This is a genomic window from Bacillus changyiensis (genome assembly GCF_027706145.1).
In the GTDB taxonomy this organism is placed as follows: domain Bacteria; phylum Bacillota; class Bacilli; order Bacillales; family Bacillaceae; genus Bacillus; species Bacillus changyiensis.
In genome coordinates this window covers 173,015-230,685 of sequence record NZ_JAQFWW010000004.1, presented here as the reverse complement: position 1 = coordinate 230,685, position 57,671 = coordinate 173,015, and the positions used below count along the sequence as shown (strand labels likewise).

The following is a 57,671-nucleotide window of genomic DNA, read 5'->3' as shown; positions in this document are numbered from 1 at the left end:
TTCCATCAGCTGCTTCAAAAAGGTCGTCTGCGATCTCTGAACAGTCTATATAGTTCACTTCTTCTTTATAAAGTTTCTTATATTTATTGATTGCCTCTATAACATTTTTATTAGCATCTTTTGGAATAGACTTTACCTCTTTATTAGGCTCATGCTTCTTCTGCTTAGAAGACTCATAAGGATGCTTACCAGAAACGGTTCCAGCACCTTTATTAGACTCGTGAGGCTTTTCCACCTTGTGAACAGGCTCGTGTGGTTTTGATTTTGGTTGATGAGGAGTTTTGGCATCTACATCACCATGCTTGCCTTTTTGAACCTTCTTGCCTTCGTGTTTTTCGGTAACTTTTCCAGTGCTTTTCGTTGCTTCTTTTTTCTTCTCAACCTTATGAATCGGATCGTGATTCTTCTCAATTTTGTGTGCCGAATGGTGGGACTTAGAATTCGACATTTTATGAGGGAGTTTACCTTCACCAGCAGCAGTTTTCATAGAAATTCCTGCAAACTGCAACTTCGACTCAAATGGATTTTTTAATTGTAGCCCTTTTAATTTTGCAGCAACTCTTTGCTTAGATTTCTCGAAGTATTTTGCACTTTTTTCAAGAGCTTTCTTCTGAACTTTAAGCGACTTGTGTTCTATTCTTTTAGAGACTTTAGATAATTTAGATGCAGTCTTGCCAAGCTTTCCAGCCTGTGCTAACTTAACTGCTTTGTCAGTTCCTTTTGTTCCGACAGCGGATAACGCGACTGTTCCAGCACCATAGGTAAACCATTTTGCCCTGCTTTCTGCATCACCATTGATGACGTCTCTCACGAAGGAGTCTTTAATGTCTTTTCCAATAGCATTAAACGTTTCTTGAGGATGTTGGATTGTGTAGGCAATGCCCTCTAACGCCTCTTTTGGATTTTCTATGGTATCTCGTATTCCTGACATTGTATCGAGAAATACTTCTTTCGTTCCTTGCTCGATGCCTCTTTGGATGCGCCCCTCGAAAGTCTTCTCTTGCTGCATTTTTTCGAATTTAAGTGAAGCATAGCGTTGTATTTGCTTTTTTGTAAGATTCTCAGTTCCAAGTTCTGCTGCAATCTTCAGATATTCATCATCACTAATTAGGATATCATCAAGTTTTTCCTTTAGCTCTTTTATTCTTTCTTCCTCTTGTTTTTCTGCTTCTTCTATCTGTTTTTTCGCTTTGATATATTCAGTTCCTTGCTTATCAATTTCTCGTGAATTTTTATATAACTTATTATTGTGAAAAGCTTTCTTATCAAAATACATGGGAGATGCGCTTTTTCCATTACTTGTTGATTGAATCAATGCTGTATATTTTTCGAGTACACTAATGTCTTCCCCTTCTAAAAGAGTATATTCAGATTTCAGAGATTTATCAATCTCATCTACAGCATTCATAGCATTTAGCCGCGTGACTTGCGCTGTTGCCATTTTGTCTGAGAAATTATCTGGTGTCCACAAGCGTATGTTAACGTTATCCTTTACATTGGATATAATCTTACTCATTTTATTGTGCAGATCCGCGACAATTTGGAGCGATTTTGTGTTTGCAATGTTGAGCTCTGAATTTAAAAAAGACATTTCTATGTATGAATCCGATAGTTCTTTGTCCTCAATTATACGCTCAATTCCGTTAAAAAAAGCGATCTGTGATTTTACAAGAATTAACCAGCTATCAACAACCTCTGCCTGCCCACTAAAGAAGTCTTTAATATTATTTGCGCCTTTTCCTGTGAAATTATCACCTAAATTAACCACTCCGAGAAAAGCTTTTTTTAGCTTATCCAGCTGATCTTCAAGAACTTCATATTGCTTTTTTCGTTTATTGGCTGCTTTAATTAAAGTACTTCCCTCAAAGACTTTAACGGAACTGTCCAAGTCGATATCTTTATTTTTTTTATCTTTGGCCATCGAATTTCCCTTTCCCTAGTTTATTTTCTGGCAATCGCCTTGTCCTGTTCTTTCAATAAATCGACATTGCCTTTTACATCCTTGACATTCTTTTCAACCGCTTTTTTGTATTCGTCAATCATTTTATCGATGGATTTCTCTCGGCTGTGGTACTTTGTCGTGTAGGATAATTTATTTTTGCCCAAAGAGCCTAGCTCTGCCAGATCTATAGCTTCTAGTTCTCGTATTACAGCATCCAGACTTTTGATAACAATGTCATGTTTCAGTTTGATAGTTGTCATGAAAACCATTCACTCCATGTATTTTTAATTGAGCTTATTTTATTGTTTAGCTCATCCTCTTTTTTTCCTTGTTCCAATAAAAGGTGTGCCGCCAAGGTAGCTATTCTTGCTTTTTCAAGCTCTCCTTTTATAAGTTGCAATCTAGAAATTTCACTCTCAATAGTTTCTATATACTCTAAGTACTCTTCATTTACGATATTATGCATTTCTGTATGGGCTTCATCTCGCTCTTTATCAAAGCTCTTACCGAACTTTCCAGTCCAGTGCTCATCAAGATGTGGATTCAAAATCTGTCTAATTTCAACAATACCATCTTCATGTTCTTTCTTAATTTCTTTTTTTGCTGCTCTTAATTTTCTAATTAGTTCATCCGTAGCATCATCCATTTGGATAATCTTACTGCTAAAGTTATTCAATGCACTTTTAACACTCATTTGTTTCACCTCAATACTAAAAAGGATGCAATGGCAAATATATCCCTACATTTTTCCGCACTCTCAATAATAGAATAAAAACAATGTGACTGAAATAGACCTTAAGCCCCTTTTTGATCAAAAAAAGAACTAATGTTCTTATTTTGGATAGTTAAATAGACTTAGTCAATGGTGGATACTATCTTGAATTCAGAGTTAACCTTAAGATAACAGTTCAAAAGACCTTTTCCGACATCTGACGAGTATGGACTTATCTGTTTGGTGATAGTAGAGGGATTACTTACTGAAAAGTTGTTTTTAGTAGGAAGTACCTCCCTTTCTGTAGGGATATCCAGATTTTTATTCACAAAATCCTTCATGATCATCAGGCTCTTAAATTTGTATAAGAAAACAAATAGAACTCCAATTTTCTTTTAAGTCTTGTTGGTCTGGGGACCTTACACTTAAAAGCTGTAGGAAATAAGAATAGAGTTAGAACTTATACAAGAGCGTGGAAAAGTTAAGTTTTAAAATCGATGTGTTAAAATATATTTTATTATTTTAGGAGGGATTGAAATGTCAAAAGGCTGGAAAATTGCTTTGTGGACTATTTTTGGATTGTTTGTTCTTGGAGCGGTTATAGGTATTGTTCAATTCTATAGTATTTAGATTAAAGTGTGTTTTAGAGGGGGCTGTCCAATAAGTTGATTTTTGACTATTGGACACCTTTTTCACGTTAAAGAAGCGCTGGTATATTAGCAACCTGTAGTCGTGAATTTTAACAATTTTGCTCTTTTATTAAATAGAACTGTCAATGCGCCATCTGATATTCTTGTATTGAATTAGTGACCTTTACTGCTTCATCTTTGTTCCCTTAATTACGACTCTACATTCCATTCTGAATAAATCTGTTTTTGGCGCTACCCCATTGCAAAAAAATTTTCCTTGACTTATCATAAAGATAAGGATAACTTCTAAAGAAAATGCATAAAATAAAGAAGACCCGACTGTTGGTAGCAGTCGAGTCCATTGTACAAAGTGGCCCATCAACGGGCTGGCTCAAATAACGAAACTTTTGAAATAAACTTCTCTCGAAAACTTTCGCAGGTCTCAAGGGAAGTTTATTTCTGTTTTATATAAGACAACAAGGCAAGAATAAACATGCCAAAAGCAATCATTAAATAGATCGCTTGAAATGTTGTCATTAGCATCACCCCCTTTCCATAGGGTAGGGGATGAGCCAGCTTCCCTTGAGTGAGCCAAGACTATGTACATTGAATATTTTACCACATCTAGAAATAGAAAGCTTAAAATCTCTTGACAAAGTGGGTCGAATTTTATTATACGGTCTATATTGTCAAGAGTTTATTTTTTCGGTCAACTTATTAGGGCAAAAGGTGGTAAATAAGATCGCTTAATAGTTTATTAAAATTGTCTACATTAACTTTATGAAAATGATGCCATTCTGATGTCGAAGCTTGTATTGTAGGAGAGCAGACAATATCATTTTGAAAAGTATAAAGAGCTGTAGTCCCCCTTGTTATATGTGAAATCTCGTAAACTCTTTGAGAAATCAATAGTTTTTTCTTTGAGTAGAGTAAGGTGGGAAATTGGGAGCGGATTCACTCCCAACTAGGTATTTTTAGTTCCTATAGGCAGTAAAGAAGGGTAAAGAACCTTGAATTAAAAGGGGTTTGATTAAGGAATGTCCTATAGTGTCTATAAGGTTCATCGGCCTTCTAAGCCGTCGGTCGGGAGTTCAAATCTCTCCTGGGACGTACCCGTAATTGGGCAATAAAGCCCGTCAATATACGCTTTCTACCCGTTAAATGTAACGGTCAATGTATCGGTCAATTAAAAAACCGACGCAAATTTGAACCGTTCAATTAAACGAAGTAGGAGGCGTTTTTTGTTGACGAAAAAGAAACCGATTTTCACAATCGACGAAGGTTTTTCCGATTTGACTCGGGTGCAAAAACCTTCGGTAAATCCGCCTAAAATGTGCGAAAGTGACCGAATTACTATCGAAAACGCACTTGGAACGATAACGCGGCAGAATAAATAATGGATTTTGCGGGCTCATACGGGCGCTTGTGTAATCGGAGGGCTACCGGTGAGTATAATTTTACCTATGAGGAGGGGGAGAATTGAAAGAAACACCGTTTTATAAAACAATTGGTTCACTATACTATTGATAATTGTATTTTTTCCAATAGGCTTAATTCTAATGTGGGTTAATAAAAATGGACGCTGGACACCTATTATTCGCGTTGTTATTAGCTTCGTAGTTATTTCGATTGCAATATTTGGGTAGTGACACAGAGTCCATATCCGAAAAAGCTAATTTTTTCAAGTTGACGTAGATAAAGAAAAAGTAAAATCTATAGACAAGGAAAGTGAAGTGCAAAAACCGAAAAACGATCAATTTGTAAAAAATGATAAAAAAGAAAAAGCTAAAAAAGAAGAAACAGCCGTGAATGATGAAGAAAAGAGTAAAGAAGGAATTGAAAAAATAATTAAAAAAACTGTCGGTAAAAAAGCCGGTGATGTTCCGAAGGTTCAGGAATTAGAAGTATCAGATCTTTTGGAGTCAGATACGAAAACCGTTAGAACTGTCAGCGTGACATTAAACGGAAATGACAATCTCACCACAAACATGATTAAAAAAGGTATGCTAATAGAAGCCGAAGAGCTTTTTCCAAAAATATTTGAGAATAAAAAAGTAGGTCGAGTTATTCTTACATGGAAATTCCCGTTAGTTGATACGAAAGGTAATTCAGAACCGAAAAAAATATTATCTATTCAAATTGAACTCAAAACCAACGATGAAAGAAATTGGGACAATTTTGATCGCGATAACTTTAAAACCGTTGCCGACCATTATTACGAGCATCTCGTATTAAATAAAAATTAACCCTAACTTTAGCCAGCTGGGGCGTTATTTTCTTAGGCTATGTTTTAAAATAACGTTGAAATTATATAGCTTTTAAGAGAAGCTATTTTGACTTTTCTTAATTTTGCTATTAAAGAAGGTTATACATCAACCATTTTCTATTATCATTTAACGTATATATGGTTTTTTAGCCATTGTCTGAAATGCTGCAACTGTTCCTGAGTATGGAAATAGTGTTCTCCATTCTCTATTACTTGCAAATTACATTTAAAACGTTTAGCAAATTCAGATACAATGTCAAACTCACATAGATTATCTTCTGAACCATAGAGAATTGAAGTCGGATGATTCCAAGCAATAATAGGATGTTCTTTCACATAACAGTAGTAATCCCAATAGAGAGTTTGCCCAATAGGTGTGGAAATTTCTTTCTCTATTTTTAGTCTACTCTCACTTACGTTAAACCATGTCATCATATTATTTATTATACGTTCCATATTTACCACAGGAGAGAGAAACAAACACTGATTCAATGGCTCATGACAATATTCTAATAGGCTGAAATATGCTCCCATGCTACAAGCAAAAATGCTTATATTATTTGATAATGATTTTGCATATGTCATAATTTTATTAAGGTCTTGAACACAGTTTTGAACTTTACAAAGATAAGTATCATCTTTACGTTCACCATGTTGAGGCAAATCAAAACTAAGAACTTGATAACCTACTGCTGTTGCTTCTTCTGCAAATACAATAATCGAGTCATCTGCCTTATTTGACATGTTACCATGCACAACTATAAATAACTTATCTGATGTGTCACCCCACAAAATTGCTGGAATATTTTCTATCTTTAAATTATGTCTTATCATTACATCTATCCTCCATATCTATCTAAAACATAGCCTTTTTTTAAAACTTCTACTCTTTTCGAACTTCAAATAATTCATTCATATCAGTGATATTAACTTTATCAATAATCTTCTCAAGTGTTTCCTTCGGATATCTTTTCGTTTTACCTGAGCATAATTCACTTACTGCTCGCGTCGTCTGCGATATCTTTCTGTTCGTATCCATGCTCTGCGAGCAACTCTTTTAGACGAAGACGCATTTGTCCCACCCTTTCGCTTTATATAACCGTAGTATACGATAAAGAAAAAATTACGCAAACCGTAATTGTAAATTTCGTTTAGTGTAATTATAATTGCGTTAAACGTAAATTGCAGAAGGCGGAATCGTTATGCATTATTTAGCGGAACATCAAACGTTCGACTCGACGGCCAAACTTAACGCAGCTGTCTACGAACATATTAAACGAAATACATACGAATTAAACGACACCGATCGCTTAACACTCAAAACGATTGCTCGTTATGCGGTCAAGATCGCTGGGGCAGCACATCTAAAAGCAGACACTCTAGCGAATTTGATCGGAAAGTCCGTCAAGACAGCGCGGCGTGTCGTTAACAAACTCGCATTCCTTTCGATTATCAAAAAGATCGCAACGACCAGGAAAATTAACGGTGGACGGCGCTAATATCATCGTTATTTTACCGATTGAACAGTCGACAATGACCACGCGAGAGGAAGCGTCAGAGGCTACGGGGGCAACGGTTGAAAGGTCGAAAATTAAGAATGAACCATCACATTCTATTAATCTTTCAAAAAATCACGTAATACATATGGTTCCGTCCTCCGGACTTAAAAATGCGTTGCCAAGCGAAATCTACTCCGCAATGGACCGTTATTTTGAAGCAGACGAAATTTATAAAATACTACGGAATCTTATTGCGAGTCGAAGAACATCCGGAACCATTCGTTGAAGCATGGCATGCGATCAAGGAGCCAGTAAAGCTGAAGAGGAATTTAGTGCTATAATTACTACTTGTACTCAATGGCGAAAGAGTAAATTCGAAGAGATTTAATATAAAGTTTAATGACGGGATAATTACGAAAGTGAGGTCGTCCACATAACGAGAATAAATGCCAGAAACTCGTGGTCTTTTCGGAGCTATGTATCTGAACGAGCGGCGTCTATGCCTTTTATAGCGTAATAGAAAAAAGTTTTTAACAATGTGTATCTCATACGGAGCCTCTAGTATGTAAAGACGAAATACGAGATCAACTGATAATTAGGAGCCGTATCTTTGTGTGCTGCATAATTGTACCGATCCAAATGTTTTGCGATATGTCACAAGTTTTAGGGAGGTTCCCCTTATAAGTATTCGTTATTTTACGGATCAATTAGGTTGATAGTTTCGAAATCTTAACTACTGAGTGAATGACGGACTTGAAATCACCTGATTTTGAACGGTAAAGTCAACAGCAGTTAAGATAGGAGTGAAGATTGGAAATATGAGGTTTTAACAAGTTCTAAAGGGCAAGAAACCCCATTACGAACTTAAATGAAGCGGGTTGGTTCATATTTTTTCATAGCTATGACTACTTCGACATCAATTGTTTTTGGACTTTTTTTGTTAATTTTTCAAATACTAAGTTATATGAATGTAAAATAAGATGTTCTAATAATTCATTAGATAAATTTGCGTCAAAATAAATAGAGTTCCAGTGTGTTTTATTCATATAATAGCCAGGAATAATTCCTTCATCATTCTCTCTTAATTCTTTGGCATAATTCGGTTCACATTTTAAAGTTATGATTGGCTTTTTTTTAGAATCTGTACCTATTAAGGCAAACATCTTCCCGCCGACTAGATAACGATCCGCTTGCCAATCTTCTTGATAATCATGTGTCGTTCCAAGTAAGTTCAAGCAATATGAATGTAATTTTTCTTTTACCATTTAAAGTTCTCCTTTTGAAAATTGGTCATAAATTATTTAACAATTCTATTATAAATGTACTGATAGTTTATGTGAATTATTTTCGGGTTCATACCATGATGAGTCTATGGCAACTTTCTGTTTAAAAAATTAAAAAGGCATTATCCAATTTTCAAAAAGTGGTTTTCATATCTTCCTAAATCACTTTGTTATGGTTTATAATGTTAACATAGGGTTTAATTAACAAAACTCAGGTAAAGAAGGAGGTTGGTTTATGACTTTAAAAAATATAAAGAGCTACAGCGTGTTGTCAGAAATGCAGTTGTCTTCAACAGAATTTAAAAACGAAGCCTATGATTTTTACAAAGAGTTACGTACAACTTATCCTGTTTATCCGGTATCTTTGGGAGATATGGGTAACGGTTGGCTCATCACGAAATACGATGATGCAATATATCTATTAAAAGATGCAAGATTAAAGAAGAATATTGAAAATGTGTTAACTGAAAATGAAAACCGCCCTGTTTTTTTAGAAAATGAGGAACCTTTAACAAAACATATGTTAAACTCAGATCCCCCTGATCACAGCCGTTTGCGATCCCTTGTCCAAAAAGCATTTACCCCTCGCGTTATTTTACAACTTGAAGATAGAATTCAACAAATCACTAATACTTTATTAGATAAAGTGGAGTACAATCATTCCATAAACATTGTAGGTGATTTCGCTTTTCCTTTACCGATTATTGTGATCAGTGAAATGCTTGGTATTCCGCTTGAAGATCAACAAAAGTTCAGGGTTTGGTCACAAGCCATTATTGATTTTTCCAACACGCCCGAAAGTTTAGAAATAAACAATGAAAAAATAGGAGAATTTGCAGAATATCTGAAATGTTTAGTTCATAAAAAAAGGAATCAACCTGCAGAAGATTTAATCAGTTCACTTATCCAAGTGGAAAGCGAAGGAACAAAATTAAACATAGACGAGTTATTCTCGACAATTATGCTCCTTATTGTTGCAGGGCATGAAACAACTGTGAACTTAATGACAAATATGATTTTTGCACTACTTTGTCACCCCGATCAATTACAAAAGCTCCATCAACACCCGGATTTAATTGATTCTGCTATAGAAGAAGCATTGCGATTTCATAGTCCTGTTGAATTAACAACTATGCGTTGGGCGGCTGAATCGTTTATATTGCATGGGCAAGAAATAAAAAGAAAAGATTTGATAATCATTTCACTAGCATCTGCTAATCGTGATGAAAAGATATTTCCGAATGCTGATCATTTTGATATTGAAAGAAAAAACAATCGTCATATCGCCTTTGGTCACGGTAGTCACTTTTGTCTTGGCGCACAACTTGCCCGTTTGGAAGCGAAGATTGCTATTTCTACATTATTGCAACGTTTCCCCAATATCAGGTTCAAAGGTGAAAGGGAAGAGATGAAGTGGAAAGGGACTTTTCTGATGAGAGCTTTAGAAGAGTTGCCATTATGTTTCTAAGCTTACCCCATTAATGGATCGGTCTATTAAAAGTCGGTGGAAATCGAATCTATCTTGGGCTGTCGTAGCAGATAAGCCTCAAACCCATTGATCAACAGGTTGTGAGGCTTCTTCTGTTGTTCAGAACATAGCAGGTTAAAAGTGTGTATTGAAAACGATTTTTTTGGAATTTTATTATGATTTTGAAAATAAGTCCAATGAGTTTCTTTAAATTGTTTAGAGTATTTCACTTAGATATGACACCACTCGCTTGATCTTTTGAATTTTCCAGACTTGCAAGCATGTAAGATCATAATGAGATAACAACTTATCTAAATGTTTGGATTCCGCCGCCGCCTCCAAGTTGCGTAGCTGAAACTACAGCAGAACCACCTATGCAGTTCCCGCCAACTTCAAATGGGAATACTATTGTAACTAATTCTTGACCAGCTTGAGTATATCCTACCCTGTGTATAAATACTCGTGTACCAGCAGGAAGCACACGACCATTTGGTAATGTTAAATTAACAGGAAGAGAATGAAATTGACCGACTAAACCCTCAAAAGCACGAGAATAATTGCCATAGTAACCATCGTAATAATCGTAGTTCATAAACAATTCACCTTTTTCTTGTATTTTTTTCGATACATTACCTATATATGTGCGTTTGCCTTTTATGTTTAGGCGTTTGTACCATAGCCTAATCATTTTATTTTTTTAAAAAAAATGGACAATTTATTATTCCCAGCCGCAATAAAAAAACGACCTCCTTATTTGCAGCGTCGCTCCTGAGTTACAATATTTTAATTGTGGGATTGCCGGGTCGTTTTTCTTCCTATGCTGTAAGGTGGGATGGAGATGTCGATCCCACCTTACAAAGTGTAATGAGTGGAAACTCAACTATAAATTATTTAAAAGGAAGGGCACCTGCTGAATACCATTTCCCATTTTTAGCTTTAGCCCAACCGTAAACTGTATCCTTTCCAGAGGTTAAATAATGTTCTACTACTGAAGTGCTTACTCCATTGGATACTACATCATATGAGTTTCCAGTTGCAGTCGCAGCCACATAAGTAATCGTATTATAGCTGTTTGGTTCTTTGTTGTCATTTGTCCAAGCAACTCGTAGATAATAGTTTAGATTAAATGGAGATTGCAAAGCTAAGATTTTAAAGTAGTAATTGTCTCCTCTTTTTTCATATCTAGTATGGGCCATGCCTTGCGGGTGAACTTTGATGGGGCTAATCGATTGAGCTTTTGAGGTGTGAGTTGTTTCAGCCGATACTCCAACAGCTCCTGACAGTAACATACCTGTTGTTAATACCAGAAGTAATCCCATTTTTTTAATCATCGTTAACTTCCTCCTTTAAATTTTGATACATTAAAAGAATTCTATGGAGCAAATAAGTATCCTTTCCATAAAATTGAATTTCATATATTAGACACAAATTTTAGTATTAAACTTTTTCAAAGTAACAAAAAAAGCCTTCATTAAGGCCCTTCAATTAACACACAAATCAATGGTGTATTTCATCGACAATACTATTAATTAAAGCAATAAGTGCTTGCTTAGTAGATTCGTCTGTTACTGTAGCATCGTCATTAAATTTGGTTCGTACTGTTGGAACTAATAGCGATCCAGATTTAACAATAGTAGCATCAAGCATACCTAATGTAAGCAGTAAAGACTCATGTGCTTTGTCTCCTCCCGTTATTGATGGAGAAGCTGTGATAACAGCTACTGGTTTTTTATAAAGTTCGGCTGAAGAAACAAGCCATTCTAGTGAATTTTTCAAGACTGCTGGTACACTTTTTGCGTATTCTGGTGTACAAATAATAAGTGCATGTGACTCATTTAGCAACTTTCGAAAATCTTTAACGACAGCTGGTGGGTTCATTTGATCGACATCTGGATTGAAATGGGGAAGTTCTTTTATTCCATTATAAAGCGTATATTCAATATCTTCAGGAATAAAGGTTGCTAAAGCCTTTAATATGTTAGTGTTAGATGAACCCGTTCGGATGCTCCCGGAAATTGCCACGATCTTTCTCATATTATCACCTCTACAGACAGAATACCTGTTGAAATATAGGGGCGTCAAAAATAATGAACTCCCGAGATAAAAGGATTAGAAAGAGGAAAAAAGTCTTTGACTGGGTTTTAGCTTTCTGAACAAAAATCTTGGAGTACTTTGGATTATGGATTAGTTTTTTCCTCTGTTCATCTTATGGCATCGAAAGCAACTAGTACAGGCTCCTACACCCAAGATGTAATGCCAACCAACCTCTTAAACAATGAAAGAACTTTATGGTCTTTTATAAGAGCATTTAGTAAATCTAACCCAAGGTCAATTTATTTCAACCTTACTTAACAACTGAAATAAACGATGACATGAACATCATTTTTTTTCATACCATGTGTAGGGGGTGGAAAAATGCCAAGAGCAGCCTATCGAAGTTCGGACGTTGACTTAATGGCAAGGATGATGAGAGCGGAAGCCGAAGGTGAAGGAAAGTTAGGGATGTTATATGTTGGCAATGTCATTGTTAATCGTCTTAAAGCAAATTGTTTAGACTTTAAAGACTTAAGAACAATTCCACAAGTCATTTATCAAGTGCAAGGAGGAAATTATTCTTTTGAAGCTGTTCAAAAAGGTAATGTATTTTATCAAAGAGCGAGAAGTGTTGAAAAAAAATTAGCAAAACAAAATTTAGATTATTGGAGACAACACCCAGGGAAATTCGCTCTTTGGTATTTTAATCCATATGGTCCATGTCCTCCAACATGGTATGGTCAACCTTTAACTGGTCAATTTAAAAATCATTGCTATTATGAACCCAAACCTGGAACATGTGAAAGTGTTTATATTGGAAGTTAACTTATCTTGAACGAGTTTAGATGAATGATATATTAGTAAAAGGACAATATATATTAGAATGATTAATTATGTATTGTCCTTAAAATTTTGTTAACAACTTCAACATTGGTGTTTAAATGTTTTTAACCAAACCTCTCTTAGACATTTCTTCTTTCTCATTGATAGTATAATCACTATAGCTGATAAGAGGTAGGATTAGTTAGCGGTGAGATAATGAATGACCGACAAAAACTTTTAAATCAAAAACTAAAAATAAATAAACAAAGAAAATCAAATTGATGAATTTGCTACCAAAAAAATAGACAACTGTTATTAACAAAAGTGAGGTTATTTTGTCACCAGAACGAGAAAAAATTTTAGATAACGTTCACGAAAAATGGAGCTTTGATTTACATAAAGAGGTTTTTGTAGCTAGGGTAATTTTAGAAAAGAATTTAGTTGGGAACACAACCACGATATTTTATCATGTTCATGGAGTACATAAGTCTGTTGGAAGTATAGATTCATTCGTTGACGAAATTGTAAATCAAGAAAGAACGTATAAGACGTATGAATGATAATGGTTAAACTAAATTCCACTGTTCTTTCCAGACTCAAGTCTGTATTCTTATTCCATTAGTCCAGAATTCCTTAAAATTGTTTTTATATAAAAAATTTATAATGCAATACCTTTATCTTTTGATTGAATATAATATACTTCTCCAAATTCATAGTAGGAAAAATTGAATTTATCAAGGTCAATTAAATCTTTGAAGGTTTTGGGTATTTCACAAGCCCAATTTAGTTCTTCGTTTTTATAAGGAAAGCAATTGTTATATGGGTTTGGTGAATGAATGTATACTGCATCTAAACCTGGGTCGTTTTTGTGAATACATATCCAAGATTGATATGGTTTACCAAATGTTTCGAGTTGTTTTAAGATTACATCATATAAAGCGATATGAGCTTTTATATGCTCTCTCCTTATTTTGATTGTGTGTTCTCCAACTGCATAAAAATCAAGATGTGTATGCGAAAAATTAAACCATGATTCATTATCAATTTCTAAATCAAACGATTCGATAATGTCCCATAAATTTCGAAAATATCTTTTCTTTCCTCGGAATTTTTTCATAGTTACCTCATTTTTAATTTTGATATACATCAATTATACGGTAAAACTGTGAAGGCGGAGTAGTGTCTAATACTAGGGTAAAATCTGTGTTAACAAATCTTCCTTATATAGGTTTTACAACAAATAATGATACATTTGTGATGCTCAGATGTTTTTAAGTACAAAAAGATTTCAATCATCTTTCTATTTTTCGAACAATGCTATTATTGGGCCCCCTTCATACTTGATTTTTTCCATCAATTATACATGCAATTATATTCTTATTTTTGATAAATACTGTCGGTGACTTTGATTTGTAAATTTTGAAAACGCGCACGTCATTGCAAAAATACAAGAACGCTAAAATACATGCACTGTAGAATTTGCTGCAATATACAGTGAAAAAGGAAGTGAAACATTTGATTACTTATCACGGCCCGATCGAAAAACCAATCGTAAATCCTAGTGATGAATTTGTAAGTGATTCCGTTCTGTAATTATTTAAATAGAGATTTAGCATACAGACTAATAAAAGAGTTTATGGCAAGTGAGCAAGATGACACTGTTTTTAGACTGGCGGGAATATGGTACTCAGGAAAAAAGCGTACGACATGGAAGGGCGTCATCATAAGCAATGCAGAGATCTATTTGGCATTACATATGGACTTGTGATGATTGTTAATACTAGTAATTAATGTTACGTATCTTAAAATAAATAAAAGGGGCAAAAAACCATATCGAAAAAAGATAACCAAATAACGGTTAAACCGTTAATACATTAACATTTAGAGCGGCAGGGAGAAATGGGGAAACTTTCAGGTAAGATCCTAAAAGCTTGGCTTCTTATCCCTAGGTGGTTCAGACGGTTGACACTTAGTGCTATTAACATATATATTTTATGGTCATTTTTCGTGAATGGAATAAAAAATATATTTAGATTAGACATCTTTTCATCGTCATCAGTTTAATCGCATCAGCCATCATATTATGCATTTTAAAATTTGAAAAAAGATGATTTTGAATTCCTAATCAAAAATCTTTAACAAAGCCGCTCTCATCCTAAAGATATGCTCTTTCCGCTCTTTTTAAACATGGACATGATTACTACCTAATGTGGATTCCTTAAATTGCCTATTATCTTTTTAACATGAATGAAAATGATAAAGGGTGTGAACAATTTTAAGGAGGATTTTTTATGACAAAAAATACGCAACAACAAAATCAACAGAAGCAAAAACAAAAGCATACGCAAATGCTTGGTAAAGTGATAACAGATACAGAGCTTGCTCAAGAATTTGGGAATATCCAACAACAACTTGCTCAGCTTGAAAATATCGTATCACAATTAGGTTCGCAACAGTCAGGTCAAAATAGGCAGTCTCAACAAAATAGTCAAGGGTTTAATCAATTAAAGCAGCAAATCCGACAATTTAGTTCACAATCTCAACAACAAATGCAGCAAACAGATCAACAAGTTCTTCAGTGCATTCAACAAGCTATTCAACAATTAAATCAAGCTGTTCAAGGGATTCAAACAAATATGGCAATGAACCAAATGAGCCACGCTCTTCATCAAGCTCAACAATCATTTGGTCAGCAAGGTCAAATGGGTCAACAACAAAATCAACAAACCCAACAAACCCAACAGAACCAACAAAACCAACAATTTCAGCAGCCTCTACAATAATGATTAGAGAAAAAAAGGGCCGTACACGGCTCTTTTTTTATAAGAACCGATGTACACCAAAAGTTCCGACAAAACTGGGTGTTGCGTAATAAGGGACACTAGCGGGAAGAAATACCCCGATAATGGGAGTTTGAAAAACAGCACCGTATGGAAAATACAACATGCTACCTGGGTGAAGACTGGGATTGTAAACATATGGAACTGAATCATCTGAGTATTGACGAGATTCAGACAAGTGTTGATTGACGAACTGATTCATGATATTCACCTACCACATCATTTTTGTTATTTAACATGATATGGTAACTGCCTCAGAATTGTTTGTTTGTCATAAAAACTGACAAAATTGTATAAATGTCATTTCAATTTCTGTATTCTTAATAAATACGCAGAAAAACTTCTCAATATTTTTTTCTGTAGAATTTCCTTTATTATCAATAATGAAAGCGGATTCAAATAAATTAATAAATCTAAATTATCAAATAATTTTAAAAAATCTGGTTGACACTGCTTGTAAAGGGGCGTAATATGAGTTCAAACAAAAGAACAAATTACTTTATAACTTTCATTTTTCCCGGTGAATGATCGTAGGATAAACGGGTTCCTGCATCATGATTTTAGTGACTATTTAAAACAGAAAGGTGTGCTAAATGGCATGGGGGACCAGAAAGACCGGTGGATTTTTTTAAACGATGTACTGGTTAAAAAAGAAGATGCCAAAATATCAGTCTATGATCATGGGTTTTTGTATGGGGACGGGGTGTTTGAAGGGATTAGAGTCTACAGTGGTAATATTTTTAAAATGAAAGAACATATGGATCGACTTTATGATTCGGCAAGGTCAATTATGCTTGATATTCCCTACCAAAAGGAAGAGCTGACAGAACACGTCCTTAGAACAGTCGAGAAAAATGGGCTAAACAATGCTTATATTCGTTTGGTTGTTTCTCGAGGGATAGGAGATCTTGGACTTGATCCAAGAAATTGTCAAGAACCAAGTGTCATCATAATTGTCGAACCATTAGCAATATTCCCAAAACATTTGTATGAAACAGGAATTGAAATTGTAACAGTTCCAACACGACGGAATCGACCGGATGTTTTAAGTCCAAAAGTCAAATCCTTAAACTACTTAAATAATATTCTTGTCCGGATTGAGGCACAGATAGCAGGGGTCAGTGAAGCGCTGATGTTAAATGACCAAGGCTATGTGGCTGAGGGTTCAGCTGATAATGTATTTATTTATAAAAATGGGAAACTGTTAACACCACCTGGATATATCGGGGCACTTGAAGGCATTACTCGCAATGCCATCATTGAGATAGCGAAAGAGGTTGGCTACGAAGTGAGTGAAGAGCCGTTTACCCGTCATGATGTTTATACAGCTGAAGAAGTGTTTTTAACCGGAACAGCTGCTGAAGTGATCGCAGTTGTTGAAGTAGATGGTAGGAAAATTGGAGATGGTAAGCCGGGCCTGCATACAAATAGGATGCTTGAAAAGTTTCGTGAGCGTGTTGTACGTGATGGAGAAAAAGTAAACTTCAAAGATCAAAGTTTAAATGTCAGTTAAATAAAGACAAACGTAGAAGAGGATAAGTAGCAGCGAAATATTCCATCTGTAGAGAGCCGGGAATGCTGGAAACCGGTGATGGTCTTCGCAGTGAACTCCCCTCTGAGTGTCAGCCTGAACGATTTTCATATTTAGTAAGGTTGGCCGGGTGAGCGTGAACAAGTTTACTCGTTATGACTCGGATAATTTTTATCCAAAAGACGGCTGAAAAGCCGTGAACAAGGGTGGTACCGCGGAAAGAAAAGCCTTTTCGCCCCTTTTGACCTGTGATGATGAAAAGCAGTGTCAATTGTGGGTGAGAAGGTTTTTTTAGCTATCAAAGCATGCTTGGACATCGCTTTGCATCATATACTAATAACTTGCAGTGATGAGGAGGAAGGTAAATGGGAACGAATGTACAGTTGGATGCAGTGAATGCCCAATGTACACAAACAATGGCAGGGGCGTCAATGCTGATTGAAGCTTTAAAAAAGGAGAAGGTTGAAGTCATCTATGGATATCCGGGCGGGGCAGTGTTGACGATTTATGACAAACTGTACGAATCTGAGTTATTCCATGTGCTGACACGTCATGAACAAGGGGCGATTCATGCGGCAGAAGGATATGCGAGAATTTCTGGGAAACCGGGGGTTGTCATTGCAACTTCAGGTCCTGGTGCGACTAATCTTGTGACAGGTCTTGCTGATGCAATGATTGATTCATTGCCATTAGTCGTTTTCACTGGCCAAGTAGCGACTTCTGTTATCGGATCTGATGCTTTTCAAGAAGCAGATGTTCTTGGGATCACAATGCCGATTACCAAACATAGTTACCAGGTTCGACATACTGAAGATCTTCCACGCATTATTAAAGAAGCCTTTCACATTGCGACGACGGGAAGGCCGGGTCCTGTTTTAATCGATATTCCTAAAGATATTGCAGTCTTAGAAGGTGAGTTTAGCTATGAAAAAGATATTCATCTGCCAGGCTATCAACCGACGAAAGAACCGAATTATTTGCAAATCAGAAAGCTAGTTGAGGCGGTGAGCGGAGCAAAAAAACCGGTTATTTTAGCTGGAGCGGGTGTCTTGCATGGGAAAGCGTCAGAAGAATTAAAAAATTATGTTGAACAGCAGCAAATTCCGGTAGCTCATACACTTTTGGGGCTTGGTGGCTTTCCGGCAGACCATCCTCTTTTTCTCGGAATGGCAGGAATGCATGGAACATACGCTGCTAACATGGCTTTGTACGAAAGTGATTTATTGATTAGTATTGGCGCTCGTTTTGATGATCGGGTGACTGGGAATTTGCAGCATTTTGCAAAATATGCGAAAGTCGCCCATATCGATATTGATCCGGCTGAGATCGGCAAAAATGTTCATACCCATATTCCTGTGGTTGGCGATAGCAAACTTGTTTTAACAGAGCTGCTGAAACAAAATGGAAAACCTAGTGCTTCTAATGAATGGAAAGCACGGCTGGCCAATTGGAAAAGCGAATATCCGCTTTGGTATGAAGAAAGTGCAGAGGCTAGTTTTAAACCACAGAGACTAATCGAGTGCATTCATCGTTATACAAAAGGTGAAGCGATTTTAGTAACGGATGTCGGCCAGCATCAGATGTGGACGGCACAATTCTATCCATTTAAAAAAGCAAACAGATGGGTGACATCAGGAGGGCTTGGCACAATGGGATTTGGCCTTCCGGCGGCGATCGGAGCGCAGCTCGCAGATCAGGATGCAACAGTTGTTGCTGTGCTTGGGGACGGAGGCTTTCAAATGACATTTCAGGAGTTATCAGTTATCTATGATTTGAAACTTCCGATCAAAGTTGTCATTTTAAATAACAATTGTCTGGGAATGGTCCGGCAATGGCAAGAAATCTTTTATGATGAACGTTATTCACATTCTAAATTTACGTCTCAGCCGGATTTTATCAAGCTGTCAGAAGCTTACGGCATCAAAGGCGTTCGAATTACATCTGAAAAAGAAGCGGAAGAAAAGTTGAAAACTGCTTTAACAGCAAATGAACCGATGGTCATCGATGTTCATGTCACACAAGCTGAAAAAGTATTTCCAATGGTTGCGCCTGGAAAAGGGTTACATGAAATGGTGGGGGTGAAACCGTGAAGAGAATCATTACACTGACAGTTCTGAATCAAAGCGGTGTATTAAACAGAATAACAGGATTATTTACAAAAAGGCATTACAACATTGAAAGTATTACAGTGGGACACACCGAAACAGTTGGAGTCTCGAGAATTACATTTGTCGTTCATGTGGAAAATGAAAAAGAAACTGAACAACTAACAAAACAATTAAACAAACAGATTGATGTCCTCAAAGTGACAGATATTACAAATCAATCAATTGTGCAAAGAGAGCTGGCTTTGATCAGAGTTGTGTCTCCTCCGTCAAGTCGAACTGAAATAAACGGTGTGATCGAGCCGTTTCGGGCATCTGTTGTCGATGTTGCTAAAGATAGTGTTGTCATTCAAGTGACGGGTGAATCCAGCAAGATTGAAGCACTAATAGAATTATTGAAACCATACGGGATTAAAGAGGTAGCCAGAACAGGTACAACGGCTTTTGCAAGGGGAACACAGCAAAAACCGGCCTCTATTAAAACATTATCTATTGTATAAAACAAAAAAAGGGAGAGATTGAAATGGTAAAAGTCTATTATAACGGTGACATTCAAGAAAACGTATTGGCAGGTCAAAAAGTGGCGGTTATTGGATATGGTTCACAAGGTCATGCTCACGCATTGAATCTAAAGGAAAGCGGAGTCGATGTAATTGTTGGTGTTAGGAAAGGGAAGTCATTCACTAAAGCTGAAGAAGATGGTCATCAAGTGTTTACGGTGAAGGAAGCTTCGGCACAAGCGGACATCGTCATGGTCCTACTGCCCGATGAGCAACAGCAAAAAGTATATGAAACCGAAATTAAAGAGGAACTGAAAGCTGGCAATTCAATTGTGTTTGCCCATGGATTTAATGTTCATTTTCATCAAATTGTTCCGCCGGCAGATGTTGATGTTTTTCTTGTTGCTCCGAAAGGGCCAGGACATCTTGTCAGAAGAACATTTGAACAAGGTGCAGGTGTTCCCGCACTGTTTGCCATTTATCAGGATGTGACAGGTGTTGCAAAAGATAAAGCACTCGCCTATGCAAAAGCGATTGGTGCCGCAAGAGCTGGTGTGCTTGAAACGACATTTAAGGAAGAAACTGAAACAGATTTATTCGGAGAACAGGCTGTTTTGTGTGGGGGACTGACATCTCTTGTCAAAGCAGGTTTTGAAACATTAACAGAAGCAGGTTATCAACCTGAATTAGCATACTTCGAGTGTTTGCACGAATTGAAATTGATTGTTGATTTGATGTATGAAGAAGGTTTGGCAGGTATGAGATACTCCATTTCTGACACGGCCCAATGGGGAGATTTTATTTCTGGACCGCGGGTTGTTGATGAAAACGTCAAAGCGAGGATGAAAGAGGTATTAAAAGATATTCAAAACGGAACATTTGCGAAAGAATGGATCGTTGAAAACCAAGTAAACCGTCCTCGTTTTAATGCGATTCAGGCCAGTGAAAACGAGCATGAACTTGAAGTGGTCGGCAGAAAGCTTCGAGAAATGATGCCTTTTGTTAAACAGGGCAAAAGAAAGGAAACGGTGATTCCGGTTGCGCAAAATTAATTTTTTTGACACGACACTCCGAGACGGTGAGCAGTCACCAGGCGTCAATTTGAACACGCAGGAGAAGATGACAATTGCCAAGCAGCTTGAAAAACTGGGGGTTAATATAATGGAAGCGGGGTTTCCCGCTTCGTCCCCTGAAGATTTCAATGCAGTTAAAAAAATTGCACAAACAATCAAAAGCTGTTCAGTAACGGGGCTTGCCCGTTCTGTCAAAGGGGATATTGATTCAGCTTGGGAAGCACTTAAGACTGGAGTTGAGCCAAGGATTCACATCTTTATTGCTACATCTGATATTCATTTAAAACATAAGCTGAAAAAAACGCGGGAACAAGTTTTAGAGCAGGCAGTGGCCATGGTGAAATACGCAAAACAGAAGTTCCCGATTGTGCAATGGTCAGCTGAAGATGCTTGCCGAACAGATCTCCCCTTTTTAGCTAAAATCGTTAGCAATGTCATTGATGCTGGAGCTGATGTCATCAACTTGCCTGACACTGTTGGCTATTTAACACCTGCCGAGTACGGACATATCTTCCGTTATATGAAAGAACATGTCCCCAACTTAGATAGAATCAAGCTTTCTGCCCATTGTCATAATGATTTAGGCATGGCTGTTGCGAATTCCTTAGCTGCCATTGAGAATGGAGCAGATCAAGTTGAATCAGTGATAAACGGAATTGGTGAAAGAGCAGGAAATGCATCTCTTGAAGAACTTGCCGTAGCCCTTTATATACGTAAAGATTTCTATCAAGTCGAGTCAACGATACAATTGGATCAAATCAAACGGACGAGTGATTTAGTAAGCGAGTTGACAGGAATGGCTGTCCCAAGAAATAAAGCGGTTGTCGGTGTCAATGCATTTGCTCATGAATCCGGTATTCATCAAGATGGCTTTCTTAAAGAAAAAACAACTTATGAAATCATCTCTCCTGAACTAGTCGGCGTTAAGACGGACGCTCTTGTCCTTGGAAAGCACTCAGGACGCCATGCTTTTAAAGATAAACTACAAAACTTAGGATTTCAGTTTGCAGAGGCAGAAACGAATAGACTTTTCGGAATATTCAAAGATCTAACAGGGAAGAAAAAAGAATTTTCAGATGAAGATCTCATTTCTCTTATTCTGGAAGAGAAAGCGCTGGACCACAAAATCGGCTATGATTTTATTTCGCTTCAAGTTCATTATGGTACTGCACAAGTACCGACAGCAACGGTTTCACTGAGAGATCAGAAAACAGAACGAATCATTCAGGAAGCGGCGACAGGAGCCGGAAGTGTCGAAGCGATTTACAATACACTGAAGCGCTGCATAGAAAAAGAAGTTCAGTTGCTTGATTATAGAATTCAATCTAATAGAAAGGGCCAGGACGCTTTTGCTCAAGTCTATGTCAGAGTGATGATGAATGGAAGAGAATCAGGGGGCCGTGGAGTCGCCCAAGATGTCCTCGAAGCATCCGCAAAAGCGTATATAAATGCAGTGAACCGGTTTCTCATATTTGAGTCGAATGCCGAAAGATTATCAAAAAAAACAGCTGTAGGATCATGATGAAGAAGAAAGGAGCTTGTTTCATTTGAAAAAACGAATTGCACTTTTGCCCGGTGATGGAATTGGTCCTGAAGTATTGGAGGCTGCTGTAGATGTGTTGAAAAGTGTTGCTGAACATTATCATCATCAATTTGAGTTTGAATATGGGCTAATTGGTGGAGTAGCACTTGATGAGGCAGGTGTGCCGCTTCCTGAAGAAACAGTTGACACCTGTAAAGCTGCGGACGCCATTTTACTCGGAGCGGTAGGTGGGCCAAAATGGGATCAACATCCTTCTGATTTAAGACCTGAAAAAGGATTGTTAAGCATTCGCAAACAGCTTGACCTTTTTGCGAATTTGAGACCAGTTAAAGTGTTTGAAAGCCTTGCTAGTGCATCACCGTTAAAAAAGGAATATATCGAAGGTGTTGACTTTGTGATTGTTCGAGAACTAACAGGTGGCTTATATTTCGGAAAGCCGAGTAAGCAGTATGTTAATCAAGATGGCAGTCAGGAAGTTGTTGACACACTATTTTATAAAAAAACGGAGATGGAAAGAGTCATCAGGGAAGCCTTTCGTATGGCGAAAGCTCGTAAAGGAAAGGTAACATCGGTTGATAAAGCGAATGTCCTTGAATCTAGCAAACTTTGGCGAAAAACTGCTGAAGAAATTGCAGATGAATTTCCAAATGTCGAACTTCGTCATATGCTTGTTGACAATGCGGCGATGCAGCTTATTCATGCGCCAGCTCAATTTGATATTATCGTCACTGAAAACATGTTCGGCGATATTTTGAGTGATGAAGCATCTATGCTAACAGGTTCGCTCGGAATGCTTCCTTCAGCAAGCTTATCAAGTTCAGGGCTTCATTTATATGAACCAATACACGGATCAGCACCTGATATTGCAGGACAAAATATCGCAAACCCACTTGCTGCGATTTTGTCGGCAGCTATGATGCTCCGCACGTCATTCGGGCTTGAAGCAGAAGCGCAAGCCGTGGAGCATGCGGTTGATCAAGTGTTGAAGTCAGGCAAACGGACGAAGGATCTGGCAAAAGATGCAAATGATTGTAGTACGAAGTCGATGACGGAAGCGGTAAAAGCCGCATTAGCGGATGATCATGCGATTTCTAATATCATGTCTGCATATGTTTAAAGGAGGGAAGCCGATGAAGCCGCGAACGATCATCGAAAAAATTTGGGATCAGCATGTTGTCAAAAAAGGAGAAGGGAAGCCAGATCTTTTATATATTGATCAGCATTTGATCCATGAGGTCACTTCACCTCAAGCGTTTGAAGGATTAAGACAAAAAGGGAGAAAAGTCAGGAGACCTAATTGTACATTTGCGACGATGGATCATAATATTCCAACTGTAAACCGTTTTGAGATCAAAGATGAAGTCGCTAAACGTCAGATTGGTGCACTTGAACGAAATTGTGCAGAGTTTGGTATTCGGCTGGCCGATTTGTCAAGTGTTGATCAAGGAATCGTTCATGTCATTGGACCTGAACTTGGTTTAACACTTCCGGGAAAAACGATCGTCTGTGGTGATAGTCATACATCAACACACGGGGCTTTCGGTGCGCTCGCTTTTGGAATTGGAACAAGTGAGGTCGAACACGTTCTCTCAACCCAGACGCTTTGGCAACAAAAACCGAAAACACTTGAAATCCGTGTTGATGGTAAACTGCAAAAAGGTGTAACAGCGAAAGATGTAATTCTTGCTATTATTGGTAAATATGGGGTTAAATTTGGTGCAGGGTATATCATTGAATATACCGGTGAAGTGTTTCGAAACATGTCAATGGATGAACGGATGACAGTTTGCAATATGTCAATTGAAGCTGGGGCAAGGGCCGGACTAATTGCACCTGATGATATCACCTTTGAGTATGTGAAATCCAAAAAATATGCTCCGAAAGGCAGGGAATTTGATAAAGCTGTCGCAGAATGGAAAGGTTTGCGTACTGATCCAGGAGCTGTTTATGATCGGATAATTGTCTTAGATGGAAATGAGGTTGCTCCAATGGTCACATGGGGTATTAACCCGGGAATGGTATTACCAATAAGTGAAGCGATTCCAGGTCCTGAAGCATTTGACAGTGAAGATGACAAAAAAGAAGCATTGCACGCCTATAAATATATGGGTCTTAAACCATATAAAAAAATTGAAGATATCACAATTCAACATGTTTTTATCGGGTCATGTACAAATTCACGGATGACAGATCTCAGGCAGGCGGCAGAAATAATAAAAGGTCAACAGGTAGCTGACGGTGTCAGGGCAATGATTGTCCCCGGCTCGCAAAGCATCAAACTTCAGGCTGAAAAAGAAGGGCTTCATGAGATTTTCCAAGCGGCCGGTTTTGAATGGAGAGAATCGGGATGTAGCATGTGCTTGAGCATGAATAATGATGTTGTCCCTGAAGGTGAGCGCTGTGCTTCTACTTCCAACCGAAATTTTGAAGGCAGACAAGGAAAAGGCGCTAGAACCCATCTTGTCAGTCCGGCAATGGCCGCACTGGCAGCCATTCATGGACACTTTGTTGATGTTAGAAAATATGGTCGCGAGAAAACAGTCGTATAAGGAAGTGTGTATATGGAGCCTTTAATGAAACATACTGGAAAAGTGGCTGTATTAAATAGAATTAATGTAGACACAGACCAAATCATTCCTAAACAGTTCTTAAAACGGATTGAAAGGACAGGATATGGGCGTTTCGCTTTCTTTGATTGGAGATATTTAGAAGATGGTAAACCCAATCCTAAGTTTGAACTTAATCAGCCTGAATATGAAGGAGCCTCCATTTTAATTGCAGGTGAAAACTTTGGTTGTGGCTCTTCAAGAGAGCATGCACCATGGGCATTGGGCGATTACGGTTTTAAAATGATCATTGCCCCGTCTTTTGCTGATATTTTTCATCAAAATTGTTTTAAAAATGGGATGCTACCAATTCGTTTGCCATATGAAATATGGAAAGGGCTTTTAGAGCAATATGAGCATCAGTCTTGTTTACTGACGGTTGATCTTCAAGAACAAATGCTGACAGATGATTACGGAAAACAAATTCCATTTGAAGTTGACCAGCATTGGCGAGAAATGTTGATCAATGGCTATGATGAAATTTCATTAACATTGCTACTCGAAGATGAAATTGAACAGTTTGAAAATCAGCGAAGCACCTGGCTTCATGTTTAAACAAAAGCTTTCCGATATTTTTCGGAAGCTTTTTTTCTAGGGAGAGGGCAAAGGACTTAAAAGAGCCAACCTCAGTTTCCTTGTTTTTGGCGGCTCAGGTTGTTACACTTGATAAAAATAAAGTGCCTGAAAGGAACTAAGGAATGAAGCATGACAAGAAAAACTCAAAAATCATCCCGTTTCCTAATGTAAAGGAGCGGTTAGTCCATAAAGGAATGTCTGCCCTTAAGGAAAAAAAATATCATGAGGCGCTACAGCTGTTTTCTGAGGCCAGGAACTATGACAATGAGGAATCAGATCTATATTTAGGAATGGCTATCTGCTTTCTGGAAATCGGTGAGTTAGAACAAGCTAGAGGAATTTGTGAAAAAATGTTAAAAGAAGGCCATGGCCACTATTTTACAGTTTTGCAAGTGTATATGACGATTTTAATTCAGTTGAGACAATATGGAAAAGTACAAGAAACGCTTGAAGCCGTTCTTCAGGAGAACAAACTACCTCCTGAAAGTGCAGAACAATTTTATAAACTGCTTGAATTCAGCCGCAAAATGACAGAGGCTCCTGATATAGAAGATATGACAGAAGAACCAGTGGAGGGACAATTTCAGGAGAGTTTGTTAAACAATACGGAGGAACAGGTTAAGCTAGTTCACACGTTAAAAGATCGAAACATAACAAAATTCATCGGTTTATTAAAAACGATTTTACAAAACCCCGATAGTCATCCCGTTGTAAAAACGATGATTTTGCAATTACTTGCGGAATCAGACTATGGAAAACCGGTATCGGTCACAAAATTTGGCGAAATGATTACGGTTCATCCAAATCAAGCGATTCAACCGGACATGATGCCAGTATTAAAGAATGTTCTCAATGTATTGGATGACACGCTAGGGAATGAAAACCCTTCGCTTTATCAAGCTATTGAAGAGTTATGGCGCAGACACCTATATGTGTTATACCCTTTTCACCCAAAGTTTTCAGATGACCAGCTTTGGGCTGCTGCTTTGCACAAAGTCGGTTATGAAATGCACGGCATTGAGATTGATAAAGATGAGCTTCACAACCTTTATTCGTTTCATGATCATCTTCTTGAGGAAGCATGTGCAACGATAAAGAACATAGAAGAATTTTCTTATTTGTAAATGTTGAAAGCAGAAAGCATTATGTTATAATATAGTGGTTGTATTTGCGAAAACGGAGGGTTCCGTTTGCAGCTATAGCTTCATTATAGACTTGTACATAATGATGGCTGTTTAGGAAGAGCGAAAACTGCAGAGCTTTCTATGGACGTAGCCGTTAGCTTGTTTTAAAATGGAAAACCGACACAACCTGAATAGATTTTGGAGGGAAACACATGTCAGTAAAATGGGAAAAGCAAGAAGGAAACGAAGGCGTTTTAACGGTTGAGGTAAATGCTGAAACCTTTAATAAAGCGCTTGATGATGCATTTAAAAAAGTAGTGAAAAAAGTATCTATCCCTGGATTCCGTAAAGGGAAAGTGCCGCGCGGTCTGTTTGAACAGCGTTTTGGTGTTGAATCACTTTATCAGGATGCTTTGGATATCTTACTTCCAGTCGAATATCCGAAAGCGATTGAAGAAGCGGGTATCGAACCTGTCGACCGTCCGGAGATCGATGTTGAAAAAATCGAAAAGGGCGAAAATTTGATTTTCACTGCAAAAGTCACAGTTAAACCAGAAGTGAAACTTGGTGAATACAAAGGACTCGGTATTGAAAAAGACGATACAGCTGTAACCGATGAAGATGTTCAAAATGAACTTAAATCTCTTCAAGAGCGTCAAGCAGAACTTGTTGTCAAAGAAGACGGTAAAACAGAAGAAGGCGATACTGTTGTCCTTGACTTCGAAGGATTTGTAGACAATGAACCGTTTGAAGGCGGTAAAGCAGAAAACTATTCTCTTGAAATCGGTTCAGGTTCTTTCATACCAGGTTTTGAAGAGCAGCTTGTTGGACTTGAAGCTGGTGCTGAAAAAGACGTTGAAGTGACATTCCCAGAGGAATACCATGCGGAAGACTTAGCAGGTAAACCTGCTGTTTTCAAAGTGAAAATTCACGAAATTAAAGCAAAAGAGCTTCCTGATCTTGATGACGAGTTCGCAAAAGATGTTGATGAAGAAGTTGAAACACTTTCTGAACTAACTGAAAAAACGAAAAAACGTCTTGAAGAAACAAAAGAGAATGAAGCGGATGCAAAATTTCGCGAAGAACTGATCATGAAAGCTGCTGAAAATGCTGAAGTCAATATTCCTCAGGCCATGATTCAAACAGAGCTTGACCGCATGATGAAAGAATTCGAACAGCGTCTACAGATGCAAGGTATGAATTTAGAGCTTTACTTCCAATTCTCCGGCCAAGATGAAGATGCACTGAAAGAGCAGATGAAAGAAGACGCTGAAAAACGCGTTAAATCGAATTTGACTCTTGAAGCCATTGCAAAAGCTGAAAATCTTCAAGTAACGGATGAAGAAGTTGAAGAGGAAGTTTCTAAATTAGCTGAGGCTTATCAAATGCCTGTTGAAAATATTAAGCAAGCGATCGGTTCTACAGAGGGAATGAAAGAAGATTTGAAAGTTCGCAAAGCAATTGATTTCCTTGTAGAAAACCGTTAATATCTTTCGTGAAATAACATAATAAAACAAGGGCGCGAATGTTTCGTGCCTTGTTTTATACAATTTTGACTTATCGCCTTTTCTTTGGGAAGGATAGATAATGTCAAGCTGATAAACATACATATTGAATATGAGCGGAAGCGGTCCGCAAACACAAAAAGTATGGTAAAATGCAGATACATAATGGAACGAAGCTTTACAAGAGATGTTTCTCTGACTGAGAAACAGCAATGACAAGGATATAAGGGGTGAAAGAATGTTTAAATTCAACGAGGAAAAAGGACAATTAAAATGCTCGTTTTGTGGAAAAACACAGGAACAGGTACGCAAGCTTGTCGCTGGACCTGGTGTATATATATGTGATGAGTGCATCGAACTTTGCACAGAAATCGTCGAGGAAGAACTTGGTTCAGAAGAGGAAGTAGAATTTAAAGACGTCCCTAAACCAAAGGAAATTCGAGAAATTCTTGATGAATATGTAATCGGTCAAGATCAGGCGAAAAAATCTCTGGCAGTAGCTGTTTACAACCACTATAAGCGGATTAATTCCAACAGTAAGGTCGATGATGTCGAACTGTCAAAAAGTAATATTTCGATGATCGGTCCGACAGGGAGTGGTAAAACACTTCTTGCGCAAACGTTAGCTCGTATTTTAAATGTACCGTTTGCGATTGCTGATGCTACTTCTCTTACAGAGGCAGGCTATGTCGGTGAAGATGTGGAAAATATTTTGCTTAAGCTTATCCAAGCGGCAGACTATGATGTGGAAAAGGCCGAAAAAGGAATTATATACATCGATGAAATTGATAAAGTCGCAAGAAAATCAGAGAACCCATCAATTACTCGTGATGTATCAGGAGAAGGTGTCCAACAGGCACTGCTCAAAATTCTTGAAGGCACAGTTGCTAGCGTTCCTCCCCAAGGTGGAAGAAAGCACCCACATCAAGAATTTATCCAAATCGACACAACCAACATTCTCTTCATTTGTGGTGGAGCTTTTGATGGGATCGAGCAAATCATTAAGCGTCGTCTCGGTCAGAAAGTCATTGGCTTCGGCTCTGATAACAAACATGAGGCACTGGAAAAAGAAGTACTTCTTTCCAAAGTCCTTCCTGAAGATTTACTTCGTTTCGGACTGATTCCAGAATTCATTGGTAGACTTCCAATTATCGCTAGTCTTGAGCCTCTTGATGAAGAAGCATTGGTTGACATTTTGACAAAACCGAAAAATGCCCTTGTGAAACAGTATTCGAAAATGCTTGAATTGGATAATGTGGAACTTGTGTTTGAAGATGATGCGCTTAAAGAAATTGCCAAAAAAGCAATTGAACGCAAAACAGGAGCGCGTGGACTTCGTTCTATCATTGAAGGAATCATGCTCGATGTCATGTTTGATCTACCTTCACGCGATGATATTGAAAAATGTGTCATAACGGGTGAAACGGTTACTGAAGGTGAACCACCTCGTCTTATTTTAAAAGATGGTACTGTCGTAAAAAAAGATAAAAAAACATCTGCTTAATTCTTGGGGCTTTCCGTTAAGTCCAAAAATGAAAGCAAGTGAAGAAACATAAGTCGTGTTTCTTCGCTTGCTTTTTTATTGTTTCGAAAAGAACTAGGCTAATGTCGCAATACATCTGAGCGAACATGTCTTACTTCGACTTTTCGTCGTGCTTGACGCTTTTCTTTTGCTATCCATACAATCGTTACTTTCCTATATTTCAGCGCTGACATACCATTGAAGCAAATAGTGAAACCTGAAGAATCCCCTTGTTATGGCCGAATGAAACATCATCTGACCGAACAAGATGATAATCCGTTCCGTACGATGCCAAAAAAGGAAAAATGCAACTGTAAAATACAACAAAATAATCCGGTCTAAACGTTTATTCCCTTCTTGATCAGGAAATACTATTTGACAGACGATTATGAACGAAACATTTCAGGGAGGGACCATAGTTTGAGTTGGACTAGCATTGCACTTTTTGTACAATTATTTTTTGGCATTATCATCGGTTTATATTTTTGGAATTTGCTTAAAAACCAACGAACACAAAAGGTCTCGATCGATAGAGAGTCCAGAAAAGAGATGGAAGAGCTCAGGAAGATGAGAGCCATTCATTTATCAGAACCTTTATCAGAAAAAGTGAGGCCGACAAATTTTCAAGACATTGTCGGGCAAGAAGATGGAATCAAAGCACTAAAAGCCGCTCTTTGCGGCCCTAATCCCCAGCATGTCATCGTATATGGTCCCCCTGGAGTGGGAAAAACTGCAGCTGCGCGGCTTGTTTTGGAAGAAGCAAAAAAAAATCGGCGTTCTCCGTTTCAAGAAGGCTCTGTATTTGTTGAACTTGATGCGACAACAGCGCGTTTTGATGAAAGGGGTATCGCTGATCCTTTGATTGGGTCAGTTCATGATCCGATTTATCAAGGAGCGGGCGCAATGGGCCAGGCAGGTATTCCTCAGCCGAAACAGGGGGCTGTCACACATGCCCATGGGGGTGTGTTATTTATCGATGAGATCGGCGAACTTCATCCGATTCAAATGAATAAAATGCTAAAGGTTCTTGAAGACCGAAAAGTATTTTTGGAAAGCGCTTATTATAGTGAGGAAAACACTCAAATTCCAAAACACATTCATGATATTTTCCAAAATGGATTACCAGCGGACTTTAGATTGATTGGGGCAACAACAAGAATGCCTGAAGAAATTCCGCCAGCGATTCGTTCCAGATGTCTTGAGGTGTTTTTCAGGGATCTTGAAAAACCGGAATTAAAAACGGTTGCGAAAAAAGCAGCAGAAAAAATTAATAAACTTGTTACAGATGAAGGCCTCAACCTTCTGACAAAATACGCAAGAAATGGACGCGAAGTCGTTAATATGATGCAAATTGCTGCTGGAATGGCACTGACTGAAGAACGGGAACAAGTAACCCTTGAAGATATTGAATGGGTCATCCATTCAAGCCAACTTACCCCGAAATATGAACAAAAAATTGGACGAAAACCACAGATCGGTATTGTCAATGGTCTTGCTGTTCATGGTCCAAACAGTGGTGCACTGCTAGAAATTGAAGTTACTGTTAATCAGGCGCTTGATAAAGGGTCAATCAATATTACCGGGATTGCAGAGGAAGAGAATATTGGCAACCAGACAAAATCGATTCGTCGAAAAAGCATGGCAAAGGGTTCTCTTGAAAATGTGATGACTGTCTTAAGAACAATGGGTGTTAAAGCATCTGATTATGATATTCATATTAACTTCCCAGGTGGGATTCCTGTTGATGGACCATCAGCAGGAATTGCAATGGCTGTCGGTATTTTTTCAGCGATTCATAAAATTCCTATCGACCACACGGTTGCAATGACAGGAGAGATCAGTTTGCACGGACAAGTAAAACCGATCGGTGGTGTGATCCCGAAAATTAAAGCAGCCAAACTGGCAGGTGCCAAAACGGTCATCATTCCAAATGAAAATGTTCAATCGATCTTAAAACAAATGAAAGGAATTCATATCATTCCGGTTAAAACGTTGGAAGAAGTGTTAGACTTATCTCTAGTAAATCCTCCTTCAGAAAAACCAGACAGTGATCGCATTAAAAAAGAATCTGTATAATCCTCATCATTTGCCGGATGGGGATTTTTTGAGCAAATAGCTTGGCTTCTTGAAAAAGAAGTTTCCTGATAGGACATCTTTTCCTTTTTCAGAAGTGAAAGAAAGGGTATACTACAGTAGACTTATTTTATTTTGTGCAGAGATAAAAAAATTGTATTATAATGATTCATACTAAAGTCATGGAGGTGTCAGTTAAATGGCAGATGAAATGAAACGAAACATCCCGCTCCTCCCTTTAAGAGGTTTACTCGTCTATCCGACCATGGTGTTGCATCTTGATGTAGGCCGTGAAAAGTCGGTGCAGGCGCTTGAACAATCGATGATGAACGATCATATGATCTTTTTAGCAACGCAACGTGACATATCGATAGACGAGCCAACTGAAGAAGAAATTTTTGTATTTGGGACCTATACGAAAATTAAGCAGATGTTAAAATTACCCAACGGTACAATTCGCGTTTTAGTTGAAGGGATTCAACGTGCCCGTATTCTCGAATATCACGATCTAGATGATTATACATCTGTTGTGATCGAACGAATAAATGAAGACATTGAAAAAGACGTAGAAGACGAGGCACTTATGCGCACACTGCTTGATCACTTCGATCAATACATAAAGATTTCTAAAAAGATCTCGGCTGAAATGTTTGCCACTGTAACAGATATTGAAGAACCGGGAAGAATGGCGGATATCGTTGCTTCACACCTTCCTCTTAAATTAAAAGACAAGCAGGAAATACTTGAGACAATTGATGTTAAAGCAAGGCTAAACAAAGTAATCGATCTCATTCACAACGAAAAAGAAGTACTTGAGATTGAAAAAAAAATCGGACAGCGCGTCAAGCGGTCAATGGAAAGAACGCAAAAAGAATACTACCTTCGTGAGCAGATGAAAGCAATCCAAAAAGAACTTGGAGATAAAGAAGGTAAAACAGGAGAGGTCCAAAAGCTGACAGATAAAATTGAAGCGGCTGGAATGCCTGATCATGTGAAAGAAACGGCATTTAAAGAACTGAATAGATATGAAAAAATCCCGTCTAGCTCCGCTGAAAGTTCAGTGATTCGCAACTATATTGATTGGATTCTCTCTCTCCCGTGGACCGATGCAACGGAAGACAGTCTTGATTTAAAGCTGGCCGGTAAAATTCTTGATGAAGAACATCACGGTCTTGAAAAAGTAAAGGATCGGGTTTTGGAATATTTAGCTGTCCAAAAGTTAACAAAGTCTTTAAAAGGACCGATTTTATGTTTAGCTGGGCCGCCTGGAGTGGGGAAAACCTCACTCGCCAAATCGATTGCGAAATCGCTCGGACGAAAATTTGTACGTATATCACTTGGTGGTGTAAGAGATGAATCTGAAATTCGCGGTCATCGCCGCACTTATGTAGGTGCAATGCCGGGTCGGATTATTCAAGGCATGAAAAAAGCTGGAAAGATTAATCCTGTTTTTCTTTTAGATGAGATTGATAAAATGGCTTCAGATTTTAGAGGTGATCCTGCTTCAGCGATGCTTGAAGTACTTGATCCTGAGCAAAATCACAACTTTAGTGATCATTATATAGAAGAAACGTTTGACTTATCAAAGGTTCTTTTTATCGCAACAGCCAACAATTTAGGAACGATCCCCGGACCGTTAAGAGATCGAATGGAGATCATCACGATTGCGGGCTATACAGAAGTAGAAAAGGTGGAAATTGTCAAAGATCACCTTTTACCTAAACAAATTAAAGAACATGGATTGACAAAAACAAATTTACAGATAAAGGATCAGGCTGTTCTTGATATTATCCGTTACTATACAAGGGAAGCCGGTGTTCGAAGTCTTGAGCGTCAAATTGCGGCAGTATGTCGAAAAGCAGCTAAATTGATTGTCTCAGGAGAAAGGAAACGAATTACGGTAACCGAAAAAAATCTTGATGAATATCTAGGGAAGCGAATGTTCCGCTATGGACAGGCTGAGCTTGATGATCAGATCGGTGTTGTGACAGGACTTGCTTACACGGCAGTAGGCGGAGATACGCTTTCAATTGAAGTGTCATTATCACCAGGGAAAGGTAAGTTGATTTTAACAGGAAAGCTTGGGGATGTGATGAGAGAATCAGCTCAAGCAGCTTTCAGTTATGTTCGTTCAAAAGCAGAGGAACTAAAGATCAGCCCTGATTTTCATGAAAACTATGATATTCATATTCATGTTCCAGAAGGAGCTGTTCCAAAAGATGGTCCATCTGCTGGAATTACGATGGCAACTGCTCTTGTATCAGCGTTGACAGATCGTCCCGTTTCCCGTAGTGTCGGAATGACGGGTGAAATAACATTAAGAGGCAGAGTACTTCCGATCGGTGGATTGAAAGAAAAAGCTTTAGGTGCACATCGTGCTGGATTAAAAACAATTATTATGCCAAAAGATAATGAAAAAGATCTTGAAGACATTCCAAAAAGTGTACGGGAAGGACTGACATTTATCCCTGTAGCTCATTTGGACGAAGTTCTCAAGCATTCACTAGTGGGAGAAGAGAAATGAAAGTTACAAAATCAGAAATTGTAATCAGTGCGGTTAAACCAGAACAGTACCCTGGAGGGGGACTGCCGGAAATCGCACTGGCCGGAAGATCGAATGTCGGTAAATCATCCTTTATTAATACAATGATTAATCGTAAAAATTTAGCAAGAACATCTTCGAAACCCGGCAAAACACAAACCTTAAATTTTTACTTGATCAATGATATACTTCATTTTGTTGATGTTCCAGGTTATGGGTTTGCAAAAGTATCAAAAACTGAACGTGAAGCATGGGGGCGGATGATTGAGACATATTTGACACTGCGTGAAGAACTAAAAGCGGTCGTTCAAATCGTCGATCTCAGACATGCCCCATCACAAGATGATGTCATGATGTATCACTTTTTAAAACATTATGATATTCCAGTGATCGTGATCGCAACAAAAGCCGATAAAATTCCAAAAGGAAAATGGGACAAACATGCCAAGGTCGTTAGACAAACCTTGAGCATTAAACAGGGAGATGAACTCATTCTGTTTTCATCAGAAACAAAAAAAGGAAAACCAGAGGCTTGGTTTGCGATTGAACAAGCGATCAACCGTTAAGAAAGGGCTGTCCAGTAAGTCGATTTTTGACTATTGGACGCCCTTTTCGCGTTTAACAAATCATGTCGGACAAGTGCTTTATTGGAGTAATTATTTCCTTTTTATCAATAATAAGAACAAACTGACAGCAGCTAACGCAAAAGGCCAATAGATTCCAATATAGGTGGTCTCTGGTTTCATTGTTTGAAGCCAGTCGGTAATTTGCCGATAGAAATAAAGATATAAAGCGATGGCTATAAGTAAAAGGCTTTCCAATTGATATTGCTTTTCGCGAAAAGACTTGAATAAAAGGGTAACCCCAAAAATCAGTACAATCGCAGTAAAATCATCAATATGTATAAATAATTGCTTTTTTAAGATGAAATAAATTCCAATTGCGGTCATGAGTGAACCAGCAAAAAAATGTGTGGAATCAGCTTCTTTTTTCCCCTGATATAAAAAAGCCAGTCCGATTAAGGCGACAAGGACAAACCACTCTTTTTGTCCTGTAAACAGGCTGGCTTGTTCAGATCGTAAAAATGCGTAAATCGATATGGCTAGTAACAAGCACGGAAGTAAAATAGAACTTTTTTTCAAAGGATCACCTTCTTGATGTTGATTAAACACAAAAACTATTTCTACTATATCACATGACTTTTTTTAAATCTCTTTACAAAATGTGAAGAGAAAAAAGTGAATATATGTTATAATCGTTTTGAAAATCAATTCTATCTTATAATTATTTTAATTTGGATGGGTGTTGGGGGTGTAGGCAGACATTATGCATATACTTGTCGTGGGATTGGATTATAAATCAACCCCTGTTGACATACGTGAAAAATTGACTTTTCAGGCATGTGATCTGGGGCAGGCCATGTCACAATTAAAAAAAGAAAAAAGCATACTTGAGAATATTATTGTATCGACATGTAATCGTACTGAGCTGTATGCAGTTGTAGATCAACTTCACACCGGACGCTATTATATGAAAATGTTTTTGGCGAACTGGTTCGGCATGGAAAAAGAAGATGTTTCACCTTATTTAAAGTTTTATGAAAATGATCAAGCTGTCCAGCATCTTTTTCGTGTAGCATGTGGTTTGGATTCAATGGTTATTGGTGAAACCCAAATCTTGGGTCAAGTTCGTACAAGTTTTCAAATTGCTCAAGAAGAGAAGACAATTGGTACCGTTTTCAATTATTTATTTAAACAAGCGATTACTGTGGCAAAGCGATGTCATGCTGAAACAGATATTGCTTCCAATGCAGTTTCTGTTAGTTATGCTGCCGTTGAACTTGCCAAAAAGATCTTTGGTGATCTTTCCAGCAAGCATGTACTGATTCTTGGGGCTGGGAAAATGGGTGAGCTTGCTGTCGAAAATCTTCATGGTCAAGGAATCGGACAGGTTACGGTTATCAATCGGACATTCTCAAAGGCAAAAGAACTTGCCAACCGTTTTTCAGGTGAGGCGAAAAGTTTAAATGAATTACAATGTGCCTTAATGGAGGCTGATATTCTTATTAGCTCGACTGGTGCCAATGGCTATATTGTTACGAGAGATATGATCGAACACGTCAATAAACTTCGTAAAGGCTCCCCTCTATTTATGGTCGATATTGCTGTACCACGTAACCTTGATCCGGCTCTTAGTGAAGTAGAAGGTGTGTTTTTGTATGACATCGATGATCTTGAAGGTATTGTGGAAGAGAACTTAAAAGAGCGTCAGGCTGTTGCTGAAGAGGTAGAACGAATCATTGAAACAGAAATTATCACTTTTAAGGAATGGTTAAACACGCTTGGAGTTGTTCCAGTCATATCAGCATTGCGAGAAAAAGCTTTGTCCATTCAGTCTGAAACAATGCAAAGTATTGAACGGAAACTGCCTCATTTAAGTGTAAGAGAAAAAAAGCTATTAAATAAGCATACAAAGAGCATTATTAACCAGCTTTTGCGCGATCCGATTTTAAAAGTGAAAGAATTGGCTTCAGAAGAGGATGCAGAAGAGAAACTCAGCTTGTTCATGCAAATTTTTAATCTTGAAGAAGCAGACGAAGAAAACCAGCCAGTTCAAATGCTTAAAAAGCAACAACAGCAAAGTTTGACTTCTATTGCGAGCGAGTGACAGCTATGACAGACACATTGCTAGCACGGCTTAATGAAGGTATGATTTTGTTATATGCGGCAAGCGTTCTCTTTTATTTTATAGATTTTCTTCAGAACAACCGGAAGGCTGGCAAAATGGCCTTCTGGTTGCTTTCTATTGTTTGGATTTTACAAACGGCATATTTAGTTTATTTTATGTGGTATACAGGAACATTCCCTGTCTTGAACAATGTGCAAGGCCTCTATTTTTATGCTTGGGTGCTTGTGACATTGTCACTTGTTTTAACAAAGTTATTAAAAGTCGATTTTCTGATTTTCTTTACAAATGTAATCGGATTTTCTATTGTGGCAATCCATACATTTACCCAGACATTTCAACAGTCTGCAGAACTGTCAGGGAAGCTGGTATCAGAGCTTTTAATTATTCACATTACAATGGCAATTCTTTCATATGGAGCCTTTTCTTTTTCATTTGTTTTTTCTGTGCTCTATCTTTTTCAGTACCATTTATTGAAGAAGAAAAAGTGGGGTAAATGGCTTTTGCGAATTGAAGATCTATCAAAGCTAGATTACTTGGCCTATATCCTTAATATTATCGGTGTACCAATGCTGCTCTTGAGCTTGATATTGGGCATTATTTGGTCATATGCTTCACTTGAAACGTTGTACTGGACAGACCCGAAAGTGTTGGGTTCAATTGTACTTCTCTGTTTATATGGATATTATTTATTTATAAGAATTGTCAGAGAACAAAAAGGGAGGATCGCGGCCTTATTGAATACCGCATCTTTTCTGGTCCTCTTAATCAATTTCTTTTTGCTCGGCAGCTTTTCACGATTTCATTGGTTTAGTTAACTGGCTTTTCGAGCGGAAGAAGGGAGGAATTTAATTAATGAGAAAGATCAAAGTAGGCTCACGAAAAAGTAAACTGGCGATGACTCAGACGAAATGGGTCATTAAAAAACTGGAGGAATTAAATCCAGCTCTAACATTTGAAATTAAAGAAATTGTGACCAAAGGTGATCGGATTGTTGATGTCACATTATCAAAAGTTGGCGGGAAAGGGCTTTTCGTCAAAGAGATTGAGCAGGCTATGCTCTCAGAAGAAATTGATATAGCTGTTCACAGTATGAAAGATATGCCTTCAGTTCTTCCAGAAGGTCTGATGATTGGATGTGTCCCAAAACGGGAAGATGTTCGAGATGTGTTGATCTCTAAAAAGCAACAAACTCTTGCAGAACTTCAACAAGGAGCAATTGTTGGCACAAGCAGTCTTCGAAGAAGCGCACAACTTTTACAAATTCGCCCTGATCTTAAGATAAAATGGATTAGAGGCAATATCGACACAAGGCTGAAAAAGCTTGAAACTGAAGACTATGATGCGATCATTTTAGCTGCTGCAGGTTTGAAGAGAATGGGTTGGAATGATGATGTAGTGACAGAATATTTACATCCTGACCATTGTCTGCCTGCCGTTGGACAGGGGGCATTGGCGATAGAATGCCGATCTGAAGACAAAGAACTGCTGTCTTTACTATCAATGTTGAATGATCACTATACTGAAAAAACGGTTATGGCAGAACGTGCTTTTCTTCAAAAGATGGAAGGTGGCTGTCAAGTTCCGATTGCAGGGTTTGCGACGATGAGCCAAGAAGGTATGATTGAATTAACAGGTCTCGTCGCTTCACCTGACGGGAAAACGGTATATCGAGAAAAAGTGAAGGGTTTAGATCCGGCGGCTGTCGGGATTGAATGCGCGGAAAGCATGTCAAAAAAAGGGGCGAAAACTTTAATCGATCGTGTCAAGCAGGAGCTAAACAGCAATGACTGATCATCTGCCTTTACAAGGGAAGAAGGTGCTCGTTACCCGCCATAAAGCGCAAGCTAGGTCTTTTGGAAAAAAGATAGAAGCATTGGGGGGAAGACCGATATTAACCTCTTTAATTTCGTTTCTCCCCGCCATGTCTTCGAAAGAAGCAAGTTTCTTCCAAGCGGATCTTGAACAGACGGATTGGCTTGTTTTTACGAGTGTCAACGGTGCTAAATTCTTTTTTTCTTATTTGGAGGGGTATGGGATTAGCTTTTCAGCTCAACATAGAACAAAGGTTGCTGCTGTCGGTGAAAAAACTGCTCGCTATATACGAGACAGACATTTAGCAGTTGATCTTGTGCCAGACCTCTATGTTGCTGAACAATTGGCGGAGGCATTAAAAGAAAAGGTTGGCCTGAATGATAAAGTAATGGTAATTAAGGGGAATTTGGGACGAAATGTGATTAAAGATACCCTTGCTCCTCTTGGTATTGATATTTCAGAATCAATTTTATATCAGACTGTCCCAGATCATGATGGAATTCTAAAACTGAAAGAGACTGCCAAATCTGAAACATTTGATTTTGTGACGTTTACAAGTTCTTCAACCGTACATACATTCATGGATATCATGAGAGAAGAAAGCAAAAAATGGGTGGAACATCAAACAGCTTTTATCAGCATCGGACCTTTGACTAAACAGGCGCTGGATCAATATGGAATACCTTCATTAATGCCGAGTGTTTATACAATCGATGGAATGCTTGATAAAATGTGCAGCATTTCAAAAAAAGGAGAATGACAAATGGAAACAACTTTTCACAGACATCGTCGGTTGCGATCTTCAGCAAGTATGCGACGAATGGTAAGAGAAACTGAATTGAGTGTATCCGACTTTATTTATCCGGTTTTTGTAACTGAGGGAAAACAAATAAAAAGTGAAGTTCCTTCTATGCCAGGTGTGTACCAGCTTTCTTTAGACCTACTTAAGAAAGAAATCGAGGAAGTTATCCGTCTAGGTATTGAAGCGGTCATTGTTTTCGGCATTCCTGAACATAAGGACCATGTCGGCAGTGAGGCTTACCATGATCACGGAATTGTACAAAAAGCGATTTCAAAAATAAAAGAAGATTTTCCTGACCTGATTGTGATTGCTGACACCTGTCTTTGTGAATATACAGACCACGGTCATTGCGGCATTGTAGAAAACGGTGATATTCTGAATGACGAGTCACTCGAGCTTTTGGCAAGAACGGCTGTCAGTCAAGTTCGTGCAGGTGCAGATATCATTGCTCCATCCAACATGATGGATGGGTTTGTTGCTGCTATAAGACAAGCTCTAGATCAAGAAGGATTTACGAATATCCCGATCATGTCATACGCAGTTAAATATGCGAGTGCATTTTATGGTCCGTTTCGAGATGCTGCTGGAAGCAGCCCGCAGTTCGGAGATCGGAAGACATACCAAATGGATTATGCAAATCGATTGGAAGCCAAAAGAGAAGCAAAATCAGATATTGAAGAAGGTGCGGATTTTCTGATTGTCAAACCGACACTATCCTACCTTGACATCGTTCGCGAAGTGAAAAATGATTGTCTGCTGCCTGTTGTCGGTTACAATGTAAGCGGAGAATATGCCATGGTTAAAGCAGCTGCGCAAAACGGCTGGATCGATGAAAAAGCGCTTGTCATCGAAATGCTGACAAGTATGAAACGAGCAGGATGTGATTTAATCATTACATACTTTGCGAAAGATGCGGCAAAATGGATGGCGGAATAAGGGAAATGATTGGAGGTTTTTGAGAATGCGAAGCTATGAAAAATCTAAAGCGGCTTTTGCGAAAGCAAAACAAGTGATGCCAGGTGGGGTGAACAGCCCGGTTCGCGCTTTTAAATCAGTCAATATGGACCCGATTTTTATGGAACGAGGCAAAGGGTCTAAAATTTATGATATTGATGGAAATGAATACATTGATTATGTCTTATCATGGGGACCGCTCATTTTGGGACATTGCAATGAAAACGTGATCAGCGCTGTTCAGAAATCCGCTCAATACGGAACAAGTTTCGGCACACCAACAGAAATCGAAACCGAGCTGGCTGAGCTCGTCATTGAAAGGGTACCATCTATTGAAATCGTTAGAATGGTCAGTTCTGGTACAGAAGCAACGATGAGTGCATTAAGGCTTGCTAGAGGCTATACGGGTCGTAATAAAATTGTTAAATTTGAAGGCTGTTACCATGGACATGGGGACTCACTGCTGATCAAAGCAGGTTCTGGAGTTGCAACGCTCGGCTTACCTGATAGCCCTGGGGTTCCTGAGAGTGTTGCTAAACATACAATTACCGTTCCATACAATGATCTGGAAAGTATAAAACTTGTCTTTGAAGAATTTGGAGATGATATTGCTGGTATTATTGTTGAACCAGTCGCTGGGAATATGGGAGTTGTCCCGCCTGTTAAAGGCTTCCTTGAAGGGCTTCGAGAGCTTACGGAGACATATGGGTCACTTTTGATTTTTGATGAGGTCATGACCGGTTTTCGGGTAGATTATCGTTGCGCTCAAAGCTATTTTGGTGTGACACCGGATTTGACATGCCTTGGCAAAGTGATCGGCGGCGGACTCCCTGTAGGTGCTTACGGAGGAAAAGCTGAAATCATGGCAAAGGTTGCACCGAGCGGCTCGATTTATCAGGCGGGCACACTATCAGGTAATCCACTTGCGATGACGGCAGGACTTGAAACATTGAAACAGCTAACACCTGATACTTACCGCGAATTTTCTCGAAAAGCAGATCGATTAGAAACAGGTATTTCTGAAGCGGCTCGGAAAAATGGAATTCCTCATACATTCAATCGCGCCGGTTCAATGCTCGGTTTCTTTTTTACAAATGAACCTGTTATCAATTATGATACGGCCAAACAATCAGACCTGAACTTGTTTGCCAACTATTATAAAGGAATGGCTGATGAAGGTGTGTTTCTTCCACCGTCTCAGTATGAAGGGCTGTTTTTATCAACCGCTCATACAGATGAAGATATTGAACATACAATTACAGCTGTTGAACGAGTTTTTTCTAAAATGAGTCGTTCAGAGTAACTCAATAAAGCTATCGGGGTGCCGGTGGCTTTTTGTTATAGAAATTTTTCTGTTCATATTCTCCCACTTTTTTTCATACATCTTTACTGACATCTAATTTTAAAAATTAGGTGAAGGGAGGATATTAATTTGTCGCAAAACAATCGATTGCAATTTTCTGTAGAAGAGTCTATTTGTTTTCAAAAAGGACAGGAAGTATTAGAATTATTATCTATTTCGTTGGATCCTGACATTTCTGTTCAGGAAGTGAATGATTATGTATCCATCCGCGGGTCATTAGAGCTGACAGGCGAATACAACATAGATCAAACCAGAGAGTATGCTGAACTACCTGCTACAAGCCGAATTGTGGAAGAAGTCAGATTAAAAGAGGAGGGGATTGCTGAACTGACACATTGTTTTCCGGTCGATATTACGATTCCAAAAAATAAGGTTAACCACTTGAATGATGTCTTTGTTTTTATCGATGCTTTTGATTACCAACTAACAGATCCACGAATGCTGACTATTCAGGCCGATTTGGCGATTGAAGGACTGTTGAACATGAATGGGGAAACGGAAGAAACGCAACATCCCCAGACTTCCGCAGTTGCTGAAGAAGAACTAGAACCGATTGACAGGTCTGATTCAAATGCGGAAGGGAAGCCGGAAGAATCCATCGATTTTGCCAATCTTCATGATGAAATAACGGATGAGGAAGTTGATAAAGAACAGGAAGAAACAGTTCCTATTTATCAAGCTTTTACAGGAGAAAAACCGTTTGTAACTTCATCATTATCTGCACAAGAAAGACTAAAAAAAGAAGAGCTGCAAGCGGATGAAAGTGAAGAATCTGCATCTTTCTTAGGAGAAAAACCGTATGTTGCTCCATCGCAATCGGCACAAGAAAGACTAAAAAAAGAAGAGCTGAAAGCGGATGAAAGTAAACAACTTGAACCCGTTTACCGTTCTTATTCTGAGCATGAGGAGTCAAAAGAAACTGAGTTTTTTGATGTGCCTCGTCTGTTAAAAGACGAAGAAGATAAGAGTGATGAAGAGTCTTTTGACATTGAAGTCAAACAGGAAATGTGTGAAGAAGAACGAGAAGCGGAGATGACAATTGAAATTCCCGAATATTCGTTTTACAAGCAGGAAAAAACCGAAGAGCCTAGAGATGAAGAGGAATCTGATGCTCCAGCTAAAGAGAATGATAATGCTCTCTATTTGACGAAACTGTTTACAAAACAGGGAGAGGAGGAATTTTCACGTATGAAGATGTGCATCGTTCAGCAAAATGATACAATCGATCTTCTGTGTGAACGTTATGATATCAATGTTCAACAGCTCATACGGTTAAATTCCCTTTCGATTGATGAGGAACTAAAAGAAGGGCAAATCCTTTATATTCCTGATTATAATAACAGCCATGCCTAAGGTAAGTATAAACATATGGTGAGTGAAATGGAGGATATTCAGTCTATATTAAGCTGGTATGGTCTTACGGCCGAGTATATAGAAGATGTCAGTCAAAAGTTGAGGAAGGTTTATACGAATCACGGTATTTTTGCTTTAAAAGCATTAGAAACTTCGAGGAATAGCCGTTTTACTGAACAAATGATTGAACTTGAGAAAAAAGGCTATAGACACTTTGTTCCTATTTACCGGAATCGCGAAGGAGACTTTTTGACTGAAGCGAGTACTGGTTTTTTCTATTTAATGCCATGGCTTTCTCTGGAAAAAGAAGTAGAACGCGATCAAAAACATGAATACTTATTTAAAGAAATTGCTCATCTTCATCAAAAAACAGAGAAGAAGGTGGAAATTAGAAAAGAAGATATCCTTCAACATTATGAACAGACAAGGCGAAAGTGGGAAGCGGAAAAACTCAAGTATGAAGAATTTGTCACCGCGGCAGAAAAAGAATGGTATATGTCTCCATTTCAACTTCAAGCTGTCATGTATTATCAGGAAACAATCGCAGCTTGTGATTTTGCCCTTGATCGTCTTAAAGATTGGCAAGAAGTAATCAAAGATCAAACGTCTTCAAGAATTGTTTTAAACCATGGACGATTGTCTGTTCGACATTTTCTCTACAATGATACTGGAAACGGGTATTTGACAAACTTTGAGAAAGCGGGTTATGCTCCTCCTCATCATGATCTGATCGTGTTTTATTCAAGATTGTTTAATATGAATCCTGTGATGTGTAGAGAATGTGTGAATTGGTTTTATACGTATCATCAAGCATACCCACTAAGGGAAGAGGAAATTAGTTTATTTTTAAGCTATCTGGCTTACCCTGGATTGATGTTTACTAGACTGAGATATTATCATGCAGAACAAAGTGTCAGAGAGAGAGAGGAATGTGTGAGATTATTAAAAGCTTATTGGAAAATGAAAAATGCGGAGCCGCTTGTCACCAATATTTATGAAACAGAACAAAACCGAAAATTACAGGAAGAAACCGAGTCCCCATCAACATGATGCGGACTTCTTTTATTAAAACCAGTCAAGATGAACGGCACATGCTATGAGAATGAGAATTCCTAGAAGGAGAACGTCAAATGTCGTCGGAAAGAAAATGGTTCGAATGCCATGAAAGATTGTGATCGGAAGGACAACTTGAACAGCAACAAGCCGTACTTGTTTCAGCCAAGGTTGAAGCGAGTGTGTTGTGAACCTTTTTCGCATCTTCTGTTTCCCCTCCTCTCCATTTTGTTACAGTATTATATGAAAACATTATACCCATGTGCATGGTCTAAACCCGTATAAAGTTAGAGAAAAACGGAAAAGATGATTGACGAAAACTAAAAAAGTTTAGTAATATAAGTACAAGAAAAAGTACGTGCTAAAAGATCAATAGATATTTATTCGCTGTGAATGGGAAGAGTACGAAAACAAGACGCTTACAGAGAGGGAATCCGTCCGCTGAAAGGTTTCTCAGTCAATCTGTTTCGGAAAGTCGCCCAGGAGCGCAATTTCTTGAACGAAAAGTAGAGAAATTCGGGAAAGCCCCGTTACCCATTTAAGTGTGTGGATGCTGTTAAGCATTCATGAAAAAAGGTGGCACCGCGAGAGAGTTCTCTTCGTCCTTTAATTAGGATAAAGAGGACTCTTTTCTATTGATCAGCCGTTTACTTGCTGGAGGTTTGAAAATGGATAAACAAGAATTGACAATGCCGACAAAATATGATCCGGCCACAATTGAAAAAGACAGGTATGAATATTGGGTGAATGGCAAGTTTTTTGAAGCTACTAACGATCCTGAAAAAGAACCATACTCAGTTGTCATTCCGCCGCCAAATGTAACAGGAAAACTGCATTTGGGTCATGCTTGGGATACTACTTTGCAAGATATTGTGACTAGAATGAAACGAATGCAAGGGTATGATGTTCTTTGGTTGCCAGGGATGGATCATGCCGGAATTGCTACACAAGCTAAGGTAGAAGCAAAGCTTCGTGAAGAAGGGAAAACCCGTTATGATCTAGGACGGGAAAAATTCCTTGATGAAACATGGAAATGGAAAGAGGAATATGCCCAATTCATTCGCAGTCAATGGGCAAAACTCGGTCTTGGTCTCGATTATTCAAGAGAACGATTCACTCTTGATCAAGGTCTCTCAAAAGCTGTCCGGGAAGTGTTCGTCAAACTCTATGAAAAAGGGCTCATTTATCGTGGGGAATATATTATCAACTGGGATCCTGCAACGAAAACAGCCTTGTCTGACATAGAAGTCATTTATAAAGATGTTCAAGGTGCCTTTTACCATATGCGTTATCCGCTTAAAGACGGTTCAGAGTCAATTGAAATCGCGACAACACGTCCGGAAACAATGCTTGGAGATACAGCAGTTGCCGTCCATCCAGAGGATGAAAGATACAAGCATTTAATCGGAAAAACATTAATTATTCCAATTGTTGGAAGAGAAATTCCGATTGTGGCAGATGATTATGTCGATATGGAGTTTGGGTCAGGTGCTGTAAAAATTACACCGGCTCATGATCCAAACGACTTTGAAGTTGGAAACCGCCATAACTTAGAGCGCATTCTTGTGATGAATGAAGATGGAACAATGAATGATCGTGCACTTCAGTATAAAGGGATGGATCGTTTTGAATGCCGTAAAGCGATTGTTAAAGACTTGAAAGAGCAGGGTGTGCTCTTCAAAATTGAAGAGCATATGCATTCTGTTGGTCACAGTGAGCGAAGCGGTGCTGTCGTTGAACCTTATCTTTCAACACAATGGTTTGTACAAATGCAGCCACTTGCTGATGCAGCGATCGAACAACAACGAAAAGAAACAAAAGTCCAGTTTGTACCTGATCGTTTTGAAAAAACATATCTTCATTGGATGGAGAATATTCGCGACTGGTGCATTTCCCGTCAGCTTTGGTGGGGGCATCGGATTCCAGCATGGTATCATAAAGAAACTGGAGAAGTCTATGTCGGGCTAGAAGAACCAGTAGATGCAGAAAACTGGAAACAGGACAATGATGTTCTTGACACTTGGTTCAGTTCGGCTCTATGGCCATTTTCAACAATGGGCTGGCCTGATCTGGACGCGGAAGATTTCAAACGATATTATCCAACAAATGTTCTTGTTACAGGATATGATATCATTTTCTTCTGGGTATCAAGAATGATTTTTCAAGGGATTGAGTTTACTGGGGATCGACCGTTTAAAGACGTTTTAATTCATGGGTTAATCCGCGATGATCAAGGTCGTAAAATGAGCAAATCGCTTGGTAATGGTGTTGATCCAATGGAAGTCATCGATCAATATGGAGCTGACTCTCTGCGCTATTTCCTAGCAACTGGAAGCTCACCAGGACAGGATTTACGATTTAGTTTCGAAAAAGTAGAATCAACATGGAATTTTGCCAATAAGATTTGGAATGCATCCAGGTTTGCTTTGATGAATATGGATGGAATGACTTATGAAGAACTTGACCTCTCTGGTGAAAAAACAGTTGCTGATAAATGGATTTTAACAAGATTAAATGAAACAATCGAAACGGTGACACAACTTGCAGAAAAATATGAGTTCGGTGAGGTCGGTCGCCATCTATACAATTTTATTTGGGATGAATTTTGTGACTGGTATATTGAAATGGCCAAACTCCCGCTTTATGGAGATGATGAAGCGGCCAAAAAGACAACCCGTTCTGTTTTAGCATATGTCTTAGACCAAACGATGCGTCTCCTTCACCCATTTATGCCTTTCTTGACAGAAGAAATTTGGCAGCATCTTCCTCATGAAGGAGAGTCCATCACTGTTGTGACGTGGCCAAAAGTTGTTAAAGAATTCACCGACAAACAAGCGGCTGCCGATATGAAACTTCTTGTTGAAGTGATCCGGTCTGTTCGCAATATTCGCAGTGAAGTGAATACACCGCTAAGTAAACAGATTGAGCTCTATATGAAAACAAACACAGCCGAAATTGCTGAACGCCTTGAAGAAAACCGATCATATGTAGAGCGCTTTACAAATCCGAGCTTGCTTCAAATTGGGACGGATCTGAAGATGATGGATAAAGCAATGACTGCTGTTGTCTCAGGTGCCGAATTGATTTTACCGCTTGAAGGGCTCATAAACATTGATGAGGAAATCAACCGCCTTCAAAAAGAGTTTGATAAACTAACGAAGGAAGTTGAACGGGTTCAGAAAAAATTAAACAATGAAGGCTTTATAAAAAAAGCACCTGAACATGTCATTGAAGAAGAGCGGGCGAAAGAAGCCGATTATACGGCAAAACGAGAAGCGGTAGAAAAAAGAATCGCTGAATTGAAAAACTAAACGCGAGGTGTTTTCCGGTCACAGTCAGGCTGGAAAACACCTTTATTATTGAAGGGAAGGGACAGGCTTGTTTAAAACGTTTGCTGAAGCGATCAGCTGGATTAACGGAAGGCTTAAATTCGGTGTGAAACCAGGCTTAGAGCGAATGGAGTGGTTGCTGAAAGCACTTGGAGATCCGCAAAAAAAACTGAGGGCCATCCATGTAGCTGGTACGAATGGTAAAGGGTCAACAATCGCTTTTATTCGTTCGATCTTAAATGAAGCCGGTATGACAGTAGGGACGTTTACATCACCTTACATCATTACATTCAATGAACGAATCAGTGTGGACGGTATTCCTATTTCTGATGAAGAATGGACAGCCCTTTTCAATGAAATCAAACCTTTTGTGATTGAACTTGAAAAAACTGAACTTGGTGCAGCTACAGAATTTGAAATCATTACGACCTGTGCATTTTTATATTTTGCTAAGTACCGTAAAACCGATTTTATTCTTTTAGAAACCGGGCTTGGTGGTCGACTTGATTCTACAAATGTCGTAGAACCCATCTTAAGTATCATCACATCAATCGGCTATGATCACACCGCTATTTTAGGTGAAACGATCCAGGAGATCACCAGGGAAAAAGCAGGAATCATTAAACGAGGAGTTCCTGTACTAACAGCGGTTCATCAACCTGAGGCAACTGAGATTATCAAACATACAGCCGAGGAAAATGACGCTCTTTATATTTCCCTTCATGATTCCTGTCAACTCTATGAAGAACACTCTTTACCTAGCGGTGAACAGTTTTCCTTGCACACATTGGCACATCAATATAAAAAGATAGAAACTAGCCTTATCGGCGTTCATCAACGGCAAAATGCTTCCTTAGCCATTCTAGCAGCCGAATGGCTCACAGTTGAAAAATATGCTGACATTGGTCAAGAAATGCTTCGTTCTGGCATCAAAAAAGCAATTTGGCCAGGCCGATTTGAAAAAATATTGGATAAGCCACTGACATATATCGATGGAGCACACAATCAGGAAGGTGTTGATCGACTCGCTGAGACAGTAGCGGCCCATTTTAAGGGACGGAACATCCATGTTTGTTTTAGTGCCCTAAAAGACAAACCATATCAAGACATGATCCGCAGAGTTGAAACGTTTGCTTCATCTATTCACTTTACTTCATTTGACTTCCCGCGAGTTGAATCAGCTCAAAAACTGTTTGAACAGTGTCGAATAACTGATAAAACCTATAACGAAGCAATCGATTCCGTTATCCAATTTATTGAGGAAACACGACAGGATGATGATGCAATCGTGCTTATCACTGGTTCGCTTTATTTTATTTCTGCAGTCAGATCGATGATGGTTTAATAAAAATGCGTTTTTAGCTTTAGCTGAGAACGCATTTTTATATTTTAAGAAAAGCGACACCTTTTCGAGTTTGCTAATATAAAAGGCAAACATAAGGTGAGGCTGATGTTTATGATCTATTTATTTATAGCAGGTGCAGTACTTGGCTCTTTCTTTCATATTGCTGGTCGGCGTATACCTAAAAAAATCTCTTTGTTCATTCCACGTTCTTCATGCCCTATCTGTCTTCACAAACGAACTTTTCTTGAGCTTATCCCCATTTTGTCATATTTGTTTTGCAGGGGAAAATGTAAACAATGTAAAAGCGCTGTTTCACTTGCTATAGAACTGGGAACGGCAATGCTTTTTGTTCAGGCGTATACATGCTTTGATCAAGAGGGAGAACGATTTATAGCGCTTTTGCTCATTTCGCTATTAATGATCGTGTTTGTATCTGATGTTATGTATATGGTGATTCCGAATGTTGTACTTTGTTTTTTCTTGCCGTTTTTAATCTTGGTACGAATATTTGTTCCGCTTGATCCTTGGCATTCCAGTTTAACAGGTGCTGTTTGTGGCTGTTTGCTGCCGTTATTCACTGCTATATTCACAAAAGGTGGCATCGGTGGCGGAGATATAAAATTGTTTACTGTCCTCGGTCTTGTTCTTGGCTATCGACTAGTGTTACTCGCTTTTTTTCTTTCCGCAACGATTGGAACGGTATTTGCTCTTATTGCAATGTTTGCAGGCCAATTAAACAGAAGAGAACCTTTACCTTTTGTGCCGGCCATTTCGATCGGAACTTTACTTAGTTATTTTTATGGTGAACATTTAATCAATTTATATCGTCAGTTTGCTTTTGGGTGAAAAAAATGACGAAACATTTTTTTTTGAGACGACAAAAGTCTTGTTCTTTTTCTAATCAGCTGTGATAGAGTGTGAACAATAAGAGGGACAAGCCACCTGGGAATCGCCTCCTTTCTGTTGGCTTGCCTTCGGTTGCTTGCATAAAAACGGTAGAATGCCGTCTTCATAAACATCACAACTAGAAAGTGAGGGAAGTCTATGAAAAAACGGAGAAGCAAGGTCATATCGAGTGAGAATGAACCGCTTAGGGTGATGATCAACGGCAGAGAAGAAATCATCTACGGAACAGAAGAAGAGTTATCCAAAAGCAACGAAGAGAAAAAACTGATTTTTTCAAACTGGGAAGAAAAACGGAAAGCAGAACAAGAACTATCCGCATCACAAGAAGACAAAACACCTGAAGCAGATGAATTCACTTGGGTTTCACCTGATGAGGACTTGAAAGATGATCCTAAAGTAGTCACTTCCTTTAAAAAGAAAAAGCATGATAAGGGAAGTGAAAAAGCAAAAGGATTATTCGGCTATTTTATGAAGCGATTTGCAACAACAATTGTTTTTGCGATTTTGCTTGGTACAGGACTTGGAGTGTTTGCGTTGAACCTCTCAACAACTAAAGAATCAGTTCCAGCAACCAGTAGCTTTGATAGAGACGAAAGCAAACCAGTTAAGGCGGGTGACAGTAGTGAGAATAGCTCAGCTACTAAAGAAAAACACAATTTTAAAACTTTTGTCGTTCAAGTTGGGAAATTCTCTACAAAAGAAGGAGCGGAATCCTTAGTTTCTCAAATAATCAATAAGGGTTATGCTGCCGTCTCATTGACAAAAGATGATGGTCATTATGTCATTGGGGGCCTTTCTGGTGAAAAGCAAATCACATTACAGCTGGAACAAATCTTAAAAGAGACCGATTTTGATGCTTGGGGTGGAAAAGAGCTGTCTTTTTCGCTAGATTCAGATGTATCCGAAGCATTTGAAGAGGCTGCAGAACTATCATCAAAAGCGATTCTTGGAGCTGAAGTAAGTGCGGAAAATCTTGCTGAACTCAAAGCGGAAACGGACAAAATTCAATCCTTAGGAGACAATCAAAATTTGATAAACAGCCTACATAAAGTAGAACATTTACTAATAAAACCGACTACAGAGAATGGCTGGAAAAGCCAACAATTGTTATTAAATCAACTCAAATAATGTAAGATGAGTAGCACAGACCAATCATGGTTTGTGCTCTATTTTTTTAGAACACTGACAGTTATCATGTGTTTTGAAGTTAACAACATGGTCTGCAAACAGTAAAACTCTGATCAAATTCTCTCTTCTATTTTTTAGATTTTGTTATCAAATCATCATTTTTCTGAAATTGTAGCACACGATTTCTTTTGGTAGGATAGACAGGTATCCATTTTCTAACTCAAAAACCCATGAAAGGATTGCTTTATATATGACTAAACCGTTTATTTTAGCCTCACAATCCCCACGTAGAAAAGAACTTCTTGATCTTCTGCAATTTCCATACAGCATTGTTGTCAGCGAGACGGAAGAAAAAATAAATCGAAACTTTTCACCTGAAGAAAACGTCAAATGGTTGGCGGAACAAAAGGTGCAGGAAATAGCTGAACGTTATCCAGAAGCTGTTGTTCTTGGCGCAGACACTATTGTTTGTTTTGATGATGTTTATTTGGGAAAGCCTAAAGATACTGAAGATGCTGAGAGGATGCTGAGGATGCTTTCTGGAAAAACACATTCTGTGTTTACAGGTGTTTGCATAAAGTCAACCGATAAATCCGTCACTTTTTATAATGAAACCGAAGTCACTTTTTGGCCCCTTGAAGAAGAAGACATCAGCGCCTATATTAAAACAGGAGAACCGTTCGATAAAGCAGGTTCTTATGGTATACAAGGAAAAGGCGCGCTCTTTGTTAAGCAAATAAAAGGAGACTATTATTCAGTTGTTGGACTGCCGATTTCTAAAACGATGAGAATGCTGAAAAAATTTGAGCTTCACTCCAATTGATGAACCCAAACGAGAAGGGACATCAGGGAGGGTTTAACATGAGTGATCAGACATTAAAACTAAAAGATTACCCAGAAGATGAAAGGCCAAGAGAGCGGCTTTTAAACATAGGAGCAGAAAGTTTATCGAATCATGAGTTATTGGCGATTCTTTTACGCACCGGAACTAAAAAAGAGTCGGTTTTACAGCTTTCAACCCGGCTTCTCCAGTCGTTTGACGGGTTGCGTTTGTTAAAAGAAGCCTCGGTTGAAGAACTTTCTAGTATATCTGGAATCGGTCGTGCAAAAGCTGTTCAAATACTGGCGGCACTTGAGCTTGGACGACGTATTCATAAACTGGTTTATGAAGAACGGTATGTTATCCGTTTTCCTGAAGATGCAGCAAATTTTTTAATGGAAGATATGCGCTTTTTACAACAAGAACACTTCGTTTGCCTTTATCTGAATTCTAAAAACAAGGTCATTCATAAACGCACGGTTTTTATCGGAAGTTTGAATTCTTCAATCGTTCATCCTCGGGAAGTGTTTAAAGAAGCTTTAAAGCGGTCGGCTGCTTCGTTTATCTGTGTCCATAATCATCCATCAGGAGATCCGTCACCGAGCAAGGAAGATATAGATGTAACAAGGCGTCTTAATGAAAGTGGACAGCTGCTTGGCATTGAATTACTCGATCATATTATAATTGGTGATCAAAAATTTGTGAGCTTAAAAGAAAAAGGGTATTTGTAACACTGTATTTTTCACAAAATTAAGCTATAATAGTGTTTATGGGTTTTTGTGTTAGGAATTTTGTTTGAAGAAGGGAAGATACATAAAAATGTTTGGAATTGGTGCTAGAGACCTTGGAATAGATTTAGGAACAGCGAACACGCTGGTTTTTGTGAAAGGGAAAGGAATTGTTGTCAGGGAGCCATCTGTTGTTGCGCTTCAAACAGACACAAAACAAATTGTGGCTGTCGGAAACGATGCGAAAAACATGATCGGCAGAACTCCAGGTAATGTTGTGGCACTTCGCCCTATGAAAGACGGAGTTATCGCTGATTATGAAACAACAGCGACGATGATGAAACACTATATTAGCAAGGCAATCAAAAACAAAGGATTGTTTGCCAGAAAACCTTATGTTATGGTTTGTGTACCTTCAGGGATTACAGCAGTAGAACAACGGGCAGTTATCGATGCCACACGTCAGGCTGGAGCAAGGGATGCATATCCAATTGAAGAACCGTTTGCCGCAGCTATCGGCGCAAATCTTCCGGTTTGGGAACCAACTGGAAGTATGGTGGTTGATATCGGTGGTGGAACAACTGAAGTAGCTATTATTTCCCTCGGTGGAATTGTAACATCTCAATCTATTCGAGTCGCTGGTGACGAAATGGATGAAGCGATCATTTCTTATATTAGAAAAACTTATAATTTAATGATCGGTGATCGTACAGCTGAAGCTGTCAAACTTGAAATTGGTTCTGCTGAAGTCACTGAAGAACCTGAAACTATGGAAATTCGCGGCCGTGATTTATTAACAGGATTACCGAAAACGATTGAAATCACCGCAAAAGAAATTACTGGAGCACTTCATGATACTGTATTTGCCATTGTAGAAGCTGTAAAAAATACCCTTGAAAAAACGCCACCTGAACTTGCGGCTGATATTATGGACCGTGGTATTGTTTTAACAGGTGGTGGCGCACTGCTTCGTAGCTTGGATAAAGTCATTAGTGAAGAAACGAAAATGCCGGTTATAGTGGCGGAAGATCCTCTTGACTGTGTAGCAATCGGTACAGGTAAAGCTCTTGAACAAATTCATTTATTTAAAGGGAAAAATTAATTACACAGGGAATAGAAGAGGTGTATAAATCATGCCGCAGTTTTTTACAAATAAACGGTTGATGCTTTTACTCCTTTGTATCATTATTTTGGTGGCAATGATTGGGTTTTCGTTGAAAAATAACCGTAATGCAACTTGGCCTGAAAAATTTATTGGCGATACAACCGGTGTATTCCAAACCATTTTTCATACGCCCGCTCAGTTTGTTGCGGGCTTCTTTGAAAATATAGATGATTTAAAAAACACCTATGATGAAAACGAACGCTTGCGGAAAAAACTCGACGGACAAACACAATATGAAGCAAAGTTGCAGGAGCTTGAAAATGAAAATAAGTCATTACGAGAACAACTTGGGCATTTAAAATCAATTCGAGATTACAATCCGATATTAGCGACTGTTATTGCCAGAAATCCAGATAAGTACGAGTGGTGGAACATGATCACGATTAATAAGGGAGCTAAGCACGGAGTCGAAAAAGATATGGCTGTTACAGATGAAAAAGGAAATCTACTTGGCAAAATTAAAAGTACGAAAGTGAATAATTTCACTTCGACTGTTCAGCTTTTAAGTGCAACAGACAGAAATAATAGAATTTCTACTATTATTGCAGCAGACAAAGGTAAAAAAACAGTGAATGGTATCATTAATGGATATGATTCTGACAAAAAGGCACTGTCAATGGAAATTATCGAACCTGATGAAGAAAGAAAAGTGAAAAAAGGTGATCTTGTTGAAACTTCTGGGGCTGGTGGAGTCTTTCCAAAAGGCTTAGTCATCGGAAAAGTGATAGATGTTGAACCAGATTCTTACGGTTTAACGAAGATCGCCTATGTAGAACCTGCTGCTGATTTTTATAATATTGATAATGTCATTGTCATTGACCGGACTTTGGATACGGCTGACATCGATCAGTTGAAAGAGAAGAAGAAGGAGAAAGGTTCGTGAAACGATTCCTTCTTCCGGTCGTGATGATGTTTGTTTTGGCGTCTGATAGCATATATGCTGACTTTATCAGATTTCCTTTTGTAAACGACGATCAGCAGTTGATCCCGCGCTATCTCTTGCTTGTTTTAGTTTTCATGACAGCATATGTAAAACAAAATTTTGCTATTACATATGGATTTATCTTCGGATTGTTATATGATATTAATTATACAGATCTTTTAGGTGTCTATATGTTTGGCTTTGCCGGTATATGTTATTTATTATCAAAAGCATTTAAAGTATTACAAACAAATGCGATTGTCGTTGTTTTTCTAGCAACACTTGCTGTCTGTGTCATCGAGTTTTATCAATATGGTGTGCAAATGTTGCTACGTCCAGAAATGATGTCATTTCACCAATTTGTGATTAATAGGTTGTTGCCGACTTTAGCTTTAAATGCTGTTGTAGGAAGTTTACTTGTTTATCCGTTTAAATTGTTTTTTACCAGTCTTAAGAAAGAGCTTCGGGAAGAGTAAAAAAGGATATTGATCTACCGATGTCGAAATGAGTATGATGTTGAGGTGAGCACTGTGAAGGCCCAAAAGCACCAATACGTAACAATTAAAGGAACAAAAAATGGACTAACACTTCATCTTGATGACAACTGCTCTTTTGAAGAATTACTATATGGTCTTCAGGATGTGCTGTCACTCAAACATGATATGGGTGGGAAAAATCAGAAAATCAGTGTACTTGTTAAACTTGGCTACCGTTATATAACAAAGGAACAAGAAGCAAAACTGACCGAAGTCATCACTGACAAACAGAATCTGTTTATCCATTCCATTGAAAGTGAAGTCATGACGAAAAAAGAAGCAATTCGCTTAAAAAAAGAAAGTGAAGTGATATCTGTCGCTAAAATTGTCCGTTCTGGACAAGTGTTGGAAACAGATGGTGATTTACTTTTAATAGGGGATGTGAACCCTGGAGGAATGGTGATAGCCGGAGGGAATATTTTTATCCTCGGCTCATTAAGAGGGATTGCCCACGCTGGTTTTAATGGAAATACACGAGCTGTTATTGCGGCTTCTGACATGAGACCAACTCAATTGCGAATCAATCATGTGCTCAATCGCTCCCCAGACCACATCCAAGAAAAGAACACCATGGAATGTGCTTATTTAGATGAAAATGAGAATATGGTCATTGACCGTCTTCAAAAATTAGCTCATTTAAGACCTGGTTTAACAAGGCTTGAGGGAGGAATGTAAAATTGGGTGAAGCTATCGTAATAACCTCGGGAAAAGGCGGAGTTGGTAAAACGACAACATCTGCAAATCTTGGCACCGCCTTAGCAATTTTAGGGAAACGGGTTTGCCTTGTGGATACAGATATCGGTTTGCGTAACCTAGATGTCGTCATGGGTCTTGAAAATAGAATTATCTATGATCTGGTGGATGTTGTTGAAGAAAGGTGTAAAATCCATCAAGCACTTGTAAAAGATAAACGTTTTGATGATCTCCTTTATTTGCTTCCAGCAGCTCAGACAAGTGATAAATCAGCTGTTTTACCGGAACAAATGGTCAAATTAATTCAGCAGTTAAAACAGGATTTTGATTATATTGTGATCGACTGCCCAGCTGGAATTGAACAAGGCTACAAAAATGCTGTATCAGGGGCAGATAAAGCAATCGTTGTGACAACACCAGAAATTTCGGCTGTCAGAGATGCCGATCGGATTATCGGTCTTCTTGAGAAAGAAGAACATATTGAATCACCTCGTTTGATTATTAATCGGATTCGCAATCATTTAATGAAAAACGGTGATACACTTGATGTTGATGAAGTGATTCAACATTTATCAATCGAACTCATTGGGATTGTCAACGATGATGATGAAGTGATAAAAGCATCTAACAATGGAGAACCTATTGTAATGGATCCGAACAACAAGGCATCAATTGCGTACCGTAATATTGCACGTCGTGTTCTTGGGGAGTCTGTGCCATTACAATCTTTCGAAGAAGTCAACAAAGGTGTTTTTGCTAAAATTAAATCATTTTTTGGTGTGCGTGCTTAAACGATCAGCTTGTCAGGTAAGGCTAAAATTAGCTTTAATGACAAGCTTTTTTACTATCCAAGCAAAATAGGATATTTGGAGTAAATAAAAAGCCATGCTCAATCATGGCTTTTTAACTATCTTTTCATTTGAAATTTTTTTTCGTATTTTTCCATATAAAAAGGTCAATACAGCTCCGGCTGCCAATGCGTTTAAATGAGCGATGAGATAGTGAAGATGCCCATTGTTCTCTGCTGCAGCTATCGCAAAGCAGTTGTTCCAAATCCTATTGCTGTCAGATTGCTTAAATAAACATATCCTCCAGCTAGTGCTCCACCAATACAGCCTGCAATGAGCGGGAATTTGTATTTTAATGTAACTCCGAATATTGCTGGTTCTGAAACACCAAATAGTGTTGATTCAAATGCTGATATACCAATATGAAGCAGATGCGGAGGATCCTTGGGAACGTGGATTGGTTTCAGAGGAGTAAAAGCAAAGCAATTTCTTACCAGAACAGGTTTGTGTATGGAGCAGCCAATTTTAAAGGTTGAGCAAGATGACAAGCTCATTCGCTCTATGGATAGCATTGTGTCCGCATCAAAAATGACTTCTAACAAAGATTTACTACTAACAGCAAAACTTTACGAGTTTTTATATTTATTGGTTGAACTCTATCCAAATCGAAAATCAATAGCGAAGTAAAACAGCAAAAATATATTGAAGATGCGCTTCTTTTTATCGAACAAAATTACGCAAATTCTATTACAGTTCATGATATTGCTAAATATATATCAATTGACCGTTCATATCTTCATCGATTATTTAAACAATATCTCAATAAATCACCACAGGAATATTTGTTAAATTTAAGAATAGAAAAAGGGTGTTTTTTGCTTGCCCATTCATCGCTTAAAATTGGTGATATTGCTCGATCGGTTGGATATAATGATACATTACTATTTTCAAAAACATTTAAAAAAATAAAACAATCTACTCCGTCAGAGTATCGAAGTAATCATTATAAATTGTAGGCCGAGCAGGTGGCTGCAGGTGAAACTTAAGCGAAATAGAGAGTAACTACCATTTTCCTTGTTTTATGGATAACA

At 38.4% G+C, this 57,671-nt stretch carries 56 protein-coding genes, 1 tRNA gene and 2 other annotated features (1 of these 59 cut by a window edge); of the genes, 43 read left to right on the top strand and 14 right to left on the bottom strand.

Annotated features, from left to right (window positions below; genetic code table 11):
* From PDT38_RS14180 to PDT38_RS14165, 4 genes are all read right to left on the bottom strand, one after another.
* Window positions 1-1,921, bottom strand: the 5' portion of a protein-coding gene (locus tag PDT38_RS14180; protein ID WP_270802518.1) for a T7SS effector LXG polymorphic toxin. Its footprint begins 212 nt before the window's first position; the window shows 1,921 of its 2,133 coding nt (coding positions 1-1,921); its start codon is at window positions 1,919-1,921; the stop codon falls past the left edge of the window.
* A 20-nt stretch (window positions 1,922-1,941) separates the two neighbouring features.
* Window positions 1,942-2,202: a DUF5344 family protein gene (locus PDT38_RS14175; protein WP_270802517.1), complete on the bottom strand. Its 261-nt coding sequence runs from the start codon at window positions 2,200-2,202 to the stop codon at window positions 1,942-1,944.
* On the bottom strand, window positions 2,199-2,636 hold the full coding sequence (locus tag PDT38_RS14170) for a DUF5082 domain-containing protein (protein WP_270802516.1): 438 nt from the start codon (window positions 2,634-2,636) through the stop codon (window positions 2,199-2,201). Before PDT38_RS14170 ends, PDT38_RS14175 begins: the two co-directional genes overlap by 4 nt.
* A 1,100-nt stretch (window positions 2,637-3,736) precedes the next feature.
* A complete protein-coding gene (locus tag PDT38_RS14165; protein WP_270802514.1) occupies window positions 3,737-3,826 on the bottom strand; it encodes a putative holin-like toxin in 90 nt (29 codons plus the stop codon).
* 495 nt (window positions 3,827-4,321) lie between these two features.
* Between PDT38_RS14165 and PDT38_RS14160 the strand changes: the two genes are divergently transcribed.
* The 3 genes from PDT38_RS14160 (at window position 4,322) to PDT38_RS14150 (ending at window position 5,529) form a co-directional block, all read left to right on the top strand.
* Window positions 4,322-4,394 (top strand) — tRNA-Arg (locus PDT38_RS14160).
* A gap of 130 nt (window positions 4,395-4,524) precedes the next feature.
* Window positions 4,525-4,680 (top strand): hypothetical protein, encoded by a 156-nt coding sequence (locus PDT38_RS14155; protein ID WP_270802513.1) that lies wholly within the window; start codon window positions 4,525-4,527, stop codon window positions 4,678-4,680.
* 336 nt (window positions 4,681-5,016) lie between these two features.
* A complete protein-coding gene (locus PDT38_RS14150; RefSeq protein ID WP_270802512.1) occupies window positions 5,017-5,529 on the top strand; it encodes a hypothetical protein in 513 nt (170 codons plus the stop codon).
* Between the two features lie 143 nt (window positions 5,530-5,672).
* On the opposite strand, the gene PDT38_RS14145 is transcribed toward PDT38_RS14150, so the two are convergent.
* Both PDT38_RS14145 and PDT38_RS14140 read right to left on the bottom strand, forming a co-directional pair.
* Entirely contained in the window at window positions 5,673-6,383 is a 711-nt protein-coding gene (locus tag PDT38_RS14145; protein WP_270802511.1) for an alpha/beta hydrolase, read from the bottom strand.
* Window positions 6,384-6,432: 49 nt separating this feature from the next.
* Window positions 6,433-6,588, bottom strand: a complete 156-nt coding sequence (locus tag PDT38_RS14140; protein WP_270802510.1) for a hypothetical protein — start codon at window positions 6,586-6,588, stop codon at window positions 6,433-6,435.
* Between the two features lie 163 nt (window positions 6,589-6,751).
* Here PDT38_RS14140 and PDT38_RS14135 point away from each other — a divergent pair, with 163 nt between their 5' ends.
* Entirely contained in the window at window positions 6,752-7,048 is a 297-nt protein-coding gene (locus PDT38_RS14135) for a helix-turn-helix domain-containing protein (protein WP_270802509.1), read from the top strand.
* Window positions 7,049-7,953: 905 nt separating this feature from the next.
* Here PDT38_RS14135 and PDT38_RS14130 read toward each other — a convergent pair.
* On the bottom strand, window positions 7,954-8,313 hold the full coding sequence (locus PDT38_RS14130; protein ID WP_270802507.1) for an MmcQ/YjbR family DNA-binding protein: 360 nt from the start codon (window positions 8,311-8,313) through the stop codon (window positions 7,954-7,956).
* Between the two features lie 253 nt (window positions 8,314-8,566).
* Here PDT38_RS14130 and PDT38_RS14125 point away from each other — a divergent pair, with 253 nt between their 5' ends.
* A complete protein-coding gene (locus PDT38_RS14125; protein WP_270802506.1) occupies window positions 8,567-9,799 on the top strand; it encodes a cytochrome P450 family protein in 1,233 nt (410 codons plus the stop codon).
* A gap of 307 nt (window positions 9,800-10,106) precedes the next feature.
* Here PDT38_RS14125 and PDT38_RS14120 read toward each other — a convergent pair whose 3' ends face one another.
* The 3 genes from PDT38_RS14120 to PDT38_RS14110 all read right to left on the bottom strand — a co-directional run bounded on the left by PDT38_RS14120 (window position 10,107) and on the right by PDT38_RS14110 (window position 11,833).
* On the bottom strand, window positions 10,107-10,391 hold the full coding sequence (locus PDT38_RS14120; RefSeq protein ID WP_270802504.1) for a hypothetical protein: 285 nt from the start codon (window positions 10,389-10,391) through the stop codon (window positions 10,107-10,109).
* A gap of 295 nt (window positions 10,392-10,686) precedes the next feature.
* Window positions 10,687-11,130, bottom strand: coding sequence for a hypothetical protein (locus tag PDT38_RS14115; RefSeq protein WP_270802503.1), 444 nt, complete (start codon window positions 11,128-11,130; stop codon window positions 10,687-10,689).
* Between the two features lie 166 nt (window positions 11,131-11,296).
* Complete coding sequence (locus PDT38_RS14110; protein WP_270802502.1) at window positions 11,297-11,833, bottom strand: NADPH-dependent FMN reductase; 537 nt, start codon at window positions 11,831-11,833, stop codon at window positions 11,297-11,299.
* A gap of 381 nt (window positions 11,834-12,214) precedes the next feature.
* Here PDT38_RS14110 and PDT38_RS14105 point away from each other — a divergent pair, with 381 nt between their 5' ends.
* On the top strand, window positions 12,215-12,658 hold the full coding sequence (locus PDT38_RS14105) for a cell wall hydrolase (protein WP_270802501.1): 444 nt from the start codon (window positions 12,215-12,217) through the stop codon (window positions 12,656-12,658).
* Window positions 12,659-12,990: 332 nt separating this feature from the next.
* On the top strand, window positions 12,991-13,215 hold the full coding sequence (locus tag PDT38_RS14100; RefSeq protein WP_270802499.1) for a hypothetical protein: 225 nt from the start codon (window positions 12,991-12,993) through the stop codon (window positions 13,213-13,215).
* Window positions 13,216-13,313: 98 nt separating this feature from the next.
* Here the strand turns inward: PDT38_RS14100 and PDT38_RS14095 are convergent, their stop codons facing one another.
* A complete protein-coding gene (locus tag PDT38_RS14095) occupies window positions 13,314-13,772 on the bottom strand; it encodes a hypothetical protein (protein ID WP_270802498.1) in 459 nt (152 codons plus the stop codon).
* 1,174 nt (window positions 13,773-14,946) lie between these two features.
* Between PDT38_RS14095 and PDT38_RS14090 the strand changes: the two genes are divergently transcribed.
* On the top strand, window positions 14,947-15,438 hold the full coding sequence (locus tag PDT38_RS14090) for a hypothetical protein (protein ID WP_270802497.1): 492 nt from the start codon (window positions 14,947-14,949) through the stop codon (window positions 15,436-15,438).
* A gap of 37 nt (window positions 15,439-15,475) precedes the next feature.
* Here PDT38_RS14090 and PDT38_RS14085 read toward each other — a convergent pair whose 3' ends face one another.
* Window positions 15,476-15,697, bottom strand: a complete 222-nt coding sequence (locus PDT38_RS14085) for a hypothetical protein (RefSeq protein ID WP_270802496.1) — start codon at window positions 15,695-15,697, stop codon at window positions 15,476-15,478.
* 396 nt (window positions 15,698-16,093) lie between these two features.
* Between PDT38_RS14085 and ilvE the strand changes: the two genes are divergently transcribed.
* The 14 genes from ilvE (at window position 16,094) to yihA (ending at window position 34,761) form a co-directional block, all read left to right on the top strand.
* Window positions 16,094-17,008: a branched-chain-amino-acid transaminase gene (ilvE, locus tag PDT38_RS14080; protein ID WP_270802495.1), complete on the top strand. Its 915-nt coding sequence runs from the start codon at window positions 16,094-16,096 to the stop codon at window positions 17,006-17,008.
* 4 nt (window positions 17,009-17,012) lie between these two features.
* Window positions 17,013-17,269, top strand: a binding site (T-box leader).
* A 122-nt stretch (window positions 17,270-17,391) separates the two neighbouring features.
* Window positions 17,392-19,116 (top strand): acetolactate synthase large subunit, encoded by a 1,725-nt coding sequence (gene ilvB / locus PDT38_RS14075; protein ID WP_270802493.1) that lies wholly within the window; start codon window positions 17,392-17,394, stop codon window positions 19,114-19,116.
* Window positions 19,113-19,631: an acetolactate synthase small subunit gene (gene ilvN, locus PDT38_RS14070; RefSeq protein WP_270802491.1), complete on the top strand. Its 519-nt coding sequence runs from the start codon at window positions 19,113-19,115 to the stop codon at window positions 19,629-19,631. Before ilvB ends, ilvN begins: the two co-directional genes overlap by 4 nt.
* A gap of 23 nt (window positions 19,632-19,654) precedes the next feature.
* On the top strand, window positions 19,655-20,683 hold the full coding sequence (gene ilvC / locus PDT38_RS14065) for a ketol-acid reductoisomerase (RefSeq protein WP_270802489.1): 1,029 nt from the start codon (window positions 19,655-19,657) through the stop codon (window positions 20,681-20,683).
* A complete protein-coding gene (locus tag PDT38_RS14060) occupies window positions 20,670-22,226 on the top strand; it encodes a 2-isopropylmalate synthase (protein ID WP_270802488.1) in 1,557 nt (518 codons plus the stop codon). The genes ilvC and PDT38_RS14060 overlap by 14 nt, the downstream gene beginning before the upstream one ends.
* Window positions 22,227-22,251: 25 nt before the next feature.
* Window positions 22,252-23,364, top strand: a complete 1,113-nt coding sequence (gene leuB, locus PDT38_RS14055; protein ID WP_270802486.1) for a 3-isopropylmalate dehydrogenase — start codon at window positions 22,252-22,254, stop codon at window positions 23,362-23,364.
* Window positions 23,365-23,377: 13 nt separating this feature from the next.
* Window positions 23,378-24,796: a 3-isopropylmalate dehydratase large subunit gene (gene leuC / locus PDT38_RS14050; protein WP_270802485.1), complete on the top strand. Its 1,419-nt coding sequence runs from the start codon at window positions 23,378-23,380 to the stop codon at window positions 24,794-24,796.
* Window positions 24,797-24,808: 12 nt separating this feature from the next.
* Window positions 24,809-25,408, top strand: a complete 600-nt coding sequence (gene leuD, locus PDT38_RS14045; RefSeq protein WP_270802483.1) for a 3-isopropylmalate dehydratase small subunit — start codon at window positions 24,809-24,811, stop codon at window positions 25,406-25,408.
* Window positions 25,409-25,551: 143 nt separating this feature from the next.
* Complete coding sequence (ddcA, locus tag PDT38_RS14040; protein WP_270802481.1) at window positions 25,552-26,553, top strand: DNA damage checkpoint antagonist DdcA; 1,002 nt, start codon at window positions 25,552-25,554, stop codon at window positions 26,551-26,553.
* Between the two features lie 212 nt (window positions 26,554-26,765).
* Window positions 26,766-28,040 (top strand): trigger factor, encoded by a 1,275-nt coding sequence (tig, locus tag PDT38_RS14035; protein WP_270802479.1) that lies wholly within the window; start codon window positions 26,766-26,768, stop codon window positions 28,038-28,040.
* Window positions 28,041-28,296: 256 nt separating this feature from the next.
* The gene (clpX, locus tag PDT38_RS14030) at window positions 28,297-29,562 is read left to right on the top strand and encodes an ATP-dependent protease ATP-binding subunit ClpX (protein WP_270802478.1); all 1,266 of its coding nucleotides are present in this window, start codon (window positions 28,297-28,299) and stop codon (window positions 29,560-29,562) included.
* A gap of 438 nt (window positions 29,563-30,000) precedes the next feature.
* Window positions 30,001-31,656, top strand: a complete 1,656-nt coding sequence (gene lonB / locus PDT38_RS14025; RefSeq protein ID WP_270802476.1) for an ATP-dependent protease LonB — start codon at window positions 30,001-30,003, stop codon at window positions 31,654-31,656.
* Window positions 31,657-31,852: 196 nt separating this feature from the next.
* Window positions 31,853-34,177: an endopeptidase La gene (gene lon, locus PDT38_RS14020; protein WP_270802474.1), complete on the top strand. Its 2,325-nt coding sequence runs from the start codon at window positions 31,853-31,855 to the stop codon at window positions 34,175-34,177.
* Entirely contained in the window at window positions 34,174-34,761 is a 588-nt protein-coding gene (yihA, locus tag PDT38_RS14015) for a ribosome biogenesis GTP-binding protein YihA/YsxC (protein WP_270802473.1), read from the top strand. The genes lon and yihA overlap by 4 nt, the downstream gene beginning before the upstream one ends.
* 90 nt (window positions 34,762-34,851) lie before the next feature.
* Here yihA and PDT38_RS14010 read toward each other — a convergent pair whose 3' ends face one another.
* Complete coding sequence (locus PDT38_RS14010; protein ID WP_270802472.1) at window positions 34,852-35,337, bottom strand: hypothetical protein; 486 nt, start codon at window positions 35,335-35,337, stop codon at window positions 34,852-34,854.
* A gap of 184 nt (window positions 35,338-35,521) precedes the next feature.
* Here PDT38_RS14010 and hemA point away from each other — a divergent pair, with 184 nt between their 5' ends.
* The 8 genes from hemA (at window position 35,522) to ysxE (ending at window position 44,217) form a co-directional block, all read left to right on the top strand.
* Window positions 35,522-36,862, top strand: a complete 1,341-nt coding sequence (gene hemA, locus PDT38_RS14005) for a glutamyl-tRNA reductase (protein WP_270802471.1) — start codon at window positions 35,522-35,524, stop codon at window positions 36,860-36,862.
* Window positions 36,863-36,867: 5 nt separating this feature from the next.
* On the top strand, window positions 36,868-37,698 hold the full coding sequence (locus tag PDT38_RS14000; protein WP_270802469.1) for a cytochrome c biogenesis protein: 831 nt from the start codon (window positions 36,868-36,870) through the stop codon (window positions 37,696-37,698).
* A gap of 37 nt (window positions 37,699-37,735) precedes the next feature.
* The gene (hemC, locus tag PDT38_RS13995) at window positions 37,736-38,674 is read left to right on the top strand and encodes a hydroxymethylbilane synthase (protein ID WP_270802467.1); all 939 of its coding nucleotides are present in this window, start codon (window positions 37,736-37,738) and stop codon (window positions 38,672-38,674) included.
* The gene (locus PDT38_RS13990) at window positions 38,667-39,455 is read left to right on the top strand and encodes a uroporphyrinogen-III synthase (protein ID WP_270802465.1); all 789 of its coding nucleotides are present in this window, start codon (window positions 38,667-38,669) and stop codon (window positions 39,453-39,455) included. Before hemC ends, PDT38_RS13990 begins: the two co-directional genes overlap by 8 nt.
* A gap of 3 nt (window positions 39,456-39,458) precedes the next feature.
* Window positions 39,459-40,433, top strand: a complete 975-nt coding sequence (gene hemB, locus PDT38_RS13985) for a porphobilinogen synthase (protein ID WP_270802464.1) — start codon at window positions 39,459-39,461, stop codon at window positions 40,431-40,433.
* 25 nt (window positions 40,434-40,458) lie between these two features.
* The gene (gene hemL / locus PDT38_RS13980; protein WP_270802461.1) at window positions 40,459-41,754 is read left to right on the top strand and encodes a glutamate-1-semialdehyde 2,1-aminomutase; all 1,296 of its coding nucleotides are present in this window, start codon (window positions 40,459-40,461) and stop codon (window positions 41,752-41,754) included.
* A 129-nt stretch (window positions 41,755-41,883) separates the two neighbouring features.
* On the top strand, window positions 41,884-43,167 hold the full coding sequence (locus tag PDT38_RS13975; protein WP_270802459.1) for a LysM peptidoglycan-binding domain-containing protein: 1,284 nt from the start codon (window positions 41,884-41,886) through the stop codon (window positions 43,165-43,167).
* 27 nt (window positions 43,168-43,194) lie between these two features.
* Window positions 43,195-44,217: a spore coat protein YsxE gene (ysxE, locus tag PDT38_RS13970; protein WP_270802457.1), complete on the top strand. Its 1,023-nt coding sequence runs from the start codon at window positions 43,195-43,197 to the stop codon at window positions 44,215-44,217.
* A gap of 15 nt (window positions 44,218-44,232) precedes the next feature.
* On the opposite strand, the gene PDT38_RS13965 is transcribed toward ysxE, so the two are convergent.
* On the bottom strand, window positions 44,233-44,424 hold the full coding sequence (locus tag PDT38_RS13965; RefSeq protein ID WP_270802455.1) for a hypothetical protein: 192 nt from the start codon (window positions 44,422-44,424) through the stop codon (window positions 44,233-44,235).
* A 176-nt stretch (window positions 44,425-44,600) separates the two neighbouring features.
* Window positions 44,601-44,830 (top strand) — a binding site (T-box leader).
* Between the two features lie 58 nt (window positions 44,831-44,888).
* Here PDT38_RS13965 and PDT38_RS13960 point away from each other — a divergent pair.
* From PDT38_RS13960 to PDT38_RS13900, 13 genes are all read left to right on the top strand, one after another.
* A complete protein-coding gene (locus PDT38_RS13960) occupies window positions 44,889-47,531 on the top strand; it encodes a valine--tRNA ligase (protein ID WP_270802454.1) in 2,643 nt (880 codons plus the stop codon).
* Window positions 47,532-47,598: 67 nt separating this feature from the next.
* Window positions 47,599-48,894 carry a bifunctional folylpolyglutamate synthase/dihydrofolate synthase gene (locus PDT38_RS13955; protein WP_270802452.1) on the top strand — a complete coding sequence of 432 codons (1,296 nt, stop codon included), beginning with the start codon at window positions 47,599-47,601 and terminating at the stop codon, window positions 48,892-48,894.
* Window positions 48,895-49,005: 111 nt separating this feature from the next.
* A complete protein-coding gene (locus tag PDT38_RS13950) occupies window positions 49,006-49,740 on the top strand; it encodes a prepilin peptidase (RefSeq protein WP_270802451.1) in 735 nt (244 codons plus the stop codon).
* Window positions 49,741-49,938: 198 nt separating this feature from the next.
* The gene (locus PDT38_RS13945) at window positions 49,939-50,928 is read left to right on the top strand and encodes an SPOR domain-containing protein (RefSeq protein WP_270802450.1); all 990 of its coding nucleotides are present in this window, start codon (window positions 49,939-49,941) and stop codon (window positions 50,926-50,928) included.
* Window positions 50,929-51,178: 250 nt separating this feature from the next.
* Window positions 51,179-51,751, top strand: a complete 573-nt coding sequence (locus PDT38_RS13940) for a Maf family protein (protein WP_270802449.1) — start codon at window positions 51,179-51,181, stop codon at window positions 51,749-51,751.
* 38 nt (window positions 51,752-51,789) lie between these two features.
* Window positions 51,790-52,479, top strand: coding sequence for a RadC family protein (radC, locus tag PDT38_RS13935; protein WP_270802448.1), 690 nt, complete (start codon window positions 51,790-51,792; stop codon window positions 52,477-52,479).
* A gap of 88 nt (window positions 52,480-52,567) precedes the next feature.
* On the top strand, window positions 52,568-53,578 hold the full coding sequence (locus tag PDT38_RS13930) for a rod shape-determining protein (protein ID WP_270802445.1): 1,011 nt from the start codon (window positions 52,568-52,570) through the stop codon (window positions 53,576-53,578).
* A gap of 31 nt (window positions 53,579-53,609) precedes the next feature.
* Complete coding sequence (mreC, locus tag PDT38_RS13925; protein ID WP_270802443.1) at window positions 53,610-54,524, top strand: rod shape-determining protein MreC; 915 nt, start codon at window positions 53,610-53,612, stop codon at window positions 54,522-54,524.
* The gene (gene mreD, locus PDT38_RS13920) at window positions 54,521-55,039 is read left to right on the top strand and encodes a rod shape-determining protein MreD (RefSeq protein WP_270802441.1); all 519 of its coding nucleotides are present in this window, start codon (window positions 54,521-54,523) and stop codon (window positions 55,037-55,039) included. The genes mreC and mreD overlap by 4 nt, the downstream gene beginning before the upstream one ends.
* A 54-nt stretch (window positions 55,040-55,093) precedes the next feature.
* Window positions 55,094-55,774 carry a septum site-determining protein MinC gene (gene minC, locus PDT38_RS13915; protein WP_270802440.1) on the top strand — a complete coding sequence of 227 codons (681 nt, stop codon included), beginning with the start codon at window positions 55,094-55,096 and terminating at the stop codon, window positions 55,772-55,774.
* Between the two features lie 2 nt (window positions 55,775-55,776).
* Window positions 55,777-56,583, top strand: coding sequence for a septum site-determining protein MinD (gene minD / locus PDT38_RS13910; RefSeq protein ID WP_270802439.1), 807 nt, complete (start codon window positions 55,777-55,779; stop codon window positions 56,581-56,583).
* Window positions 56,584-57,024: 441 nt separating this feature from the next.
* Window positions 57,025-57,267, top strand: coding sequence for a hypothetical protein (locus PDT38_RS13905; protein ID WP_270802437.1), 243 nt, complete (start codon window positions 57,025-57,027; stop codon window positions 57,265-57,267).
* Entirely contained in the window at window positions 57,252-57,596 is a 345-nt protein-coding gene (locus tag PDT38_RS13900) for a helix-turn-helix transcriptional regulator (RefSeq protein WP_317134957.1), read from the top strand. Before PDT38_RS13905 ends, PDT38_RS13900 begins: the two co-directional genes overlap by 16 nt.
* Window positions 57,597-57,671: the final 75 nt, after the last annotated feature.

Bases quoted from the DNA above. Each gene is read 5' to 3' on its own strand.
- tig (WP_270802479.1), top strand. From the start codon at position 26,766: ATGTCAGTAAAATGGGAAAAGCAAGAAGGAAACGAAGGCGTTTTAACG.
- radC (WP_270802448.1), top strand. From the start codon at position 51,790: ATGAGTGATCAGACATTAAAACTAAAAGATTACCCAGAAGATGAAAGG.
- PDT38_RS13930 (WP_270802445.1), top strand. From the start codon at position 52,568: ATGTTTGGAATTGGTGCTAGAGACCTTGGAATAGATTTAGGAACAGCG.
- PDT38_RS14140 (WP_270802510.1), bottom strand. From the start codon at position 6,588: ATGGATACGAACAGAAAGATATCGCAGACGACGCGAGCAGTAAGTGAA.
- PDT38_RS13960 (WP_270802454.1), top strand. From the start codon at position 44,889: ATGGATAAACAAGAATTGACAATGCCGACAAAATATGATCCGGCCACA.
- ddcA (WP_270802481.1), top strand. From the start codon at position 25,552: ATGAAGCATGACAAGAAAAACTCAAAAATCATCCCGTTTCCTAATGTA.
- PDT38_RS13990 (WP_270802465.1), top strand. From the start codon at position 38,667: ATGACTGATCATCTGCCTTTACAAGGGAAGAAGGTGCTCGTTACCCGC.
- PDT38_RS14085 (WP_270802496.1), bottom strand. From the start codon at position 15,697: ATGAATCAGTTCGTCAATCAACACTTGTCTGAATCTCGTCAATACTCA.
- PDT38_RS14105 (WP_270802501.1), top strand. From the start codon at position 12,215: ATGCCAAGAGCAGCCTATCGAAGTTCGGACGTTGACTTAATGGCAAGG.
- PDT38_RS14165 (WP_270802514.1), bottom strand. From the start codon at position 3,826: ATGCTAATGACAACATTTCAAGCGATCTATTTAATGATTGCTTTTGGC.
- ilvC (WP_270802489.1), top strand. From the start codon at position 19,655: ATGGTAAAAGTCTATTATAACGGTGACATTCAAGAAAACGTATTGGCA.
- mreC (WP_270802443.1), top strand. From the start codon at position 53,610: ATGCCGCAGTTTTTTACAAATAAACGGTTGATGCTTTTACTCCTTTGT.
- PDT38_RS13965 (WP_270802455.1), bottom strand. From the start codon at position 44,424: ATGCGAAAAAGGTTCACAACACACTCGCTTCAACCTTGGCTGAAACAA.
- PDT38_RS13950 (WP_270802451.1), top strand. From the start codon at position 49,006: ATGATCTATTTATTTATAGCAGGTGCAGTACTTGGCTCTTTCTTTCAT.
- PDT38_RS14090 (WP_270802497.1), top strand. From the start codon at position 14,947: ATGACAAAAAATACGCAACAACAAAATCAACAGAAGCAAAAACAAAAG.
- PDT38_RS14175 (WP_270802517.1), bottom strand. From the start codon at position 2,202: ATGACAACTATCAAACTGAAACATGACATTGTTATCAAAAGTCTGGAT.
- hemB (WP_270802464.1), top strand. From the start codon at position 39,459: ATGGAAACAACTTTTCACAGACATCGTCGGTTGCGATCTTCAGCAAGT.
- leuC (WP_270802485.1), top strand. From the start codon at position 23,378: ATGAAGCCGCGAACGATCATCGAAAAAATTTGGGATCAGCATGTTGTC.
- ysxE (WP_270802457.1), top strand. From the start codon at position 43,195: ATGGAGGATATTCAGTCTATATTAAGCTGGTATGGTCTTACGGCCGAG.
- PDT38_RS14125 (WP_270802506.1), top strand. From the start codon at position 8,567: ATGACTTTAAAAAATATAAAGAGCTACAGCGTGTTGTCAGAAATGCAG.
- hemC (WP_270802467.1), top strand. From the start codon at position 37,736: ATGAGAAAGATCAAAGTAGGCTCACGAAAAAGTAAACTGGCGATGACT.
- PDT38_RS14130 (WP_270802507.1), bottom strand. From the start codon at position 8,313: ATGGTAAAAGAAAAATTACATTCATATTGCTTGAACTTACTTGGAACG.
- ilvE (WP_270802495.1), top strand. From the start codon at position 16,094: ATGGGGGACCAGAAAGACCGGTGGATTTTTTTAAACGATGTACTGGTT.
- hemL (WP_270802461.1), top strand. From the start codon at position 40,459: ATGCGAAGCTATGAAAAATCTAAAGCGGCTTTTGCGAAAGCAAAACAA.
- PDT38_RS14145 (WP_270802511.1), bottom strand. From the start codon at position 6,383: ATGATAAGACATAATTTAAAGATAGAAAATATTCCAGCAATTTTGTGG.
- PDT38_RS13940 (WP_270802449.1), top strand. From the start codon at position 51,179: ATGACTAAACCGTTTATTTTAGCCTCACAATCCCCACGTAGAAAAGAA.
- PDT38_RS14110 (WP_270802502.1), bottom strand. From the start codon at position 11,833: ATGAGAAAGATCGTGGCAATTTCCGGGAGCATCCGAACGGGTTCATCT.
- yihA (WP_270802473.1), top strand. From the start codon at position 34,174: ATGAAAGTTACAAAATCAGAAATTGTAATCAGTGCGGTTAAACCAGAA.
- clpX (WP_270802478.1), top strand. From the start codon at position 28,297: ATGTTTAAATTCAACGAGGAAAAAGGACAATTAAAATGCTCGTTTTGT.
- PDT38_RS14000 (WP_270802469.1), top strand. From the start codon at position 36,868: ATGACAGACACATTGCTAGCACGGCTTAATGAAGGTATGATTTTGTTA.
- PDT38_RS14115 (WP_270802503.1), bottom strand. From the start codon at position 11,130: ATGATTAAAAAAATGGGATTACTTCTGGTATTAACAACAGGTATGTTA.
- PDT38_RS14095 (WP_270802498.1), bottom strand. From the start codon at position 13,772: ATGAAAAAATTCCGAGGAAAGAAAAGATATTTTCGAAATTTATGGGAC.
- PDT38_RS14120 (WP_270802504.1), bottom strand. From the start codon at position 10,391: ATGAACTACGATTATTACGATGGTTACTATGGCAATTATTCTCGTGCT.
- PDT38_RS14170 (WP_270802516.1), bottom strand. From the start codon at position 2,636: ATGAGTGTTAAAAGTGCATTGAATAACTTTAGCAGTAAGATTATCCAA.
- leuD (WP_270802483.1), top strand. From the start codon at position 24,809: ATGGAGCCTTTAATGAAACATACTGGAAAAGTGGCTGTATTAAATAGA.
- lon (WP_270802474.1), top strand. From the start codon at position 31,853: ATGGCAGATGAAATGAAACGAAACATCCCGCTCCTCCCTTTAAGAGGT.
- PDT38_RS14135 (WP_270802509.1), top strand. From the start codon at position 6,752: ATGCATTATTTAGCGGAACATCAAACGTTCGACTCGACGGCCAAACTT.
- PDT38_RS13945 (WP_270802450.1), top strand. From the start codon at position 49,939: ATGAAAAAACGGAGAAGCAAGGTCATATCGAGTGAGAATGAACCGCTT.
- ilvB (WP_270802493.1), top strand. From the start codon at position 17,392: ATGGGAACGAATGTACAGTTGGATGCAGTGAATGCCCAATGTACACAA.
- hemA (WP_270802471.1), top strand. From the start codon at position 35,522: ATGCATATACTTGTCGTGGGATTGGATTATAAATCAACCCCTGTTGAC.